This is a genomic window from Leucobacter chromiireducens (assembly GCF_003917135.1).
Taxonomy (GTDB): Bacteria; Actinomycetota; Actinomycetes; order Actinomycetales; family Microbacteriaceae; genus Leucobacter; species Leucobacter chromiireducens_A.
On sequence record NZ_RPDI01000017.1, the window covers coordinates 1 to 57,671 of the forward strand.

A 57,671-nucleotide genomic window follows, 5' to 3' on the forward strand; every position below is an offset into this window, starting at 1 on the left:
ACCTGGGGCGGCTCAAAGCGGAGGACGTGGTGCGGCGGCACGGCGAAGACATCGCGGCGCTCGGCGGCGGCCTCGTGTTCGGCGGCGACTCGATGTTCCTGCTGGACGGCGAGATCCTGGGGAAGCCCCACGAGCCGGACGTCGCCCTCGCCCGCGCGCAGCACCACCGCGGCCGCACGGGCGTGCTGCACTCGGGGCACTGGCTGATTGACTGCACCAGCGGATCGGGATCGGGGCCGGGCGCCCCGGAGCTGCCGGCGGTGGGCGGCGTTGATACCGCGAGCGTGACCCTGTCCGCGGACCTCACCGACGAGGAGCTCGCGGCGTACGTGGCGACGGGCGAGCCGCTCGAACTCGCGGGAGGATTCGCGATCGACGGCCTCGCCGGCGCCTTCATCGAGCGCATCGAGGGCGCGCCGAGCTGCGTGATCGGGTTGTCGCTGCCGAAGCTGCGCGAGCTCGTGCGCGCGCTGGGCCACCCTTACCAGTCCCTCTGGACCCCCACCCCCGCCCCGAGCCAAGCCCAGTGAGAAGTGGCAAACCGACCCTTCAGCCGCGCGAAGGGTCAGTTTGCCACTTTTCGATCGGGGGGCCTGGGGTCGGGGGGCCGGGGGTCGGGGGCCTGGGGCCTGGGGCCCGGGGCGCGGGCGAGCAGCGCAACGGCGAGCGTGGCAATCGTGGTGCCGTCGGTGAGATCCACATCGAGGAGCTCCTCGATGAGCGCCAGCCGCTGGTAGAACACCGAGCGTGAGAGTCGCGCGCGCTGCGCCGCGAGCGAGCGATTCGTCGGGTGGTCGAGGTACGCGCGCAATACATCGATGAGGTCGCCGGCGTGGCCGGGGCCCGTCGCCGCGTCGTGCGCGAGGAGCGGGCCGAGCGTGCTCGCGGCGTACTCCTGCACCTCGGGCGCCGCCGACAGACCGCGCACCAGGTACGCGAGCGCCTGCAGTTCCGCCTGCTGCGCGGTGACCCGCCCGACGGACCCCGAGGGGCGGAGCTGGCCCGCCGCGCGCACGCGCTCCAGCGAGGTGATGAGCGCCCGCACGCCGCGGCTCGCTGCGCCGAGCGAGAGGTGCGCGCGCCACGGCGCCGGCGTGGTCGACGGGAGCAGCATGTCGAGCTCGCGCGCGAGCCGAGCGGCGAGCGGGGGAGCCGCCCCACCGGCGGGCGGGGCAACGCGCGGATCGCCGTGCGGGAAGGAGAGGAGCGCGATGAGTGCGGCGTTGCCGCCGGCTGCGCGATCGTCCGGCACGAGGATCACCCGCCCCTCCGGAGCGACGGCCCGGCGCAGCGCGGTCTCGAGCACGGCGCGCTCCAGGGACTCGTGCGCGCCGAAGTCGCCGGTGCCGCGCAGCGTCGCGCCGAGCAGCACGCGATCCGCAACGGGCAGCCCGGCGGCGGCGAGCTGGGTCGCGAGCTCGGTGTCGCGCCGGTAGCGGCCGCTCAGCAGCGTGTCGAAGAGCTGCTTCGAGCTCAGCTGCAGCCACGCCTCGCCGCTCGCGTCGGCGAGGCGGCCGAGCGCGAGCGCGAACGCGCCGAGTTCGAGCACGGTGCGCCTCCCGGCTGGGTGCTGCGGCCCAGGCAGCGCGGAGAGCCGCCCCCAGCGCTGCTCCTGCGCCTCAACGGTCACCCAGTCGGAGCCGGCGGGGAGCTCGGCGGCTGCGCCGCTCGCCCACGGGCGCAGCACCCGCTCGGGATCCCGGTCGGGCGCCGCCCACGCGACCACGTGCTCGGCGGAGTCCTCGAGCACGACGGGCGCGTCGAGCGTCTCCGAGAGCCGCTCGATCACGTAGTCGACGGGGCTGCGGTTCAGGCCGAGCTCGGTGAGCATCGTGTGCACTTCGGCGCGCGCCGACAGCGCCGCGGTCTGCGCGGCGAGCACGAGCTGGTGGATCCGCTGTGTGATCTGGACGAAGCGGACCTCGCGGTGGAGGGCGATGAGCGGGATCCCGCGCTGCTCGCAGACCGTGGCGAGTGCGTCGGGGGCGCTCGCGAAGTGCGTGCCGAGCTCGAACACGACGGCCGCGGGGTTCGCGCTGACGAGCTTCCGCGCGAGCTCGTCGAGCGCGTCGCGATCGGTCGGCCAGCCGGCGCCCGTGGTGAGGATCAGCTCGTCGCCGTCGAGCAGTTCGAGCGCGCCAGTGCCCGCAACGACGTGCGCCCAGCGGAGGCTGCGCCCGAGCCCGGCCGAGCCAGCGACGAGCTCGGGCTCGCTGGCCTGCAGCTCGGGCAGCGCGAGCACGTCGGACACCGTGATCGGGGCGAAGTCTGGAGTGGGATTCTGCATCTCATACACATTGTACGGAATTGACCGGATTCCGCGATGCTTTGTCGGTCGTGTTGCGATCCACGCCCTGTCACACTGGTGTCAGCGGGGCAGTATGCCCCGAACACATTGCCCGGAATGACCCGGACAGTGCGCACGATCACCACGAATCACAGGAGAGAGAGGGCGAGCGGCATGGCACGCATTCCCCACGTCATTGGCGGCGAAAAGGTCGACGCAGGCGAGCGGTACCAGGCGGTATTCAACCCCGCGACGGGCGAGCAGCAGCACGAGCTGGGCATCGCCTCGGTCGAGACCGTCGAGCAGGCCATTGCGGCAGCTCAGGCCGCATTGCCGATGTGGCGCAAGACGAGCCTCACGAAGCGTGCCGACGTCTTCTTCAACCTGCGTCAGCTGCTGAAGCAGCGCACCCCGGAGCTCGCGGCGATCGTCACGAGCGAGCACGGCAAGGTGCTCTCGGACGCCGCGGGTGAGATCGCGCGCGGCCTCGAGAACGTCGAGTTCGCCTCGGGTCTCCTGCACCTCCTCAAGGGTGAGCGTGACGAGCAGGTCTCCACCGGCGTCGACGTGCACTCGGTGAAGCAGCCGGTCGGCGTCGTCGCGGCGATCACCCCCTTCAACTTCCCCGTGATGGTGCCCCTCTGGATGATCGCCTCGGCGATCGCGTGCGGCAACACGGTCGTCCTGAAGCCCTCCGAGCGCGATCCCTCCGCCTCGGTGTTCATCGCGGATCTCTTCCGCGAGGCCGGCCTGCCCGACGGCGTGCTCAACGTCGTGCACGGCGACAAGGTCGCCGTCGACACGCTGCTCGACAGCCCGACGGTCAAGGCGATCAGCTTCGTCGGCTCGACCCCCATCGCGAAGTACATCTACGAGCGCGCGGCTGCCAACGGCAAGCGCGTGCAGGCGCTCGGCGGCGCGAAGAACCACATGATCGTGATGCCCGACGCTGACCTCAACATGTCGGCCGACGCCGCGGTCTCCGCCGCGTACGGCTCGGCTGGCGAGCGCTGCATGGCCGTCTCGGTCGTCGTCGCCGTCGGCAACACGGGTGACGAGCTCGTGCAGAAGATCGCCGACCGCATGAAGGACCTCAAGATCGGCGACGGCACGGATCCCGCTTCGGAGATGGGCCCGCTCATCACGAAGGAGGCCAAGGAGCGCGTCGAGTCCTACGTCGCGGGCGCTGCGGCTGAGGGCGCGACGGTCGTCGTCGACGGCCGTGAGACCCAGTTCGAGGGCAACGGCTTCTTCACCGGCGTCTCGCTCATCGATCACGTGAAGACCGACTCGAAGGTGTACCGCGAGGAGATCTTCGGACCCGTGCTCGCGGTCGTGCGCGTCGACACCTACGAGGAGGGCGTCACGCTGATCAACGAGCACCAGTTCGGCAACGGAACCGCGATCTTCACCCGCGACGGTGGCCTCGCGCGCCAGTTCGAGTTCGAGGTTGAGGCCGGCATGGTGGGCATCAACGTGCCGATCCCCGTTCCCGTCGGCTCGTTCTCCTTCGGCGGCTGGAAGGACTCGCTCTTCGGCGACGCCCACATCTACGGCCCCGAGTCGGTGCACTTCTACACCCGCTCCAAGGTCGTCACCACCCGCTGGCCGAACCCGGACCAGTCGAAGGTCGACCTCGGCTTCCCGAGCAACAGCTAATTCGGAATCGAAGGAGACTGAGTCATGGCTGACTACATCGACCTGAACGGCGCCGAGCAGCAGTTCGGCGACACCGAGGCGCAGCGCGAGGTGCGCGCGAACGACCGCCAGTACGTCTTCCACTCGTGGTCGGCGCAGGGGGCCATCAACCCGCTGCCCATCGCGAAGGGCGAGGGCGTGCGCTTCTGGGACTACGACGGGACCGAGTACCTCGACTTCTCGTCGCAGCTCGTGAACCTGAACCTGGGGCACCAGCACCCGGGGCTCGTGCGCGCGATTCAGGAGCAGGCGGGCCGTCTTGCGACGATCCAGCCCGCGCTGGCCAACGACGTGCGCGGCGAGCTCGCGAAGCGCATCGTCGAGCACTCCTTCGAGGGTGCGCGCTCGGTGTTCTTTACGAACGGCGGGGCGGACGCGATCGAGTACGCGGTGCGCATGGCGCGCCACCACACCGGCCGTCAGAAGGTGCTCTCGCGCTACCGCTCGTACCACGGCTCCACCGGCACCGCGATCACCCTCACGGGTGAGCCCCGCCGGTGGGCGAACGGCACGCTCGACGCGGGCGTCGTCCACTTCATTGGGCCGTACGCGTACCGCTCGGCGTTCTACGCTGAGACCCCCGAGCAGGAGTCGGAGCGCGCGCTCGCGCACCTGCGCCAGACCATCGAGCTTGAGGGCCCCGGCACGATCGCCGCGATCATTCTCGAGTCCGTGACCGGAACGAACGGCATCCTCGTGCCGCCGCCCGGCTACCTCGAGGGCGTGCGTGCGCTGTGCGACGAGTTCGGCATCGTCATGGTGTGCGACGAGGTCATGGCCGGCTTCGGCCGCACGGGCCACTGGTTCGCCTTCCAGGCGTTCGGCGTGAACCCCGATCTCGTGACCTTCGCGAAGGGGGTCAACTCGGGCTACGTGCCGCTCGGCGGCGTGGTGATCAGCGAGGCGATCCACAACACGTTCGACCAGAAGTCGTTCCCCGGCGGGCTCACCTACTCGGGCCACCCGCTCGCCTGCGCCGCCGGCGTCGCCACCTTCGACATCTTCGAGGAGGAGGGGATCCTGGAGCGCGTGCGCGATCTGGGCGAGCGCGTCGTGCGTCCCCGCCTCGAGGCGATGGCGGCGAAGCACCCCTCGGTCGGCGAGGTGCGCGGCACCGGCCTCTTCTGGGCGATCGAGCTCGTGAAGAACGGCGAGACGCGCGAGCCGCTCGTGCCCTTCAACGCGGCGGGCGAGGCTGCGGCCCCGTTCAACGCGGTGGTTGCGGCGTGCAAGTCGGCTGGCCTCTGGCCGTTCGCAGCTGGCAACCGCCTGCAGGTCGCGCCCCCGCTCGTCATCTCCGAGGAAGATCTCATCGCGGGCCTCGAGATCATCGACGCGGCGCTCGACGTCGCTGACGGCTACGTCACGGCGTAGTCGCTGCACCACCGAAAGGCCGGATCCCAGTGGGATCCGGCCTTTCAGTGTTTCCGGGAGCCAGAACCCGCTGGTGCATAGCGTACCTATGTATGTGAGTGGTATGATCTCATGTTATGACTGGAAAAGTGCCTGAGACTGCATCGCAGAAAGATCGGACTGCGGTGGATCTCCTCCTGGCAACGAGCCGCTTCACGCGAACGCTCGGCCGCGTGCCCGGCGTGCACCACTCCACCGTCGCCTGGCGTGTGCTCGGTGAGGTGAGTCGCACCCCCAGCCGGATCAGTGCGCTCGCCCAGCAGCAGCGCGTCGCGCAGCCCACCATGACGTCGCTCGTGCAGCGCCTCGAGGGGGAGGGGTGGCTCACGCGTGCGCCGGACCCCGAGGACGGGCGGGCCACCCTCGTCGCCGCAACCGACGCGGGCCGTGCTGCACTCGCCGACTACCGCGAGACCGCGGCAGCCGCGGTGGACCCCCACCTCGCCAGGCTCACCGACTTCGATCGTGCCACCCTGCTGCGCGCCGCCGAGCTCCTCCACCAGCTCAGCGACCACATCGACGCTGCCACCGGCGACGCGGCCAGGGCATAGCGTGCAGCGATCCCCATCTCGACCCATCCACGCCCGCGAAGGAGACTCCCACGTCCACTGACACCGCACCCCAGACCGCGCAGGCTGCAGCGCCGCGCCCCTCGATCCTGAAGCAGCCCACCGCGGTGTGGGCCATCGCGTTCGCCTGCGCCGTGTCCTTCATGGGCATCGGGCTCGTCGACCCGATCCTCCCCGCGATCAGCCGGGAGCTCGGGGCCACCCCGAGCGAGACGATGCTGCTCTTCACGAGCTACCTGTTCATCACGGGCATCGCGATGTTCTTCACCAGCTGGGTGTCGAGCCGCATCGGGGTGAAGCGCACGTTGCTCGCCGGGCTGGTGCTGGTGGTCCTCTTCGCCGCGCTCGCCGGGGCGGCGAACTCCGTCGACGCGATCATCGGCTTCCGCGCCGGCTGGGGCCTCGGGAACGCGCTCTTCATCTCGACCGCGCTCGCCGCCATCGTCGGCGCGGCTGCTGGCGGTGCGCGCCAGGCTATCGTGCTCTACGAGGCGGCGCTCGGGATCGGGCTCGCGACCGGGCCGCTGATCGGCGGCGCGCTCGGCTCCGTGTCGTGGCGCGGCCCGTTCTTCGGCACGGCGACACTCATGGCCATCGCGCTGCTCGCGATCCTGATCCTGCTGCGCAGCCCGCGCCCCGTCGCCGGTGACTCAGCCGCAGCACCCGCGAAGGTGTCGATCCTCGCGAGCTTCCGCGCGCTGCGCACGCCGGCGCTCCTCGCGCTCTCGCTCGTGGCGCTCTGCTACAACTTCGGGTTCTTCATGCTGCTGGCCTACAGCCCCTACCCGCTCGAAGCCGCAGCGCACGCGAGCGGCAGCGAGTTCGGGGCGAGCGAGCTCGGCCTCGTGTTCTTCGGGTGGGGGCTCGCGCTCGCGATCACCTCGGTGCTCATTGCCCCGGCGCTCACGCGCCGGCTCGGCCTCCGCCCCGTGCTCTTCGCCATGCTCGGCGGGCTGACGGTCTGCCTGATCCTGCTCGGCGTGCTCATCGACTCCGTGCCCGGGCTCGTCACCGTGATCGTCGTCAGTGGGCTCCTGCTCGGCGTGATGAACACGGCGCTCACGGAAGCGGTGATGGAGGCCACCGAGCTGCCGCGCAACGTCGCCTCGTCGACGTACTCGGGCGTGCGTTTCATGGGCGGCGCGATCGCTCCAGCCGTCGCGGGCCCGCTCGCCGCCGCCCTCGGTGCCCCGGTGCCGTACTACGTCGGCGCGGCTGCGGTGCTGCTCGCCATCGTCGCGCTGCTGATCGGTGGGCGCGCGCTCGCGCACATCGGCCGCCCGCACGAGACGGCGGCGGGGGAGGCCGCGGCGATCTCGGTGGGCGACGCGTAGGAGGGGGCGCGCGGGGCTGGTGGGCTGGTGTGCCAGCTGCCAGCCCGCTGGCTGGGCAGCCCGCAGGACTATCGCCCCCGGTCTACCGCCCGCCCGTCGCGAGGCGCATGAGGTCGGAGTCGAGGTTGATGCCGAACTCCGTGCCGCCCGCGCTGCCGAAGGAGTGCTGGTACGCGCCCCAGGTCTCGTCGCGCACGGCGTCCCGGAAGCCGCCCACCACGAGCGCGACGAGCTCGGCCGCTGCGCGCTCGATGCGCGTGCCGAAGTCGCTGTGGTTCCAGTCGTCGGGTGCCGCGAAGAGCCCGGTCGGCACGGTGACCGTGCGGAGGTAGGCGAAGAGGCCGCGCAGCTGGTCGTCGACCACGAGGGCGTGGCGCGCGCTGCCAGCGGTCGCGGCGAGCACGACGGGGGTGCCGATCAGGAGATCGTTGTCGAGCACCTGGAAGAAGCTCGTGAACAGTCCGCTCGCGCCGGCCTTGTAGACCGGGGTCGAGGCGACGATCGCGTCGGCGTCGCGCATGATGTCGCTCGCCTCCTGGAGGGCTGGGGAGATGTGCTGCGACACCATCGCGGTCGTCACGTCGGCGGCGAGGGCGCGCAGGTCAACCATGCGGATCTGCGCCTCGACGCCGTGGCGTGCGGCGAGGGTCGCGGCCTTGTCGGCGACGCGGCGGGCGAGCATGGTGGTGGTGGACGGGTCGCTTGTTCCGGCGCTGACCACCGCGATGCTCACGGTGCGCGTTGGGGTGCTCCCGCCGTCGAGGGGTGCGTTCATGATGGGGTGTTCCCTTCCAAGAGTGTGGTGTGGTGCGGCCCGGGGCCCTGCCCCTGCCCCCGGGCCTGCCCAGGCCCCGGATCGGGGTCACTTAGGCAGGGTGTCGAGCGTGGAACGGGGCCGACACCCTGCCCAACTGACCCGAATCCACTGAGGCGGGGAGGCCGAGGCGGCGGGGCAGAGCGGGGACGGGCTACGCCGCGGGCGGCGCGACGAGCTTCCGCGCGAGGCGGGTGAGCTCGTGCATCTCGTCGGTGGAGAGCCGGGATCCCACCTCGCGGGCGACGCTCTTCGCGTGTGCCCGGCCGATCTCGCGCTGCACGCGCGCGCCCTCCGCGGTGAGCGAGACGCGCACCGCGCGGCCGTCGCGTTCGTCGGCGGCGCGTGCGAGGAGCCCGCGTGTGGTGAGCCGGTCGATCATGCGCGAGAGCGCTGGCTGGCTGAGCAGCACGGCGCTCTGGATCTCACAGATGCGCATGGGGGCGCCGTGCTTGGCGAGCGTGTAGAGCACGTCGTACTCGCGCACGCTCGCCTCGCCCCAGATGTGTTCAGCCCCGAAGGTGCCCATGAGGGTGGCGTGAGCGGTCATCAGCGCCTCCCACGACTCGTTGCTGAGCCGAATGTCAGCGCGCTTCGCGGTGCTCATGGGCGTTCCTTTCGGATGTCATGCTGGCAGGGTGCTGGCGGGCGTTAGAGCCCGAATGAGGCGCCGGGCTTGGCCGCCGAATCCTGGTAGGGCGAGCCGCCCGTCACGTTGTCGCCGCGGTTGGCGTTCGGTCGGGGCTGGCGGGGCGCCTCGTCGCCGTACTTGGCCTTGACCAGGCTTTCGTGGCTCGGCGACTCGGGCACCTCTGGGTCTCGGCGCGCGGCCATTTCCGCGCGGAGCACGGGGATGACCTCGGAGCCCAGCATATCGAGCTGCTCGAGCACCGTCTTGAGCGGCAGGCCAGCGTGGTCGACGAGGAACATCTGCCGCTGGTAGTCGCCGAAGGTCTCACGGAACGTGAGCGTCTTGTCGATGACCTCCTGCGGGCTGCCGACGGTGAGCGGGGTCTGCTGCGTGAAGTCCTCCATGCGCGGGCCGTGGCCGTAGACGGGGGCCTCGTTGAAGTACGGGCGGAACTGCGCGACGGCGTCCTGCGACTTCTTCGCGATGAATGCCTGGCCGCCGAGGCCGACGATCGCCTGCTTCTGCGTGCCGTGGCCGTAGTGCTCGAAGCGCTCGCGGTAGAACTTCACGAGGCGCAGGAAGTGCTCGGACGGCGCGAACAGGTGGTTCGCGAAGAAACCGTCGCCGTAGTACGCGGCCTGCTCGGCGATCTCCGGGGTGCGGATGGAGCCGTGCCACACGAACGGCGGCACGTCGTCGAGCGGGCGGGGCGTCGAGGTGAAGCCCTGCAGCGGGGTGCGGAAGTTGCCCTCGTAATCGACGACGTCCTCGCGCCACAGGCGGTGCAGCAGGTTGTAGTTCTCGAGCGCGAGCGGCAGTGCCGAGCGGATGTCTTTGCCGAACCAGGGGTACACGGGCGCGGTGTTGCCGCGGCCGAGCATGAGGTCCATGCGACCCTTCGCGAGGTGCTGCAGCATCGCGTACTCCTCGGCGATGCGCACCGGGTCGTTCGTGGTGATGAGCGTGGTGCTCGTCGAGAGCTTCAGCGTCTTCGTCTGCGCCGCGATGTACGCGAGGAACGTGGTGGGGCTCGACGAGAAGAAGGGTGGGTTGTGGTGCTCGCCGATTGCGAAGACGTCGAGGCCGACTTCCTCAGCGTGGACGGCGATCTTCGCGAGCCCGTCGATGCGTTCCGCCTCACTGGGCGTGTAGTCGGCCACCGGGTCGCGCGTGACGTCGCTGACCGAGAAGATCCCAAATTCCATGATGCGTGCCTCCGTTTATATGCGCTTGCATGTAAATGTAACACGGGCAATCCGGATCTATTCCCCACTTCATTTGACGATTCGCCCCGCATTGTTTTAGACTGACTAGTCAGTTTAAGAAATCAGCGAAGGATCAAGGATCACCGTGACCACACTGCACGCCGCGCCCAGCTCAGCGCCCAGCCCCATCAGCGCCGCCCGCGCGCCCGTCGTCGCGCTGAGCGGGGCACTGGTGCGCGGCGAGCACGGCCCCGTGTTCGGCCCGCTCACCGCGACGAGCGAGCGGCCCATCACCGCGATCGTTGGCACGCGCGGCAGCGGGCGCACCTCGCTGCTGCTCAGCATCGCCGGGCGTATGCGCCTGCACGAGGGCACGCTCAACACCCTCGGCACGGCGAAGCTCGGCGAGATCCGCCGCCGCACCGGCATCGCCGGCTTCGAGGCGATCGACGCGCTCGAGCCGCAGGTCACCGTGAGCGACATCCTCCGCGAGCGGCTCTCCTGGGCGCTGCCGTGGTACCGCCGCGTGCCGCGCATCACGCAGGAGCTCGCGGCGGATCTGCTCGAACCGGCGTTCGGGGCCACCTCACTGATCCCGATCGAGACGCTGGTGCGCGATCTCACCCCGGCCGCCGAGCAGCTGCTGCGCATCGGTCTCGCGCTCCTGGAGGAGCCCGAGCTGCTCGTGCTTGACGACTTCGATGCCCTGCGCGACCCCGCAGATCGGGATCTCGTCGCCGAGCGCCTCAGCGCCCTCGCCGGGCGCGGCGTCCGCACCGTGTTCGCGACGAGCGACCCGGGCGACGTCGAGCGATTCGCCGCGCTCGAACCGGCCGTGATCGCGCTCTAATCCCACCGACACTCACACAAAGAAGACGAAAGACATGTCACTGTTCACACGCGGCACCGAGCTGCAACGTTTCCGCAGGGGAACCCTGCCCAAGATCTCCCTGGTCGTGCTGCTGGTCATCCCGCTCATCTACGGCGCGCTGTACCTGTGGGCGTTCTGGGCCCCGACCGACAACATGGACAAGCTGCCCGTCGCGGTCGTCAACCTGGACGAGCCGGCCGAGCAGCCGGGCGGTGAGACGCTCACGGCGGGCGACGACGTGCTCGAAGAGCTGCAATCAGGGAAGGATCTCGACTGGCAGCCACTGGGCGCCGCTGACGCGGCGAGCGCGGTGGCCGACGGCGACGTGTATTTCTCCGTGACGATCCCGAAGGACTTCTCGCGCACGCTTGCCGGGCTGCAGGACGACCCGAAGGCCGGCACGCTCGAGGTGCAGTACAATGACAACAACTCCTTCCTCGCCTCGACGCTCGGGAAGCAGGCCATGGTGCAGCTGCGCGACGCGGTTGCCGAGACGACCACGCAGACCGCCGCGGAGCAGGTGCTCGTCGGCGTCGAGAAGCTGAGTGACGGCACGCGCGACGCGGCGGCCGCCGCCGACACCCTCGAGTCGGGCACGAAGCAGGTGTCCTCTGGCACGCAGAAGCTGAGCGTCGGGCTCGGGGAACTGGCCGACGGCACCGCGCAGATCGTGGCGAAGTCGCCAGAGCTCGTCGACGGCACGCAGCGACTGGCCGGTGGCCTCGACACCGCACGCGCCGGGAGCGCGAAGCTGGCCGACGGGAGCGCGAAGCTCGCGGCGGGCGCCGGCGAAGCCGCCGACAAGTCCGGGCAGCTGCGCGATGGCCTCGGCCAGCTCAGCGAAGGCGCCGGGGCACTCGCCGGCGGCAGCGCCGCGGTGACCGAGGGCAGCGGCAAGCTCGCCCAGGGTGCAGGGGCGCTGCACTCGGGGGCGAGCGACCTCTCACAGGGCATGCAGCAGTTGAGCGCCGGCACCGTAACGCTGAACACCAAGGTCGGCGAGCTCGCGGCGGGCGCGGACGCGCTCTCCGCCGGTGTGGGGGACCTCGCCGCCGGCACCGCCAACGCGGCACAGGGCGCGGCAAGCCTCTCCGAGAACGCGGGTGCGCTCTCGGGCGGCGCGGCTCAGGTGTCCCAGGGCACCGCCGCGATCGCGAGTTTCGCTGCCGCCAATCCTGCGGCCACCATCGCGGAGCTCGAAGCCGCGCTTGCGGCGAACGGCACCTCGCTTTCCGCGGTCTCCGCGGGCGCGCAGCAGCTGGCTGGGGGCGCCCAGCAGCTCGCGGGCGGGGCGGATCAGCTGTCGAGCGGGATCGCTGCAGCGAACGCGGGAGCGCAGACGCTCGCCACGAAGTCGGGTGAACTCGCTGGCGGCACGCACCAGCTGGCAGACAAGACCGGCGAGCTGCAGAGCAGCGCGGCGAAGCTCGCCGACGGCTCGAACACCGTCGCGTCCGGGCTCGGCTCGCTGAGTTCGAAGGCCAGCGAACTGAACGCCGGCGCGGCGAAGGTGTCGTCGGGGGCTGGCACGCTCGCCGAGAAGTCGACGGTCGCGCGCGACGGCAGCGGGCAGCTGGCTGCCGGCCTCGGCACGCTCGCCGGGGGAACGCGCGACGCCGCGGCCGGCAGCTCAGCGCTCGCGGCAGGCGTCGGAACCGCCGCCGACGGCGCGAACCAGCTCGCCGCGGGCGCTGGCCAGCTCGCCGACGGGGCGACGAAGCTGAATGACGGCGCGCAGGAGGCGAGCGCGAAGTCGGGGGAACTCGCGACGGGCGCCAAGAAGGTCACCGACGGCGCGGACACGTTCGCGTCGAAGCTCGCCGACGGCGCCGAGGAGGCGCCGGAGTTCAGCGCCGGGCAGACCGCGAAGATCGCCGAGACCATGGCGAAGCCGGTCGCGCTCGACGAGCACACGGAGAACGCGGTGCAGGGCTTCGGCGAGGGCTTCGCCCCGTTCTTCATCGCCCTGGCTTCGTTCGTCGGCGCGCTGATCACGTGGCTGATCCTGCGCCCGCTGCCCAGGCGCCCGCTCGCCTCGAACGTGTCCGGGCTGCGCTCGGTGCTCGCCGGCTTCTGGCCGGCCGCGCTGATCGCCGTTGGCCAGGTGGTCATCATGATGCTGGTGCTCGTGTACGGGATCGGCATGCGGCCAACGCACTGGGTGGGCATGGCGGCGTTCATGCTGCTCGTCACGCTCGCGTTCCTGGCGCTGCAGCAGATGTTCATTGCACTGCTCGGCACGGCTGCGGGACGCGTCGTGAGCCTCGTGCTCCTGATGCTCCAGCTCTCCTCCTCCGGCGGCACCTACCCGGTGGAGACGACGCCGCAGTTCTTCCAGATCCTGCACCCGTTCATGCCGGCCTCCTACGTGGTCGATGGGCTGCGGCAGCTGATCGGTGGCGGCATCGACGGGCGTTTCTGGGTGGCGCTCGGGGTGATGACGGCGGTGCTGCTCGGCTCGCTCGCCATCAGCGCGGTGGCCGCGCGTCGCCAGAAGGTGTGGACGGTCTCGCGGCTCCACCCGGCGCTCGCGATCTAGGTCGGTGCGGCGCGGGCGAGTTGGCTCGCGCCGCGCCGGATCCCGCACGAATCGCGCAGTAGGGGAAGATAGAGGCATGGCACGCGTCAACACCAAACAGCTCATCACCGAGGCCGCGGTGCGCGTCGCCGCGCAGCACGGGATCAGCGGCGCGTCCATGGACCAGATCGCCGAGGCCGCCGGGGTGGCCAAGGGGAGCCTGTACTACAACTTCGCGTCGAAGGACGCGATCTTTGAGGAAGTGATTCGCGTGGGCTTCGAGAAGCTCGCGGCGGCGATCGACGGGGCCCGAGCGGCTGTCGCTCCGGCCGACGCCCCGCGCGCCGTCGCCGCGGCGACGCTCGAAACGCTGCGCGGCAACCTCGACCTCGCGAAGCTCATGGCGTCCGAGGTGTTTCGCACGGATCGGCCGTGGGCCGACACCATGGCGCTCGCGCGCGGATCGGTGACCGTGCGGTTCCGCGACGTGCTGCGCGCGGCGCGCGAGGCGAACGGCGATCCCCGCTCAGCGGAGACCACCGAGACGGCGGGCGCCGCGTTCTTCGGGGCCCTCGCTGGCGCCTGCCTCGACTGGCTGCTGTTCCGTGAGGACCAGCCCGTGGAGCTCGTGCTCGACCAGGTGCTCGAGGCGTTCTAGCCGCGGCGGCCCCCGCAAACGTCGCGCGGCGGCGGCTCCCAGTGGGAACCGCCGCCGCGCGTCGGTGTTCGGTGCGTACTACTCAGACAGCAGCGCCTGGATGCGCTGCACGCCCTCCAGGATCGCGTCGTCGCCGAGCGCGTAGCTGAAACGCAGGTAGCCGGACGGGCCGAACGCCTCGCCTGGCACCGCTGCGACCTCGGCGTGCTCGAGGATGAGGTCAGCGAGCTCGAGCGAGGTGGTCGGAGTGACGCCGCGGACGGGCTTGCCGAGCGCCGCGGTGACGTCCACGTACGCGTAGAACGCGCCCTCGGGGGTGGGGCAGGTGAAGCCCGGAACCTTGTTCAGCTCGCTCACGATGAGCTTGCGGCGGCGATCGAACGCGAGACGCATCTCCTCGATCGGCTCCTGCGGGCCCGTGAGCGCCGCGATGGCCGCGCGCTGCGCGATGTTGTTGATGTTCGACGTGAGGTGCGACTGCAGGTTCGCTGCGCCCTTGATGACGTCGGCGGGGCCGAGCATCCAGCCGAGGCGCCAGCCCGTCATCGCGTAGGTCTTCGCGACGCCGTTGACGAGGATCGCGCGGTCCTGCAGCGCGGGGGTCGCCTCGACGATCGACACGGCGCGCACGCCGTCGTAGGTGAGGTTCTGGTAGATCTCGTCGGCGATCACCCAGAGGCCGTTCGCGTCCGCCCAGTCGCCGATCGCCTTCGTCTCCTCCGGCGTGTACACCGCGCCGGTGGGGTTCGACGGCGAGACGAAGAGCAGCACCTTCGTGCGCTCGGTGCGCGCGGCCTCGAGCTGCGCGACGGTCACCTTGTAGCCCTGATCCGAGCCGGCGAACACCTCGACGGGAACGCCGTCGGCCAGCTGGATCGCCTCGGGGTACGTGGTCCAGTACGGTGCGGGGAGGAGCACCTCGTCACCCGGATCGAGGAGCGCCTGGAACGCCTGGTAGACGGCCTGCTTGCCGCCGTTCGTGACGATCACCTGTGCGGGATCGATCGCCCACCCGGAATCGCGCGCGGTCTTTGCGGCGATGGCCTGCTTCAGCTCGGGCAGGCCGGCTGCCGCGGTGTAGCGGAAATTCTTGGGGTCTTCGAGCGCGGCGCGTGCGGCATCAACGATGTGCTGCGGCGTCGCGAAATCGGGCTCACCGGCGGCGTAGCTGATGACGGGCCGGCCCTCGGCCTGGAGGGCCTTCGCCTTGGCGTCGACTTTGAGCGTGGCGGACTCGGCGATAGCGCCGAGCTTCTTTGACAGACGAGAGTTGGTGGTCACGAGGCCAGTCTAAGACGTGCGGGCGTGCGGCGGGGAATGCGCGCGAGTCGACGGGTGAATCCGGAGTGAAGCAGTGTTCATGCAGCTTTCACACCGAGGCCAAAGCGCCGTCATCCTGTATCGACAACTTGGGTTCAGATGTGCCTATCTCGGGCACCGAGGAGAGGAATCCATGTCGAAGAGAAGGATCGCTGCGCTGGCGTTGAGCGGCGTCGCACTGCTCGGCGCGCAGGCGGCGCTACCCGCGCCGGTCGCGGCCAACGCGGTGGTGAGCGGCGACGTCGCCCCGCCCGTGTCAAGCCACGAGAGCGGCCGCTACGTCGGCACGCAGTCCGTCACCCTGACGGCGGCGGCCGGCACCGAGGTTCGATTCACGCTCGACGGCACGCATCCCACGCGCGACAGTGCGCTCGCGAGCGGGCCGATCCAGATCGAGCGGACCGCGAATCTCACGGCCGTCGCCTTCACGGAGCGCGCGGAGAGTCGCCCAATGATTCGCGGGATCCTTGTCAAGACAGCCGAGGAGCCGCTTGCGCAGTTCGCCGTGATGAGCGACATTCACCTCTCTACGGGGACGGGCCCTGCGATGGCGAAGTGGGACGGCTATTTCGACACGCTCCGGCGGATCGCGCCGAGCCCGGATGCGCTCATCTCCAACGGCGACCAGATCAACGACAATTACTTCAACTCGGCGGCGGACCACCAGTACCCCCGCGCGATGCTGGAGCGCAACCTCGCGCGCACGGGCATGACGGACACGCGGGTGATGATGTCGTTCGGCAACCACGACGACTACGTGACGCGCATGGCCGAGCAGTATCCGGAGGAGTGGTTCCCGGGAACCACGGGCTACTACGAGTCGAAGATCGGCGAGTTTCCCGCGTTTGTCGTGAACACGGAGGCGTGGAACAGTACCCAGGCGAGCTGGCTCTCGGGACGGCTCGGCGCGCTGAGCGCGGATCCGGCGACGCAGGGCCAGCCCGTGTTCGTGTTCGGGCACCGGCCCATTCCCGCAACGGTGTGGGACGGGGCGCAGGCCTCGAACGGCGGCTTGAAATCGACCCTGAGCGCTTTCCCGCAGGTGGTCTACTTCTCCGGGCACTCGCACCTGAACATCACCGATGAGCGTTCGATCCACCAGCAGGACTTCACCTCCGTGAACGAGGGCTCCATGTCCTACGGGGAGAACGACGGGAAGTTCCAGGCCTTCGGTTCGGGGCTCGCCCGCGATGCCACGATCCCCACCGCGCAGTCTGTGGTCGTCGATGTGTACGGCGACCGGATCGAGATCGACCGGATCAACTACGCCGCAGACCCCGGCCGCACGTACACCGACGACGGGACGTGGGCGTTCCAGGAGAATCCGCCGTTCGCGTCCTCCGGCTCACTCGCCGGCCCGAGCTGGGTGATCGCGCGCGGCGCGACGCCAGCCGAGACGAAGGGGCAGTTCACCTACACGCAGGCGAACCGCAACCGGGTCGCGCCGGGCTGGGGCGAGCCGCAGCCGACCGTGCGCCAGACCGCGGACGGCCCCGTGCTGCGCCTCCCGCAGGCCGGGGATGATCAGTTCACCGCCGAGTACACGCTCACCGTCACCGACGTGCAGACCGGGCAGGTGACCGATCTGGTGCCGGCAAATGGGCGCATCTATTCCGACTACGTCGTCGCGCCGAAGCCGGCAGTGCTCGACATTCCGCTCGCCGTGCGCGCGGGGAATCGGGTGGGGCAGCCGATTGATCGGGCGCTCACGATCGGGCGGGAGTACGAGGCGACGCTCGTCGCCTACGACTCGTACCAAAACCAGAGCGCTCCGCGCAGCTTCCGCTTCGTCGCCGGGGCGCTGGATGAGGCCGCGCACGCTGCCGCGAACGAACGGGCGGACGCCGCGATCGCTCGGGTCGAGCGGGTGCTTGGGGTGGTGACCCCGGCGCAGGACGCGGACTTCGGGGTAGTGATCGCCGATGTGCCTGCGGCGGAGGCCGCCGTGGCGGAGCTGCGCGCCCAGCAGGCGAGCGAGGCGGCGACGCAGGACGAGGTGGACGCGCTCGCCTGGGCCATTGCGGACGGGACGGCGGCGCTCGAGCAGCGGCTGGTCACCGTCGATCGCGGCGCCCTGACCGCGGCGATTGCGGAGGTGGAGACCGCGCTCGGGGTCACGCGCATGGCCTCCGCGGACCCCGCGAGCGCTGAGCGTGCGCTCCGCGCTGAGCTCGCCGCGGCGATGGAGCTTCGTGACACCCTCAACGTGTCGCAGACGCAGCTCGACACGGCCACGGAGGAATTGCGTGCGGCGCATGCAGCCTGGCGCGACGCCGGCGAAACCGAGCAGCCGGGCACCGGGGAGCCGGGGAAGCCAGCGGAACCGGGGAATCCAGACGGGTCCGGGGTCGCCGGGCCGGGCGGCGGGAGTGCCAGTGGCGGGGCCGCAGCAGGGGAGCAGCTCGCGCAGACCGGCGCGGCCGGGCTGCCAGTGCTCGCGGCCGCTGGGGTGCTGCTCGTCGCCGGCGCGGCAGCGCTCGGGCTTCGCCGCCGCGCGAAGCGCGCGTAGGCGCCGATGCACGGCATGGCTCCGGCGCCCGCTCGCCGGAGCCATGCCAGCCCAGCGCGACATTCCGGCTGGCGCGTCCCAGTTCGACAAACGCGCCCGGGATCCCGTAAGGTAGTCCTCGGTAGTTGACTTCTGCCATACTTTCCTATGCCTGAAGGTATTCCCTCACAGGCGTGGAAGTTCTGAAGTCAGTTTCCATAGGGCGGTGGCTCAATTGGTAGAGCAGCGGTCTCCAAAACCGCAGGTTGCAGGTTCGAGTCCTGTCCGCCCTGCCGCACCCGTTCGGCGCTCCGGCGCCGAACGGGTCTATTGAAAGGAACGGCGAGTGAGCACCAGTGAAGTCGAGGAGAGCGGCGGCGTTGTCGACCGCGCGACCAGCGACCGCGCTGCAAAGCGCAACTGGTTCAGCCGGATCGTGCTCTTCATCCAGCAGGTCATCGCCGAGCTGAAGAAGGTCGTCACCCCGACCCGCAAGGAGCTCATCAACTACACCCTCGTGGTGATCGCGTTCGTCGTGATCATGATGGCGCTGGTGTGGGCCCTCGACAAGGTATTCAGCTTCATCACCGTCTTTATCTTCGGGACGCCGCTCGGATAGTCGCGCACGGCGCGCTACTCCCAGCCCCGAATTCAGTCAGTACAGAAAGCAAGAGCAGCAGATGACGAGCGAGACGAGCAACACTCCAGAGGCCGACCTCGACGCGGCCCTCGATGCGCTGGCGCACACCGCGGACCCCGTCGTCGACGCAGCGGTTGAGGACGCCCTCGACATCGATTCCGTCGAGGAGGCAGAGGCAGCAGCCTCCGCGATCGTCGACGAGGAGACCGAGGACGGTGCAGCGGCGGACGCCGAGGCGGAAACCGCTGAGGATCCCTACAAGGCCTTCAAAAAGGACCTGCGTCGTCGCCCGGGCAAGTGGTTTGTGATCCACACCTACGCCGGCTACGAGCGCAAGGTGAAGTCGAACCTGTGGAACCGTCGCGAGACGATGGGTGCGGTCGACGACATCTACGAGATCCAGGTCCCCATGGAAGAGGTCATGGAGGTCAAGAACGGCCAGCGCAAGATGGTGACGCGCGTGCGCATCCCCGGCTACGTGCTCGTTCGCATGAACCTCACCGAGACCACCTGGTCGGTTGTTCGCCACACGCCGGGTGTGACCGGCTTCGTCGGCAACGCGCACAACCCGGTTCCGCTGCGCATCAACGAGGCCTTCGAGATGCTGAAGAGCACCGTCGAGCTCGAGCCCGCTGCGACCGCCAAGGGCAAGGCTGCCGCCAACGCCGCGGCGCAGGGCAACGTCGAGATCGACTTCGAGGTCGGCGAGACGATCACGATCAAGTCCGGCTCCTTCGAGGGGCTGCCCGGCACGATCAGCGAGATCAACCCGGCGGCCGGCAAGCTCACCGTGCTCGTGTCGCTGTTCGAGCGCGAGACTCCGGTGGAGCTCGGCTTCGACCAGGTCACCAAGATGGTCTAACCGGACTCCCGGTTTCGAGAGGGCCCCGTGCTTCGGCGCGGGGCCCTCTCTGCGTTCGCCCCCCGTCCCGCCCCACGCCCCGGCCGGATCGGGGTCACTTGGGCAGGGTGTCGAGGCCCATCCCGCGCCGACACCCTGCCCGAGTGACCCCGATCCGCAGCGGGGGGCGCGGGATGCGGAGCGCGCCGATGTGGGGTACGATTGTGAAGTTGTGCGTTCGCGCACGACCGCACCGCGTCCGGATCGGCCGGATCTGCGGGAGAGCGGGGAGACCCGCTCGAAGGAAAGGAAACAATCATGGCAAAGGCCAAGAAGGTTACCGGTCTGATTAAGCTTCAGATCGCTGCCGGCGCCGCCAACCCGGCACCCCCCGTGGGTCCCGCGCTGGGTCAGCACGGCGTCAACATCATGGAATTCTGCAAGGCGTACAACGCTGCAACGGAGTCCCAGCGCGGCAACATCGTCCCGGTGGAGATCACCGTGTACGAGGACCGCTCGTTCACCTTCGTCCTGAAGACCCCGCCCGCCGCTGAGCTCCTGAAGAAGGCTGCTGGCGTGCAGAAGGGCTCCGGCACCCCGCACACCGTCAAGGTGGCAAAGGTGACGGCTGAGCAGGTTCGCCAGATCGCCGAGCAGAAGCAGGCCGATCTCAACGCGAACGACCTCGACGCTGCGTCGAAGATCATCGCGGGCACCGCTCGCTCCATGGGCATCACGGTCGAGTAAGGGTACTGAAGATGGCACAGAAGTCGAAGGCGTACCGCGCCGCTGCCGAGAAGATCCAGGCAGACAAGTTCTACGCTCCCGCCGAGGCAGTCGCCCTGGCGAAGGAGACCGGTTCCGCAAAGACCGACTCGACCGTTGAGGTCGCAGTCAAGCTCGGCGTGGATCCCCGCAAGGCAGACCAGATGGTGCGCGGCACCGTCAGCCTGCCCCACGGCACGGGCAAGACCGCCCGCGTCATCGTGTTCGCGGTTGGCCCCGCGGCCGAGGCAGCGATCGCTGCTGGCGCCGACGAGGTCGGTGGCGACGAGCTGATCGAGAAGGTGGCCGCTGGCTACACCGACTTCGATTCGGCCGTGTCGACCCCCGAGCTCATGGGCAAGGTTGGCCGCCTCGGTAAGGTGCTGGGTCCCCGTGGCCTCATGCCCAACCCGAAGACCGGCACCGTCACCCCGGACCCGGCGAAGGCCGTGACCGACATCAAGGGCGGCAAGATCGAGTTCCGCGTCGACAAGCACGCAAACGTGCACTTCATCGTCGGCAAGGCCTCCTTCACGGCTGAGCAGCTCTCGGACAACATCACGTCCGTGCTCGACGAGATCTCGCGTCTCAAGCCGTCGTCGGCCAAGGGCAAGTACGTGATCAAGGGCGCCGTCTCGACGACCTTCGGTCCCGGCATCCCGCTCGACGTTTCGGGTCTCTAAACCCGCGCGTTCGCCGGTGCGCTCGCGCCGGCGCCGACACGATCCCCTCGCTCCACGGAGCGGGGGGATCGCGTCGTTTGGGAGCGCCACAGCGCGATCTCCTATCATGGGAGCATGCAGCCCAGCCACGCGTCGTGCCCCCGGTTCGGGGCCGGGGGATAGCTGTGGCGACTCAGCGTGTGGCGTCCCACCCGGCGATCCCGGGGTTCAGCTACGTGCGCCCGCTCGGCTCAGGCGGATTCGCGCAGGTGTACTTGTACGAGCAGGACTTTCCGCGCCGCGAGGTCGCGGTGAAGGTGCTCGATGCCGCCCCGCAGCAGCGCGCGGCGTTCGAGCGCGAGGCCGACGCGATGGCCGCGCTGAGCAGCCACCCGTCGATCGTGTCGATCTTTCAGGCTGGCATTTCGCTCGCCGGTCAGCCCTTCCTCGTGATGGAGTACTGCCCGGCGTCCCTCGGCGCACTCACGAAGCGCAATCCCGCGCAGCTGCGCGATGTCCTCGACGCCGGGGTGCGGCTCGCCGGCGCGCTGGAGACGGCGCACCGCGCCGGAGTGCTGCACCGCGACATCAAGCCGGCGAACGTGCTGCTCACCTCGCTCGGCAAGCCGGCGCTGTCGGACTTCGGCATCGCGGGCGGCCACGCCGTCCTCGAGAACGGCGCGCTGGCCGGCCCCGTACCGGCCGATGAGGCTGCGATGTCGATTCCCTGGTCGGCGCCCGAGGTGGTGCGACTCGAGACGCGCGGCAGCGTCGCCACCGAGGTGTGGGCGCTCGGCGCAACGCTGTTCTCGTTCGCGGCGGGCGTTTCGCCGTTCGAGGAGGCGTCGCGGGAGCGCAACACGCGCTCGCTGCTCATCGAGCGGATCGTGCGCGGCTCCGTGCGGCCGATCCCCGGTGCGCAGGGCTACGGGCCGTTCGATGCGGTGCTCGCGCGCGCGATGCGCCGAACGCCCGACGACCGCTTCGCCTCCATGGCCGAGTTCGGCGCCGCGCTCCAGGACGTGCAGCGCGGCTACGGCTTCGACGTCACCCCGCTTGAGGTGGTCGCCGAGGCGTGGACCCCGCAGACGGGCGCGGTGCCCGTCGGGGTGCGCGGACCCGTGGTGTCCGAGCTTCCGGGCCGCACGACGCGCGCGGAGCTCCGCGCGGTCGACTCCGACGGGGTGATCGTCGAGCGGCCGCGGTCTGCGCGGCGTGCCGCACTGATCGGAGCCGGCATCGCGCTCGCCGGCGTCGCCGTGGTTGGCGCGACGCTGTGGGCCGTGTGGGGCGGTGGCGGGTGACCCCCACGCAGCGGGGGTGGCAGACACGTACGGGGAAGACCGTGTCGCGACGACGCCTGTGGGCGTGGGGCGCGACCGGTGTGGCGACGGCGCTCGTCGCGACGATCGCGATCGTCTCCGGCGGCTACGACGCTCGAGATACGCCGCGCGTTGAGCCGGGCGTGTGGGTGGCGCGCGACGCCGGCCAGTACGGGCGCGTCAACACCGACACGGGTGAGCTCGACACCGTGCGGAAGGTCGCCGAGCCGAGCGGCGTGGTGCAGGCCGGCGGCAGCGCTGCGGTGCTCACCAACGGGGCTGGCGAGGCCTGGCCGATCGCCGCTGGCTCCCCGCAGGATCTGGGCGCGCGGGATCAGGCCGACGACAGCGACAACGCCGACGGCAGCGACGAAGCCGACGACGCCGAGGTGACTCGATCGGGATCGGGGCCGGCCGCGGACGCCGCGCGCAGCGTGCGCCTCCCCGAGGGCGCGCGCGAGGTGCTGGTGGCCGGGCGCTTCGTCGTGGTGCGCACCGAGGCGGGCGGCGTCCTCACCGGCGAGCTCGGCGGCGCCGGGCTCGGTGACGTGCAGGACCAGGCGGACGTTGAGCGGCAGCTCTCGGGACTTCGCCCCATCGACGAGGACGCCGACGCCGCAGCGGCCATCGCACTCACGGAGCGCGGCACGCTCGCGGTGTACTCGTCGGCGGAGCACACGGTGCGCCGCTTCGACGCCGCGCGCGGCACCGAGCGCGGCGGGCCAGCCGAGCTGCCTGGCGCGCCGCTCGCTGAACCGCAGCTCGCGCTCGTCGGCGAGGACTGGGTGCTGCTCGACGCGGCGGACGGGCGGCTGCTGCGGGCCGGGGCCGATCCCGATCAGCTGGTGACGGAGGGCAGCCCGCGCCTGCAGCTGAGCAGCTCGGGTCGGGGCGCGGACGGCACCGCGGCCCTGATCGCGGACCAGGCCGGCCTGCTCGCGGTGGCGCCCGGGGCCGATCCCGAGCGGATCGCCGAGGCGAGTGGTGCGCCGGCGCGGCCCACCGAGGTGGCGGGGGAGCGCTTCGCTGCGTGGCTGGGATCGGGCGCTGGATCGCTGTGGCGCAGCGGCAGCGCCGAACCGCTGCCGCTGCAGTTCGACGACGCGGTGCGCGACGCCTCGGACCTCGCGCCCGTGATCCAGAGCAACGGCGACCGGGCCGTGCTGAGCGAGCCGCGCACCGGCATGCTGTGGACGCTGCCGGACGGCGCGCTGATCCCGCTCTCGCAGTGGAGTCTCGCCGATCCGCCGCAGGAGCTGCGTGGCGCCGTGGTCGTCGAGGAGGTGACCGAGCAGGTCGCGCCCACCGCGGTCGACGACGCGTTCGGCGCCCGCCCAGGCATGCCGACCCCGCTTCCCGTGCTGCTCAACGACTTCGACGCGAACGTGCGCGACGTGCTGACGATCGTGCCCGACTCGATCAGCGACGCGTCGCTCCCGAAGGAGTTCGGCTCGCTCGAACTCCTGGCCGACCGGCAGTCGCTCGTGTTCCAGGCGGCGCCAGGCGCCACGGGCACCGCGAGCTTCAGCTACCGGATCTCCGACGGGTCGCTTGAGTCTGCGCCCGCGACGGTGACGCTGCGGATCGCTGCCGGCGACGAGAACGCCGCCCCGGCCTGGTGCGCGGTGGAGGGCTGCCAGCGCGAGTGGGGCGTGCCAGCGGTGGCGCCAGGCGGCACGCTCGTGGCGCCGCTGCTCGAGGGCTGGGTCGACCCGGAGGGCGACGTGCTCACGCTCGCGAAGGTGACGCCGGTGCGCGCCGCCGACCCGGTGCGCGCGCTCGTCACCGCCGACGGGCGGCTGGCCGTGCGGCACACCGATCCGAACGCCGGCCCCGCGGACATCGGGCTGCGCGTCACCGTGCGCGACAGCCGCGGCGCGGAGGCCGAGCGCGAGCTCACCCTGCAGGTGCGCGCCGACGCGGTGCCCGTGGTGACCGGCACCGCCGCGACGATCGCCGCGGGGCAGCCGACGACGGTCCGCCCGCTCGAGCGGGTGGCCGGCGGCTCGGGCGCGGTCACGCTCGTCGACGTGGTGTCGCTCGCCGGCACGGCGCAGGCCGCGCCGCAGCAGACGGCCGGGACAGTGCAGGTCACCGCGAGCGACCCCGGGGTGTCGAGCTACGCCGTGACCGTGCGCGACGCGGTGACGGGCGCGGAGGCGACGGGCACGCTGCGGGTCACCGCCGTCGCCGGCGGGCCGGAGCTCGTGCTGCCGCCGCTGCGCGCCTACGTGCGCCCGCTCGCCGACTCCACCGTCGAGGTGCTCGACGCGATCCCCGGCGCGCAGGACCGCGCGCTCGCGGTGCGCAGTGTCGCCGTGGTGGACGGCGATCTGAGCGCCGACGTCGTCGAGCACGCGCGCGTGCGCGTCGCAGGGAACACCGCGGACGGCGCACCAGGCAGGATCGGCTCGGCCGACGTGACGGTCGCGGAGGGCGACGCGAGCGCGAGCGGCAGGCTGACCGTCTTCCAGGTGCCGGAGACGAGCGGCGCCGGGGTGATCGCGGTCGGCAACTCGGCGACGGTGCGCGCCGGCTCAACGGTCGACGTGCGCGTCCTGGAGAACGACGTCGCCCCGCCGGGGGAGCGGCTGCTGCTCGACCCCAAGGTCACCTCGTCCGGGGCGGAAGGCGAGCTCGCGTTCGCGGCTGGCGGCACGCTCCGCTACGTCGCCCCCGACGCGCCAGGCACGTACCGCGTGAGCTACTCCGCGTACGCCGCGGGCGCGCCGGAGCTGAGCGACTCCGGCGAGGTCGTGTTCACGGTCGTGGGCGGCGGCGCGAACCGCGATCCGCAGCCCGGCGCGGTGACGGCGCGCGTTGCGCCCGGTGGCACGACGAGCGTTCGCGTGCCCGTCACCGGCGTCGACCCCGACGGCGACCGCGTGCGCCTCACCGGTATCGACGCCGGCGACGATCCGCGCATCGCCGCGGCGCTCGACTCGGCAGGCGCCGGCATCGAGGTCACGGCGTCGGCCGCGGCGGACGCCGGAACCCAGACGCTCAGCTACGAGGTGAGCGATGGGCGCGGCGGCACCGGACGCGGGACGCTGCACGTCGTCGTGACCGGCGACGACGGCGGTGCGCCCACCGCGATGACGGATCAGGTGCGCCTGGTGCCCGGGGGCGAGACCGTGATCCGCCCGCTCGATAACGACGTCGACCCGGCAGGCGGCACCCTCACCCTCGGATCGGTGGTGCCCAACACTACGGCCGCCGAGGACAGCGCAGAGTACCGGGCGCTCGCCGACGCCATCGACCTGTCCGCGCTCGCCGAGGGCCGCGTCGGCGTGCGCGCCGGCGCCGAGGTCGGCACGGTGTCGTACCGCTACACGGTGCGCTCCGAGCAGAGCGGTAGCACCGCTGATGGGCTGATCGTGGTGCAGACCTCCGAGCGCGTCGGCGCGCAGGCGCCGGCCGTGCGCGACACCGTGCTGAGCGTGCGCGACCGCTCGCAGCTCGCGGGCCGCGGCGTTGACGTGCTCACCGGGAAGGTGCGCTGGCAGGGCGGGGATCCGGATCAGCTCACGCTGTCGCTGTGGGACGCGCAGCGCGGGGAGTATCGTGCGGCGGGATCGCGCATCTCGGGCGACTACGACCCGGCTGGCGACCTCGTGGTGTTCAAGGTCAGCGGCACCGACGCGAACGGCACCGCGGTCGCGAGCTACGGCTTCCTGGTCATCCCGCCGCTCGACGAGCTGCGGCTCACGCTGCAGCCCGGCCTCGCCCCGCTCGAGGTGGGCGAGGGCGAGACCGTCACCGCGCGCGTGTCGGAGCTCGTCGACGCCGGGCCGGCCGATCGCGTCGAGCTGCGCAGCGGTGTGTTCGCGAGCGGCAGACCGGGTGCGCGCTGCGAGGCCGACGGCGCGAGTGCGATCCGCTACGCCGCCGGCCGCGGTGCACCGTGGACCGACAGCTGCCAGATCGAGGTGCGCCTCGCCGGCCAGGAGCGGTGGACGGTGCTCCCGGTTCCCGTGCGCGTCGTGCCGGACGAGCCCATCGCCGAGCTGCGGCAGCTCACCCGCACGATCGCGCCTGGCGCGACCGAAACGATCGCGCTCACCGACATGGTGACCTGGCAGGGCGAGCGCGCGGGATCGGCGTCGGCGCTCCGCTTCACGGTGAGCGGCGGCGGCGACGCGTTCGAGGTGACCACCGACGGCGGCACGGTGCGCGCGACGGCGCGCGCGGACGCGCGCGCCGGGGTCCAGGAGTCGCTCACCGTCGCGGTGAGCGGCGCGGGAGAGTCGCGCGCGGCGCTCACCCTGCGCGTCGGCGAGAGCCCGCGCGACCTGCCGCGCGGCGGCACCGTCGCCCTGAACTGCACGGTGGGCGAGGCCTGCGCCGCCGACCTCGTCGGGGTCGCCGGCGAGCACGACCCGTTCGCCGGCAAGCGCGGCGGCGGGCTGCGGGTCACCTCCGTGGACGGCGCCGGCTGCGCGATCGCCCGCTTCGCAGTGTCCGGCGAGCGCCGCGTGAGCGTCAGCTGGCCCGACGCGAGCGGGCCGGGCGGCACCTGCACCGTTGGCTACAGCGTGCGCGACGCGCAGGGGCGCGCGGGATCGGGATCGATCGAGCTCGACGCGCAGGGGCTGCCCGATGCGCCGGCGAGTATCACGCAGACCGGGTTCACGGCGTCGAGCGCGACGTTCCGCGTGGTCCTCGGCGGCAGGCAGGCCCACCCCGAGGTCACGGGCGTGCGCGTGCAGGGCGCCGGCTCCTCCAGCTGTTCCCCCGCGGGGGCCGGAGCCTTCGACTGCGTCGTGAGCGGGCTCGAGAGCGGTGCGCGGAGCAGCTTCACCGCGCGCGCACAGAACGCGGTGGGCGAGTCGGCGCCGTCGAGCGCGATCACCGCCTGGGCGTACCGTGCGCCCGAGCAGCCGACCGTGACGGTGTCGTCGCTGCAGGATGCGGGAAACACCGACCAAGCGCGCGGCGGGCTCCGCGTCTCCGCGGTGGGCTCTGCGGACACCCGCGAGCTCCGCGTCGCGGTCGGCGGCGTCGCGCAGGACACGATCTCCGGCAGCCGCGGCAGCGTCGAACTGCGCGGCCTCCCCGTCGGGGCCGCGACGGTGACGGTTACGCCGGTCACCGCGCACGAGCTGCCCCCGGTGCCCGGCGGCTCCGACACGGGAACCGCGGCTCAGGCCGACGGGCGCGTGATCGGCGCGCCGATCCTCCGCGGCGCGACCCTGCAGAGCGCGGTCGGATCGACGAGCGTCACCGTCGTCGCCGACGGCGGCACCGCGCACGGGAGCGAGACCGTGACGCTGCGCTACGCGGTCGCGCAGCGCGGCGTCACGCCCGACTGCGTGGCCGGCGGGTCAGCCGCGGCGACCTTCGGCGATCGCACGCGCGGCGAGTGGGTGCGAGGGGCCGCGTGCGCGTCGAGCGCGTACGGCGTGAGCTCGGCGGTCTCCGGCGAGGTGCAGGTCGGCGGGGCGATTCCGGACCCGAGGGCGAGCTACGCCGTCTCGACGACCCCAACCGGCGACGGCAGTCGCGCGAGCTACGGGTACGCTGGCGCGCCCACCGCCGAGCAGCAGCTGCCCGGGGCGACGCTCGTGTTCTCGCCTGGCGGCGGCGCGCTGCCGCCGGACAACCCGAACGACGCGACCCCGATCACCGTGCAGCAGTGCCTCGGCGGACAGTGCTCGGAGCCGGCGCCGGCGCGCTGGAGCGGTGCGCCGCGCCCCGTGGTCGTGGAACTGAACGGCAGCTGCGTCGCCCCGGCCGCGGTGGGGGATCCGGCCGCGGCGGCGAAGGCCGTGACCGTCTCCTCGGCCGCTGCGGGAAGCGCGAGCTTCGCGGTCGGCGCGCCTGCTGGCGGAACCGCCCAGCTCACGGTGAGCTGGGTGGGCGACTACGGCGCGCTCGCCCCGGCAACACTGCAGGTGCCCGTGTGCTCCCCATAACCGCGCACGCCGCGCACCCCCCCCGACCACCACACACCACCCGAGGACTCATGAACGCACAGCCGCAGGATCCGCGCGAACTCCCCGTTGACGACGATCCAACGCTCGTCCCGGCGTCCCCGAGCACGGAACCGGCGACGCGGCCGAGCGCGCCCCTCGGGGGAACGCCTGGCGGCGGTGCCGGTGGTGCAGGTGGTGCCCTCTCGGCAGGGGGCGCCGCAGCGCGGGACGACGGCCGGGAGGCGCTGAGCCCCGAGCAGGCGCGCTGGGTGCAGCAGGTCTTCGCGGCATGCGCCGACGCGCTCGGCGAGGTGATCCAGGGCAAGCGCCGCGTCATCGAGCTCGTGCTCGCGAGCACCTTCGCCGGCGGCCACGTGCTGCTGGAGGACGTGCCAGGCACGGGCAAGACCGCGCTCGCGCGCGCGCTCGCCGCGGTGATCCAGGGCACCGCGTCGCGCATCCAGTTCACCCCCGACCTGCTGCCAGGCGACGTGACCGGCATCTCCGTGTTCGACCAGCGTGCCGGCGTGTTCGAGTTCCACGCCGGCCCCGTGTTCGCGAACGTGGTGCTCGCCGACGAGATCAACCGCGCGAGCCCGAAGACGCAGTCCGCGCTGCTCGAGGTCATGGAGGAGGCGCGGGTCACCGTCGACGGGGTCTCGCACGAGGTGGGCCACCCGTTCCTCGTGATCGCCACGCAGAACCCGATCGAGCAGGCCGGCACCTACCGGCTGCCGGAAGCGCAGCTCGACCGCTTCATGATCAAAACCACGATCGGCTATCCCGACGCGTCGGCGATGCTCCGCATCCTGGAGCAGCACCGCCGTGCCCAGGCGCCCATCGAGCCGGTCGTCACGACCGCGATGGTGGCGCAGGCGCAGGCGCTCGTCGACCGCGTGCACGTCAGCCCGCTCGTCGCCGACTACGCGGTGCAGATCGTCGAGGCCACCCGCCGCGCGCGGGAGGTGCGGCTCGGTGCGAGCGTGCGCGGGGCGCTCGCGCTCGTGCGGCTCGCGACCGCCTGGGCGGCCGCGGCGGGACGGCACTACGTGACCCCGGACGACGTGCGCGACCTCGCACTGCCGACGCTCGCGCACCGCCTCGTGCTCGAACCCGAGGCCGAGTTCGACGGGGTGACCGCCGAGCAGATCGTCGGCCAGGTGCTCCTCGACGTGCCGCTGCCGCGGGAGAACGGCACCGCGTGAGCCAGCCCGACCCCACCCGGCCAGCGCGGCGGAGCTGGCTCGCCGCACTGCGCGCCGGCGCCTCCCGCGCGCTGCGCGTCGCGACCCCTGCTGGCGGCTTCGTGCTGCTCGGGGGCGCGATCGCCGCGGTGCTGGGCGCCTGGCTCGGCTGGGTGGAGGCGTGGGCGCTCGCGATCGCCGCGGCGCTGCTCATCGCGGCGGCACTGCCGTTCCTGCTCGGTGGCCGCGCGTACCGCGTGGAGCTGCACGCCGAGCGCGAGCGGGTCGTCGCCGGCGGGGAGGCCGCCCTGCGCGTCGAGGTGACCAACACGAGCCGCGCGGCCGCGCTGCCCGCGACCGCGGAACTGCCGGTGGGGGCCGCGCTCCGCGAGCTCCCGATCCCCTTCCTCGGGGCCGGCGCCGACACGACGGTCGCCGTCGCGGTCCCGACGCCGCACCGCGGCGTCATCGACGTCGGCCCGCTCACGCTCACCCGCCGCGACCCGATCGGCCTCCTCCAGCGCGAGCTCAGCTGGCCGGCACACCGCCGCATCCACGTGCACCCCGTGACCGCGCAGCTGCCGCCGTCGAGCGCCGGCCTGATCCGCGACCTCGAGGGTGAGGCGAGCCGCCGCCTCACGGACGCCGACCTCTCCTTCCACGCCGTGCGCGAGTACGTCGCCGGTGACGCGCGCAGGCACATCCACTGGCGCTCCACCGCGAAGACCGGGCGGCTCATGGTGCGGCAGTACGAGGAATCGCAGACGGCGCGCTCGGCGATCCTGTTCGACAGCCGCCGTGAGTCGTACGCGAGCCCGGAGGAGTTCGAGCTAGGTGTGAGCGTCGCCGCGTCGTTCGGCGCGCACGCGGTGCGCGAGGGACGGGACCGCTTCGTCGCGACCCAGTGGGTGCCCGGCCGCACGCGCGCCGCGCTCGCCGGAACGAGCGAGCTGCCGAGCCGCGCTGGGCGGCAGCTTCTCGACGCGTGGGCCGAGCTCCAGCCGAGCGACGACGGCGCGCCGCTCGAACAGCTCGCGCGCGGCCTCGCCGAGTCGGGGCGGCAGCTCTCGCTCGTGGTGCTCATCACGGGCTCCCGCGTCGAGCCGCAGCGCCTGCGCCGCGCCGCCGTCCCGTTCAGCGCGGACGTTGCGCTCCTCACGGCGCGCTGCGCGCTGCACGCCGACCCGGCGATCCAGCGCGGCTCGGCGGCGGCGCTGCTCACGATCGGGGCGCTGCAGGACACCGCCCAGCTGCTGCTCCGCAGGGGAAACGCGTGAGCGCGCGGAGCGCCGGGGTCCGCCGCGGCGCCGGGCCGGGCTTCGGCGCCGTCGTCCTCACCCTCGCGATCGCGCTGGTCGCCCTCGCTGCGGCCTGGCCGATCTACCGGGATCCGCGCGCCGCGCTCACGGTCCTCGCCGCCGCGGCGGCGGCGCTCGGCGTCGTCTGGGCCGGCACCAGGTGGCGGTGGGGGATCGGCACCGGGATCACGCTCGCGGCCGTCGGCGTCGCGCTCCTCGTGCCCGCCGCGGTGCCGACCGCGCTCGGCGGTGGCGCGCGCGCGTTCTTCCTCGGCCTCGGGGACGGCCTCGCCGCGGTGGCGCTCGGCTGGAAGCAACTGCTCACGCTCACCCTCCCGGTGGGGCACTACCAGACCGTGCTCGTGCCGCTCTTCGTCGTCGTGCTGCTCTCCGTCGCCGCGGCCACCCGGCTCGCGGCAGGCGGCCAGCGAGCGCACGCGTGCGCCGCGCTGCCGATCCTCGCCCCGCTCCTGTTCGGCACCGTGTTCGGGCCGGCGACGCCGAGCGATCCGATCCGCGTCGGGCCGATCCCCATCGACGCGCCGCGCGAGCTCGCACTGTGGGGTGCGAGCGCCGTCGTGGTGACCGCGTGGATCGCCTGGAGCTCTGGCCGCGCGAGGCGCGCCGCGCTCCGCCTCGGCGGCGGGCACCGGGCGCCGGGCCGTCGGCTGCTCCGCGGCGGGCTCGCGGCGCTCCTCACCGTGTGCGCGCTCGCTGCCGGCACCGTGCTCGCCCCCGGCGTCACCGCGACCCCGCGCACCATCCCGCGCGACCAGGTGGATCCCGTCGTCGTGGTCCGCGCGCAGAGCAGCCCGCTCTCCGGCTACCGCGTCTGGAAGCGCGACGCCGCGTTCGACGCCCCACTCTTCACCGTGACGAGCGAGGGGGCGCTGCCCGAGCGGCTCCGCCTCGCCGTGCTCGACGACGCGAACGGCGTCGACTTCGCGGTCACCGCGGAGCGCGGCACCTTCACCCGCTTCCCGAGCGGCACCGCCGTCGCAGACCCGAGCTGGATCACCGTGCAACTCGTGTCGGGCGCGACGGGCATCTGGGTGCCGCTCCCCGCCGAGCTCGGCGAGCCCCCGCGCTTCACCGGAGCCCGCGCCGCGGAACTCGCCGACGGCTTCTTCCTCGACCGCGACACCGGCGCCGGCATCGCGGTGCCAACCGCGGCCGGCCTGCGCGCGGGCGACGGCTACACGGCGAGCGCCAGCGCGGCCCCCGATCCGCGGCTCGACCCCGTGCCGGCGACGGCGACGCCGCAGCTCGACCGCACCGCGTTCCCCGAACTTGACCGCTGGCTGCGCATGCAGCAGCTCCCGGCCACCGGCGCGGGGCTCGAACGGGCGGTCGAGCTGCTGCGCGAGCGCGGCTACCTGAGCCACGCGCTGAGCGACGACCCCGACGCGCGCGCCTGGCTCGACGAACTGAGCGCCGAGTTCGGCACGCGGTTCGTCGCGAGCGCGGGCGGGCACTCGGACGCGCGCATCGAGGAGCTCTTCGGGCAGCTCGCCGATCGGCAGGCCGCCGCGGGCGACGGGGCGCGCGGCGCCGAGCTCGTCGCGGGCATCGGCGACGATGAGCAGTTCGCCGTCGCCGCGGCGCGGCTCGCGGAGGCATTCGGCTACGAGTCGCGGGTGGTGCTCGGGGTCCGGCTCGCGGGCGCTGGCGCTGGCGCGGACGCTGGCGACAGCGCTGACGCCGTCCCCGGCGTCCCCGCCTGCGCGGAGACCTGCACCGGCAGGAACATCGCGGCATGGGCCGAGGCGCGGGGCGCAGACGGGGTGTGGGCCCCGCTCGACGCCACCCCGCAGGTCACCACGCCGCCGGCATCGCTCACCGAGGGCGAGCGCCTCCCCGAGCACCCCACCGTCCCCGAGGAGCGCGACGCGCACGAGAGCGACCCCGAGTACGGCGCGGGCACCGGCGACACCGCCGCGGATCCCGCTCCGCAGCGCGCCGAGCCCGGCAGCCTCTGGGCCTGGGTGCGCGGCGTCTCCCTCGGACTGCTCGGCGTGCTGCTGCTCGCGACGCTCGCGCTCTTCATCCTCGCGGTGAAGGCGCTGCGCACCCGGCGCAGGCGGCGCGCAACGCACCCCGAGGTGCGCGCGCTCGGCGCCTGGGAGGAATTCGTCGACGTGCACGTCGACGCAGGAGCGCTCCCGCCGCGCGGCGGCAGCGCCGCAGCGGAGAGCCGCCGCGAGCTGGGGGCGCGCCTGCCGGGCGGCACCGAGTTCGCTGCGCGTGTCGACCACGCGGTGTTCTCCCCGGAGGGCACCACCGCGGCGGAGGCTGGCGAGCTCTGGTCCCTCGTCGATCGAGCGCGGGATCAGCTGCGCGCCCAGCAGTCCGCCGGCGCGCGCCTGCGCACGCGATTCACGCTCGCCTCGTTCGGGATCGGGCGCGGGGCCGCTGGCCGCACACGCTCCGGCGCTGCAACGACCGCCGAGGAGGTGCGGAATGCGTGATCCAGAGGACGTGACCGGTGGTACGGGTGGCGCCGGGAATACCGGCGGCACCGGCGGCACGAGCGGCACCCCGGCACCGCCGATCCCCGAGCCGACCGACGACCGCTCAGCGCAGGCGCTCGCCGCCCTGATGTTCAAGCCCAAGCTCGATCCCGAGCGGCGGTTGCCGCAGGCCCCGGACGCGCCGCCAGCGCCGGTGCACGGTGGCGAGCGGCCCGAGATCCCCGTCGTGTACGGCGCGCGAGCCGTGCCCGAGCCGGCCAGTCCAGCGCCGGTCCAGGCGGCGCCCAGCGCCGGGCGGGCCGATCCCGCGCAGGATCCCGCGCCGCTCAGTCCCGGCCGAACTGCGCTGCCCTCACTGGCCCGCCAGAACTCCCGGTTCCGGCGCGCGGTGCTCGTCGGCGGGCCGGCGCTCCTCGTCGGTGTGAGCGCCGGAATCGCGGCGATCGTCTGGCTGCTGCTCGGCTGAGTCGCGGCCGCGCAATCAGGCGGGCGCATGCCCGCCCCGCGTAGACTAGCGGTGCAGCGAATCGGCCGTGTTTCGGCGGGGTTCGCTCCCGATTCCCCGAGCGAATGGACTGGTGGCGATCCGATGAGTGCTGAACTCACGAACGGTGGCTTCACGGTGCTGATCGCGATGCTCAGCATTTGGGGCCTCGTGGCACTCGTGCTGTACGTCTGGTACCTCTGGGCGCTCTCGAAGCTGTTCCCCTACCTCGGGCTCCCCGCGCGTGATGGCTGGATCCCCGTGTGGAATCAGTGGCAGCTGCTGCGGCGCGGTGGCCTCCCCGGGTGGCTCGTGCTGCTCGGCTTCGTGCCGGGGCTCGTGGTCGTGGTCGTCATCGTGAGCATCATCGCCGTGCACCGCCTCAATCGCGAGTTCGGCAAGGACGCCTGGTACACCGTGCTCGGCGCGGTCCTCCCGCCGATCTGGGCCATGCTGCTCGCCAGCCACATCGGCGACGGCATGTACGCCGGGGCGCGGGTCTACCAGGGGGAATCGGCGTTCCCGCCGCTGTCGCCCGCTCGCCGGGCCGCCTCCGCGGCCGCCGGCGCTGAGCACGCTGGTTCCGAGTCTGCGGCGGAGCCAGCGGCGTGGCGTGGGCTGCCGCCCGTGCCGGAGGGCGCGCTCACCGACGCGCCCGTCGCCCCGCGTGGTGCGGGGGATCGCACCTCAGCGCAGGATCATGGCCGCCCGGCGGCCGACCCGCACGACATGAACGACTGGGGCTTCAGCAACACTACGATCGGCAACTTCGAGCGCCTCGCGGCGGAGGAGTTGGAGGAGCGACCGGCGATGCCCCTGGGGGTGCAGCAGGCCCCGCAGCCCTTCGCGTGGCCCGAGCCGCGGGCTCCCAGGCAGGCGCCGCCGGCTGAGGAACCGGCTCCGGCACCGGCCCTGGCTCCGGAGCCGGCCGCGGCCCCCGAGCCCGCTCCGGCCCCGGATCCATCCGCGGCCCCCGAGCCCGCTCCGGCCCCGGATCCATCCCCGGCTCCCGAGCCAGTTCCCGCTGCCGTCCCGGCACCCGCCGCGACGCAGGCGCCAACCGTGGCCCCTGCGACCCCGGCGGCTGAGCCTGCCGAGGAACCCGTGCCGCTGCCCGCAGCCGAGCCGGTCCTCGATCCCGCACCGCAGGCGAGCGCCGACGCCGTGCCCGAGGCCCTCCCCGACGCCGCACCCGAGACCCGGTGGGGGCTCGAGCTCCCTGACGGTGAGGTCCTCGAACTCGTCGGCACCGACATCATTGCCGGACGGAAGCCGAGCAGCGTCGATGGTGCGCACACGCTGCTGCTCGCGGATCCGACGCGCACGGTCTCGAAGTCGCATGTGCGGTTGCGTCGCGCCGACGGCGAGTGGACGGTGGAGGACCTCAACTCGACGAACGGCTTGACCCTGGTCTCGTCGAGTGGGCAGCGCGCGCAGCTGCCGCCTGGGCTCACGTTCCCGGCAACGGAGCACATGGTGTTCGGCACCCTCGAGGTGCGCTTGCGCGAGCTCTGACCCGCCCTCCCTCCCCGTCCCCACCTCACCCGCATCCGGATCGGGGTCACTTGGGCAGGGTGTCGGCGCGGGAGCGTGCGCGACACCCTGCCCAAGTGACCCCGATCCGGGGCGGGGTGGGGCCTGGGCGGCGGTGGGGAGCCGGGCGGTGAGGAGTGGGCGCCCGCAGGAGCGCGCGTTCTGCCCCATACCCCAACAAAGTTGGAGTATGGGGCAGATCGGGGCTAGATGAGGCCGGCCGAGAGCTGGCTCGGCGTGCCGAAGCGGTGCGCCGTGATCGACACCGCCTGCTCGCGCAGGTGCGGCAGCAGTTCGATGCGACCGGCGGACACGACAGGCCCGGCGTAGACCGCGATATCGGGCTTTCCGCCCGTCGCCTCGTGGATGCGCGCGGCCTCGGCGTCGCGCGAGGCGCCAGCGACGAGCCGCACGCGCGCACCCGCGGTCGGCCCGTCCTGGGCCGCAAGCCCGGCGAGCCGCTGCTCCCAGGCCGCGTCGTCCTCCAGCTGCACGATGACCCCGGCCTGCACAAGCGCGGTGGCGAGCGGCGTCGGCAGCGCGAACGCGGCGCTCACCACGGGGGAGGTGCGCGCGGCGTCGCCAGCGCGCTCGGCCCCCGACCCTGCGGCCCCCGAGCCGGCGGCCCCGGCGGACCCGGCGAGCACCCCGGCAGCGATCGCGCGCACTGCCTCGCTGGTCGTGGCGTCGGCCGCCACGCGAATCGTCGTACTCACCGGGTGGTACCGGAGCAGGTTGCGCTCGACGCCCAGCTGGGAGGCGTCGCGCGCGATCCCGAACTCCGCCGCCCACGCCGCAGCGTCGCTCGCGAGCGCCGCACGCAGCCACGCGAGCTCGGTCCCGGCGACCCCCGAGCGCTCGGCCGCCGCAAGGAGCGACGCCACGGCGGGGTGGGGGGCGTCCGCTCCGGCGCGCACCGCAGCGTCGCGCCAGGAGCCGAGCCCGTGCAGGTAGTTCGGCCCGCCGGCCTTCGTGCCGGCGCCGATGGCCGACTTCTTCCAGCCACCGAACGACTGCCGCCGCACGATCGCGCCGGTGATGCCGCGGTTGACGTAGAGATTGCCCGCTTGGATGCGGCGCAGCCACGTGCTGAGCTCATCGCGGTCGAGCGAGTGCAGCCCGCTCGTGAGTCCGTAGTCGGTGTCGTTCACGATGTCGATCGCCTCGTCGAGCGTGTCGGCGGTCATGATGCCGAGGATCGGCCCGAAGTACTCGGTGAGGTGGTACTCGGAGCCGCGCTGCACGCCATCGCGCACGCCGGGACTCCACAGCTTCGTGCCGCCGTCCGCGTCGCGCGCGAGCGGGCTGTCGCTCTCCACCGGCGCGGGCTCGATGAGCCACCGCTCGCCCGTCCCGAGCTGCGTGAGCCCGCGGAGCAGCTTGCCGGACGGCGCGGTGATGATGGGCCCCATCTGGGTGCCGAGGCGATCCGGGGTGCCAACGCGGAGCGAGCGCACGGCGTCGAGGAGCTGCCCGCGGAAGCGCTCGGAGGTGGCGACCGAGCCGACGAGGATCACGAGCGACGCCGCGGAGCACTTCTGGCCGGCGTGGCCGAAGGCCGACTGCGCGACGTCGCGCGCCGCGAGATCCAGATCCGCGTTGGGGGTCACGATGATCGCGTTCTTGCCGCTCGTCTCGGCGAGGATCGGGAGGTCGGCGCGCAGCTCGCGGAAGCGCACGGCGGTCTCGTACGCGCCGGTGAGGATGAGCCGGTCGACGCGGGGATCCGCGACGAGGCGCGAGCCGAGATCCCGATCGGGGAACTGCACGAGCTGCAGCACGTCCCTGGGCACGCCGGCCTCCCACAGCGCCTCCACCATCACCGCGCCGGAGCGCGCGGAGTTGGCCGCCGGCTTGATGATCACCGACGAGCCTGCGGCGAGGGCAGCGAGCGCCCCGCCTGCCGGGATCGCGACCGGGAAGTTCCACGGCGGGATGACCGCGGTGAGGGCAACGGGCTCGAAGGTGGCGCCGTCGACCTGGTCGAGGAGCTGGCCGAGCATCGCGTAGTAGTTCGCGAAGTCGATGGCCTCGGACACCTCGGGATCGCCCTGGTCGAGCGTCTTGCCGCACTCGGAGCCCATCACTTCGAGGAGCTCGCCGCGGCGCGCCTCGAGCCGCTCGCCCGCGCGCATGAGGATGCGTGCGCGCGCGTCAGCGCCGAGCGCCTGCCACCCCGCCGCGGCAGCGATCCCGCGCTCGATGATCGTGTCGAGCGCCGCCTGATCCGGCACGCTGGCGTCGGCGACGAGTTGCGTGCCGAGCTGCGATTCGGCCATGCGGTCGGCGATGCCGAGCCCCCACACGCGGTTTCCCGGCAGATCGGGATCGGTGTCGGGCGTGTTCTCGAACTCGCCCCGCCTGCCGGCGGCGACGCGGGCCTCGACCCGTTCCTCGGCGCCCGCGGCGTCGAAGGTGCGGCGATCCTGCGCGCGGTTGGGTGGTGGCACCGCGAGGCCGGCTGCGGTTCCGTCGCCCGTGATCGCGGTGAGCGCGTCGAGCGAGGCGAGGAAGCGGTCGCGCTCCCGGTCGAAGAGGGTGCGGTTCTCGCCGAGCTCGAACACTGCGGACATGAAGTTCTCCTGGCTCGCGCCCTCCTCGAGGCGGCGGATCAGGTACGCGATCGCGACGTCGAACTCCGCGGGGTGCACGACGGGGGTGTAGAGCAGCAGGGAGCCGACCTCGCGTTTCACGGCCTCGGCCTGCCCGGTGGCCATGCCGAGCAGCATCTCGAACTCGATCCCGCGCTCGGCGCCGCGCGCCTTCGCGAGCAGCCAGGCGAGGGCGACGTCGAAGAGGTTGTGGCCCGCGACGCCGATGCGCACGTTGCGCACGCGATCGGGGTGGAGGGCGTAGTCGATGACGGCCTTGTAGCTCGTGTCCGACTCCTGCTTCGATCCCCAGGTGGCGGCCGGCCAGCCGTGGATCGCGGCGTCGACGAGCTCCATCGGGAGGTTCGCGCCCTTCACGATGCGCACCTTGATGGGGGCGCCGCCGCGGGCGACGCGGCCGGCTGACCACTGCTGCAGCCGGATCATCGCGCCGAGCGCGTCGGGGAGGTACGCCTGCAGCACGATCCCCGCCTCGAGCTCCAGGAACTCCGGCCGGTCGAGGATGCTCGTGAACACCGCGAGGGTGAGGTCGAGGTCCTTGTACTCCTCCATGTCGAGGTTGATGAACTTCTGCGGGCTCGCCGCCGCGGCGCGCGCGAAGAGCGGGATCAGCTGCTCCTCGATGTGCGCGACGGCCTCGTCGAACGCCCAGTGGTTGTGCGGGGCGACGGTCGAGGACACCTTGATGGAGACGTAGTCGACGTCGGGGCGGGCCAGCAGCCGGTGCGTGCCCGCGAGGCGGCGCTCGGCCTCGTGCTCGCCGAGGATCGCCTCGCCGAGCAGGTTGATGTTGAGGCGCACGTCGTCGGTGCGGAGCTTCGCGATCGCGCGGCCGAGCTTCTGGTCGCTCGCGTCGATGATGAGGTGGCTGACCATCTGGCGGAGCACGCGCCGCGCGATGGGGACAACGACGCCGGGGAGCGGGCCAGCGAACGCGCCGCCCAGGCCGATCGCGCCGCGCAGGGGAGCGGCGAGGAACTTCGGGGTGAGCGGGGTGAGCTCCTGCAGCTTCTTGGCCGCGGCGCGCACGTCCTCCGGGCGCACGACGCCGTCGACGAAGCCAACGGTGAAATCGAGCCCGTGCGGATCGCGGAGCACCCCGGCGAGGCGTGCGGCGGAGGGGTCGGCTGGGATGTCCGCGGCCTCGCGGATCCAGCGCTCGACGAGTGCGATGGCCTCGGCTGCGAGGTCTTGCGGGCGGGTGGTGGCGTGCACGGTCACGACGAACCTTTCGGGAGCGGGTGGAGCGGGTGGGCGGCGGCGGTGCGCGCCCGTAGTGACAGTGTGGGCTCCGGGAAGCGTGAAGTACAGCAATTGTTTTGATGGAATATCATGAAGAAAAACTGCATGAATACATCGCGCTGAAGGGCGGCTCACGTGCTCGAAATGAAACGGCTCCGCCTGCTCTGGGAGCTGCACGCCCGCGGCACCATCGCCGCCGTCGCCCAGGCGCTGAACTACAGCCCATCAGCGGTGTCGCAGCAACTCGCCCTGCTCGAGCGTGAGGCGGGCGTCGAGCTGCTGCGCAAGAGCGGCAGAACGCTGGAACTCACCCCGGCGGGGGCCGCGCTCGCCGCCGAGGCCGAGACGCTGCTCGCCGGGCTCGAGCGCGCGGAGTCCGCGCTCCACCGCGCGCGCGACGAGGTGTCGGGCACCGTGCGGGTGGCCGCGTTCCAGACCGCGATGCTCGCGTTCGTGCCCGAGGCGCTCCGCGCGCTCCGCGAGCGGCACCCGGCGCTGCGTGTCGAGGTGGTGCAGGTCGAGCCGGGTGCCGCCCTGTACGAAACCTGGGCGCGCGGCTTCGACCTCGTGGTCGCCGAGCAGTACCCCGGGCATTCGGCGCCGCACTTCCAGGGGCTCGACCGGGAGCCGCTCACCCGCGATCCCATCCGGCTCGGCCTCCCACTGCTCCGCGCGGGCGACCCCCGCTTCGACGCCGTGACGCAGCTCGCGGATCTCGCCGAGCTGCCCTGGGTCATGGAACCGCACGGCGCGGCCACCAGGCACTGGGCCGAGCAGGCGTGCCGCAGCGCCGGCTTCGAACCGGACGTGCGCTACGAGACCGCCGACCTGCAGGCGCACCTCAGGCTCATCGAATCGGGCAACGCCGTCGCCCTGCTGCCTGGGCTCGTGCGCGCCGGCGGCGCGGTCCGGATGCTCGAGCTGCCCGATCGGCCGCACCGCACCGTGTTCACCGCGGCGCGTGCGGCGAGCGTCGACCACCCGGCGCTCGCCGCCGTGCGTGCCGCACTGGGGGATGCGGCGCGCAGCGTGCAGTTCGATTGAGTGCGCACCCGGCAACTTTCCGTGGAATCCGCTGCAGACACTCAGCTTCGCGAGCGTAGGGTGGTGCCTGTCGGCATGGCCCGGGAGTTCACCGGGGAAGGGCGCGGTATGAAGATCATCAGCTACAACCTGCGGAAGAACCGCGCGGTCACCGAGATCGCGGCGCTCGCCGCAGACCACGAGATCGATGTGCTCTGCCTGCAGGAAGCGGAGGCCGTCGCGCTTCCCGCCGCACTCGGCGAGCTGCGCCTCGTGCACGCCACCGAGCGCAACCGGCTCGGGCTCGCCATGTACGTGCGCGGCGACCGCTTCGAGACGCGCTCGGCGCACACGTTCCAGCTGAAGAAGTCGCTGCACGATCGCCTGCTCGCGCCCGCGCACGAGCGGCTGCTCGGCGCGCGCCTGCACGACCGCGAGACGAGCCGCGACCTCGTGGTGGCCTCGTTCCACGCGGCCCCGCTCACCGCGCTCAACTCGCTGCGCCGACACCAGATCCACGCCGCGCTCGGTGAGCTGCGGGAGCTCGGCCCCGGCCTGCCAGCGCTCATGGTCGGCGACTACAACTACCCCGTGTTCAAGGGGCGGCTGGACACTGAGATGCGGGATCACGGCTACGAGCTCAGTCTGAGCGATAAGCGCACCTACACGCGATACAAGATGTTCCGCGGACACTTCGACTTCGCGACCTCGGCCGGCCTCGATATCTCGAGTGTGTCGACGCTCGGCCGCGGCCTCTCGGACCACCTGCCCATCCTGGTGTCGGCCGAGCTGCGCGCTGAGCAGCGCGTGCCGAGCCTCGTGTAGCGGTTCGGGCTCGCCGCGCGCGGGCTGAGCTAAGCGATTCGGCCAAGCCCAGCCCGAATCCCCGATTCGGGCTGGGCTTGGCCGAATCGCTTAGGGAAGCTCGGTGGGGGCGGCGGTGGCGGCGGGGGTGGCAGCGGCGGCGAGGAACGCCGGCACCTCGGCGACGCCGGCCAGCACCGCCGTGGCCTCCGCCGGGAAATCCGCGCGGCCGAGCTTGCCGGTGAGCACGCCGATCGCGTGCGCCGCGCCAGCGTGCGCCCCAGCCTGCACGTCGACCGCCGTGTCGCCTGCGACGAGCACCGTGCGCACGTCGAGCGTGCCGGTCAGCTCCATCGCGCGCTGGATCATGTACGGCGCCGGCCGCCCGGCGAGTACCTCGTCGCCGCACACGAGCGCGTCGACCACCACGGCGTCGGCGCTGCCCGCCGGCGTCACCGGCGCGCTCGGGACGCTCACCTCGTGCGCGGCCGGCGCGATCCGCCACCCGATCCGGTCGAGGATCGCGGCCGCGACATCGCGCGAGAAGCCGGTGGTGAGTGCGACGCGCACCCCGCGCGCGCGGAGCTCCGCGATCGCCGCCGGCACGCCGGGGATCGCGGTCGGCGGGGCCGCGGCGTAGCGCTCGGCCAGGATCTGCTGGAATCGCTCGAACGCCCGGTCAACGACCCCGTCTCGCGCGGGATCGCCGCCGCCGAGCCGCATGAGCGCGGTGATGGCGGCGCGCTTCTCGGTGCCCATCCACGCCTGGAGGTCGGCCGCCGCGACCGTCGCGCCGGTCTCGGTGACCGCGTCCTCGAGCGCGCGATACACCTCCCCGCCGTCGTCGATGGTGGTGCCGGCCATGTCGAATACGGCGAGGGTGATCATTGGGTGCTCCTGAGCGGTGTGTGGTGGGAAAATCAACGTGCGGCCGGCGGTTCGACGCGCGCAGCGGCGGTGACGGCCTGCCGGGTGAGTGGGATGCGGTGCTCCGCACTGTTCTCCACGGCGAAGTTGGTCATCGACGGGAGGTAGCGGTCGTCCGCGGTCTCGATGATCGTGCCCAGCTCGTTGGTGGCGACGCGGCGCACGCGAAGCAGCGGGCTGCCCGGCGCGACGCTGAGCTGCTCGACCTCGAGCGGGTGCGCCGCGATCGCGTCGATGACGTGGCGTGCACGCACGGGCACCACCCCGGCCGCGGCGAGCGCCTGGTAGATCGAGCCGCCGTCGAGGTCGGCGGAGAGCAGGTGCCGCCCGATCTCGTAGGGGTAGAGGGAGCGCTCGAGCATCGCGGGCTTCCCGTCGAGCGAGCGCACCCGGATGATCTCGACGATCGGGGCGTCCGGGGCGATGTGCAGCTCCGTCGCGATCCGCTCGGACGCCGGGCGCCGGCTCGCCTCGATGACGCGCTGCCCTGGCACATAGCCGAGATCCCGCGCCCACTCCGTGAACGACATGAACGTGTCGAACGACTGCACGGGCGCGGTGCGCTGCACGCGGGGCGGCGTGCCCCGCCCGCCGACGATCATGCCCTCGGCGCGGAGCGCAGCGAGCGCCTGGCGCACGGGGCCGCGTGAGGTGCCGAACTCGGCGATGAGCGACTTCTCGCTGGGCACTTTGTCGCCCTGCTGCCACGCGCCGGTGCGGATGCGGCGGATCATCTCCTCGTACAGCTGGACGTGAAGGGGAGCGGTGGTGGTCATGCCGAAAGACTACAAGTTGTCATGACTAGCTGAGCGGTGCGCGGGTGACATCGCCGTGAACGAATCGTGAAGTTTCTGGACCGATCCCGCGCCCGCGGTGAACGCTCGGCGAACACCGGCTCCGCAAGTTGTGTTGACTACTTTCGGCGGTTCAGGATCGAGGCATGACCTCGCAGACTCACGCCACACGCATCGTCATCGTCGGTGCTGGCATCATCGGCCTCGCGCACGCCGTTGCCGCGCTCGACGCCGGCTACCGCGTCACCGTGCTCGAACAGGACGCCGCCGCGGTGACCGCAAGCGTGCGCAACTTCGGCCACGTCTGCGCCTCGGTGCAGTACGGGGAGCTCGGGGAGCTCGCCGCGGAGAGCCTGCCCATCTGGCTGCGCCTCGCGGAGCGCGCCGGCGTCACCGCGCGCCGCTCCGGCACGCTCGCCGTTGCGCGGTCTGCGGCCGAGGACGCGGTGCTCGCCGAGCTCCTCGCCGAGCGCGCACCGGCCGGCGCGCGCCTCCTCACCGGCGCGCAGGCCGCGGCGGCCCTCCACCTCGAACCGGGCGGCTCCGCCGCCGGCGCGGTCCGCTCGGGGCTCCTCCTCACCGACGATGTGACCGCCGATCCCCGCACCGCGGTGGCGCGCATCGCCGCGTGGGTGGACGCCCACGAGCGGGGAGAGGTGCGCTTCTCGACCACCGTGCATGCTGTCCATACCGGTGCCGTCGAGACGAACCGCGGCAGCGTCGCGGCTGATCACATCATCGTCGCGACCGGGCACCTGCTCGGGCGGCTCTTCCCCGAGATCGCCGCGGCCGCCGGCGTGCGCGAGTGCGCGCTGAACATGGCACGCGTGCGCGCCCCGCACGCGATGGGGCTGGGCCCCGCGGTGCTGACGGGCACCTCGATGCTGCGCTACGGTCGCTTCGCCGGCCCGGCAGCCGACGCGCTGCGCGCGGAGCTCTTCGCGCAGCGGCCCGAGTTCGCGGAGATCGAGGCGAACGTGATGTTCACCCAGCAGGCCGACGGCACTCTGCTCGTCGGCGACTCGCACGCCAGCCACGACGCGGCCCCGCCATTCCTCGACGAGCGGTGGTCACGGATCCTGCTCGACGAGGTCGCGACGCTGCTCGGCGCCGAGCGCCTCGACGTGCTCGAGCGCTGGCAGGGGCTCTACGCGACGAGCGAGCTCGGCGACCTCTGCCGCGAGACCCCCGAACCCGGCGTCTCGATCGTCACGCTGACCACGGGCGTCGGCATGACCGTCGGCCTCGGCCTCGGCGCGCGCACCATTGCGGCGCTGACGTGAGCCGCGACGCCCCGAGCCGCACTGCCCAGCTGTTCCCACCCCATCCCACGCACCGCAGGACACACACAAGGAGAATCGTGAAGAAGAACGCCGCCCTCGCCGCCACCGCGCTGGCCGCCCTCACCCTGGGCCTCGCCGCCTGCGCTCCGGCAGCCGAGGACACCGCCGCAGCGTCGGCCACCTGCCCCGACGGCAAGATCCGCTTCGGGATCCTGCCCTACGAGGACCCGGAGCGGCTGGAGCCCGCCTACCAGGTGCTCGCGAAGGCCCTCTCGGAGAAGCTCGACTGCGAGGTCGAGGTGTCCATCACGGAGGACTACGCCGCCGAGGTGCTCGCGATGGAGAACGACCAGCTCGAGATCGCACAGTTCGGGCCGCTCGGCTTCGTGTTCGCGAACGAGCGCGCGCAGGCCGAGCCGCTCGCCTCCTTCGGTGACGCCGAGGGCAAGCCGACCACCTACACGGGCGGCATCTGGGTGCCGAAGGACTCGAAGATCCAGACGATCGAGCATCTGCCGGGCCACACGCTGGCGCTCGGCAGCCCCGGCTCGACGTCGGGCGACGCGCTCCCCATGTCCGCGCTCACCGACGCCGGCATCGCCGATGAGGTCACCGCCGACTACGCGGGCGGGCACCCCGAGGCGCTCCTCGCCCTCGTGAACGGCACTGTCGACGCTGCGCAGATCAACTCGCAGACCCTCGCGACGGCGACCGCCGAGGGCACCTTCGACGCGAGCCAGTTCCGCCAGATCTGGGAGTCGAACCCGATCCCGAACGACCCGATCACCGTGCGTGGCAACCTCCCGCAGGAGTTCCAGGACGCCGTCTCCGAGGCGCTCCTGAGCCTCGACGCGGAGGACGTCGCAGCCGTGTCCGGCTTCCTCGGGGTGGACCCGGCTGGGCCGCTCATCCCGGCGACCACTGAGGACTACCAGCCGCTCTTCGACCTCGCGGAGACCATGGGCCTCACCGAGGCAGACGTCTAATGAGCACCGTCACCGCACGCAGGGCCGCCGCCCCGGCGGCCGAACGGGAGGTGCTGCTCGATGTGCGGGCCATCTCCAAGAGCTTCGGGGACCGCGTCGTGCTGCAAGACATGAGCATGCGCGTGCACGCCGGCGAAGTGGTCGCGTTCCTCGGGGCCAACGGCTCGGGCAAGTCGACCACCCTGCGCGCGGTGAACGGGCTCATCGAGGCGGACTCCGGCGACATCACGATCGCCGGGGTTCGCCTCACCGAGGCGAGCGGCCAGCGCCGCGCCGAGGCGCGACGCACCGCCGCAACCGTGTTCCAGAAGATCCACCTCGTGCAGCGCCGCACCGCGCTGCAGAACGTCTGCGCCGGCGGCTTCTCACGGCTCCCCGGCTGGCGCTCGCTGCCGCCGCTCTTCGGGCGCGAGCTGCAGGAGGAGGCGATGGCCTGCCTCGACCGTGTCGGCCTGGCCGACCGGGCGCACGACCGCGCGGGGAGTCTCTCCGGCGGCCAGCAGCAGCGCGTCGCGATCGCCCGTGCGCTCTGCCAGCGCCCGCGCATGATCCTCGCCGACGAGCCGGTCTCGGCGCTCGACCCGAAGGCCGCCGACGACGTGATGCAGCTGCTCCACGACCTCGCGGTGAACGAGGGACTCGGCGTCGCCGCGGTGCTGCACCAGCCGCACCTCGCGCGGGCGTACGCCGACCGGGTGATCGGCCTCCGCGGCGGGAAGCTCGTCTTCGACGCGCCCACCGCCGACATCGATGACGCCAGCCTGGCGTCCCTCTACCTGTGATCCCCGAGGAGCCAGCCATGACCGACACCCTCGCCCGCGACCGGGCGCGCGCAACCGAGCAGCCGGCGCACGTCGCAGCGCCGCGCGCGCTCAGCGTTCCCCGCGACCCGCGCGTGCCCTATCGCGCGGGATCCTGGACCGTGATCATTGTCGTGCTGGTGGTGCTCCACCTGCTCGCGTTTCAGGCAACGGACTTCCGCCCGGAGAAGCTCGTCACCGGCGCGCATGGGATGGCGAACTTCCTGTCAGAGGCGTTCCCGCCCGACCTGAGTCCCGAGGTCGTGCAGGCTGGCCTGCACGGCGCGCTCACGACGCTCTGGGTCGGCCTGCTCGGCACGACCGTGTCGATCCCGCTCGCGCTGCTGCTCGCCGTGCTCGGTGCGCGCACCACGACACCGAACCAGGCCGTCTACCAGGTGGCGCGCGGCATCCTGTCGTTCTTCCGCGCGGTGCCAGACATCGTGTTCGCCCTCATCTTCGTGACCGCCGTCGGGCTCGGCCCGTTCGCCGGCGTGCTCGCGCTCATCGCGCACAACACCGGCGTGATGGGCAAGCTCTGGTCCGAGGCGATGGAGGACATCGACCCCGGTCCTGAGCAGGCGCTCCGCACCGCTGGCGCGAGCCGGTGGCAGGTGGTCGCGAATGCGACGATCCCGAGCGTGCTGCCCCAGCTCGCCGGTCTGCTGCTCTACCGCTTCGACGTGAACGTACGATCCTCGCTCGTGCTCGGCCTCGTCGGGGCCGGCGGCATCGGGCTGCTGATCAACAAGTCGATCAAGACGTTCCAGTTCGACGAGATGATGACCTACCTCATCATCATCCTCGTGGTGATCGTGCTCGTCGACCTCGCATCAGCCTGGATCCGGAAGCGGCTCCAGTAGGCCGCGCGGGGCTCCGGCTGGGCGGCTGCGGAGCGCCGCGACTACGCCGCGGGGGATCCAGCAGGGGCATCGCCGCGCGCGCAGCGCCCCGACGGGGTGTCGAGCGGCACGCCGTGATCCGCCGTGGCGTTGAAGCGGTGGAGCCCGGCGCGCAGCTGCTCGAGGTCGGCCGGCGTCCACCCGCTGAAGCGCTCGTGGTAGGCGTCGCCCCACTTCTCGCGGATCGCGTCGATCAGGATCTGCGCCTGCGCGCTGCACGTGAGGAGCACCACGCGGCGGTCCTCCGGCGACGGCTCAGCCTTGACGAGCCCGAGCTCCCGCAGCTTCGAGATCTGGCGGCTCACCACCGCCTTGTCCATGTCCAGCATCTGGCTGATCCCGGTGACGGTGAGCGGGCCCTTCCGCAGGATGAGCTGCAGCACGATCAGGCCGACGCCGCGCAGATCCGGGTGCACGTCCTCCGCGTAGCGCGCCCAGCGGCTCCGCGCGAACGCGATCACCTCGGAGAACTCGGCGATGATCTCGGCGATGGTGTCGTCGCTGCCGTCCGCCGGCCGTGAACGGGCGACGGGCGGCAGCGAGCGATCCTCCATGGTCATGACCCTAGCGCGCGCTGCCGTCGGGGTCCGAACCGGCAACCCGGCCGTGGCGCGTCGGCAGGGCGATCGGGCCGGTGGCGTCGACGGGCACGGTCACCGCGTCAGCGGCGCGTCCCTGATCCAGCGCTGCGGTGCCGGCCCCAGCATCGCCGGCCTGCTCGCGCATCTCGGCGATCTTCTCCGCGTTGCTCTTCGAGCTGAGCGGGATGTTCGGCAGGAAGATGATCGCGACGAGCGCGATGACCGCGACCGGGGCTGCGGCGAAGAAGATGTTGCCGATGCTGTGGCCGTACGCCGACTCGACGACGATGCGGATCGGCTCGGGCAGCTCGGCAATCTTCGGCAGCACGCCGCCCTGCAGCGCCTCAGCGCCGGCGAGCTCGGCTGGCGCGAGCTTCTCGAGCCCCTCCGTGACGTACTGGGTCACCTGGTGCGCGAGCATCGCACCCATCGCCGACATGCCAGCGGTGCCGCCGATCGTGCGGAAGAACGTCACCGCCGAGCTCGCCGCGCCCATCTGGGTCGGCGCGACCGTGTTCTGCACGACCAGCACGAGGTTCTGCATGGTCATGCCGACGCCAGCGCCCATCACGAACATCGAGACGCCGACGTACCAGTACGACGTGTCGTAGCGCAGCTGCCCCATCATGGTGAGGCCGGCGAGCAGCGCGATCGCGCCGGTCACCATGTAGCGCTTCCACTTGCCGGTGCGCGTGATCACCTGGCCAACCACGGTGGAGGAGATCAGCACGCCGCCCATCATGGGGAGCGTGAGCAGGCTCGCCTCGATCACCGAGCGGCCGCGCGCGAGCTGCATGTACTGGCCGAGGAAGACCGCGGTGCCAAACATCGCGAGGCCGACCGCGATGCTCGCGACCACGGAGAGCGTGAACGTGCGGTTGGTGAACATCGCGAGCGGGATCAGCGGCTCCTCAGCGCGGAGCTCAACGATCCCCGCGAGGATGAGTACGAGCACGCCGCCGCCCACCATGGCCGCGGTCTGCCAGGACCACCAGTCGAAGCTCGAGCCGCCGAGCGTCACCCAGATCAGCAGGCTCGAGAAGCCGAGCGAGATGAGGGCAGCGCCCAGGTAGTCGATCTTGATCTTCCGCTTCACCGTCTGCAGGTGCAGCGTGCGCTGCAGCATGATGATCGACACGACCGCGATGGGGGCCGCGACGTAGAAGTTCCAGCGCCAGCCGATCGTGTCGGTGATCAGGCCGCCGAGCAGCGGGCCGCCGACGGTCGCCACCGCCATGATCGCGCCCATGATGCCCATGTACTTGCCGCGCTCGAGCGGGCTGATGATGTCCGCGAGCACGATCTGGCCGAGCACGCCGAGGCCGCCGGCGCCGAGGCCCTGCAGCACGCGGAACGCGATGAGCCACGACGGCTCCTGCGCGGTGCCCGCGAGCGCCGAGCCGAGCGTGAAGACGATGAGCGCGACCTGGAGCAGCACCTTCTTACTCGTGAGGTCGGCGAGCTTGCCCCAGATCGGGGTCGAGATCGCGCTCGCCAGCATAGTCGCGGTGACCACCCAGGTGAAGGCCGCCTGGGTGCCGCCGATGTCGGCGATGATGATCGGCATCGACGTGCCGACCACGTTCATGGCGAGCATCGACACGAACATGCTGAGGAACAGGCCCGCGAGCGCGAGGTGCTTCGCGCGGCCGGTGAGGATCGCCCCGGTGGGGGCGGCGGTGTGAACTGCGGTCATTCGGGTGTGGGATCCTTCGCGACGGGAGTGGAGCGCAGCGTCGGTGGTCGAACCCCGTGGGGACCGCCGACGGCGCAAGTTGTTGACGAGGGTCAACTATAGGGGATTCGTTGACCGCCGTCAACTACCTGCGGGGCGGGTGGCCCGGGGCTGTCCGGGCCGTCCGGCTGTCCCGCCACCTCCAGGCGATCGGGGTCAGTTCGGCAGGGTGTTGCGGTCCCCGGCTGCGCGACACCCTGCCGAACTGACCCCGATCCCGGGGGCGGGCGGGGCCGCGGCGTCGCTCACAGGCGAAGGGGGTACCGAGTTGTCCACTGTTCGTGCGTGCCTGGGAATCTCCGCACGGCGGGATGGCGGAATGGTGAGATCCTCGCCGGCATGACCGAACGCTCGCCGATTCGCGCCAGGCCCGAGGCCTATCAGGTGGCCGAGCTGCGCGCGGGCGGGGTGTCTCGCAGCCGCCTCAGGGGCGCGGACGTGCGCAGAATCGGGCGAGGCATCGTGCTCCATCCAGGCGCTCGCTACGATCACGGCAGTGCCCGCGACCGAACGATCGCCGTCGGCCAAGCGCTCTCGAAGGAGTTCTTCGTATCGCGGCGATCTGCTGCACTGCTCTGGGGAATGCCGTCACCGCCGCCCGCGAACGGACGCGTCGAGGTGGGCTCGTTCAGCCCGCTGCGTGCGCCGCGCCGGCCCAGTGTTCAGGGGCACCGGGTGAAGAGCGGTGTGCTGCACTGGTCACGCCGGGCGGAACTCACGGTTCCCACTGCGGAAGACGTGTGGTGTCAACTCGCAGCGGTCGTCCCCCTCTCCACGCTCATCGTCGTGGGGGACTTCCTCATCTCGGGGAACTGGGTGCCGGTTGGTCGGACGCCACCGCTCTCGACGCTCGCCACGCTCGAAGCTGCGACTCGGCGGCACCGGGGCACGACCGGCGCGCCCGCGAGGCGCGCCGCCCTCCCTCGCCTTCGCACTCCGGTGGACTCCCCGCCGGAAACCGAGTTGCGGCTGCTGATTGAGGATGCCGGCTTCCCCGAACCTCGCGTGAACTGCCCGATTCAGCTCGGCTCGAGCACGCTGCACGCTGATCTCGGGTACCCGGAACAGCGCGTAGCGATCGAGTACGAGGGGGCGCACCACTTCCAGGATCCCGGTCAAGTGCGGCGTGATCTCGAGCGGATTGAGCGGATGAGTGCCGCCGGGTGGCAGGTGCTGAGGGCGACCGCGCGCACACTCCGCGATCCGACCCAGTTCCTCAGGGGACTCGCCCTGGCGCTCTCCCGCGCGGCTGGGTAACCCACCCCCGCCCGACCCGCGCCCCCCCTAATGTCCCCGCCCCGCGCCCAGGCGCCCGCACTCTCAGAATCGGGGTCACTTGGGCAGGGTGTCGGGCCCCGCTGCCAGGCGACACCCTGCCCAAGTGACCCCGATCCGGCCGGGGCGCGGACCGGGATCCGGCGGGGGTGGGGCGCGGGGACGGCGGGGGCGCGAGGCAGGCCACGCGTACGGCAGAATAGATCGCATGGGACTTGAGACCGGCAGCATCCGCATCGGCGTCATCGGTGGCGGGCAGCTCGCCCGCATGATGGTGCCACCCGCGATCCACCTCGGCCTGCGCATCAGCGTGCTCGCCGAGAACGAGGGATCGAGCGCCGAGCGCGCGGCGGACATGGTGGGCGACTACCGCGATCCCGAGACGGTGTATGCGTTCGCCGACACGGTGGACGTGATCACGTTCGATCACGAGCACGTTCCGCAGGAGATTCTCGTGGAGCTCGAGCGCCGCGGCGTCGCGGTGCACCCCCGCCCGGGATCGCTGCAGTTCGCGCAGGACAAGATCGTGATGCGCGAGAAGCTCGCCGAGCTCGGCGTCCCGATCCCCGCGTGGGCCGCGGTGTCGAACGAGGCCGAACTGCAGGAGTTCATCGCCGCGAACGGCGGCCGCGCCGTCGTGAAGACCGCCCGCGGCGGCTACGACGGGAAGGGCGTGCGCGTCGTCGCGGACGCCGCCGAGGTGCGCGACTGGTTCACCGCCCTGAACGAGGACGGCCACGGCGGGCACCTGCTCGTCGAGGAGCTCGTTGACTTCACCCGCGAGCTGTCGCAGCTCGTCGCCCGCCGCCCGAGCGGCGAGACCCGCACCTGGCCGGTGGTGGAGACGATCCAGCGCGACGGCGTGTGCGCCGAGGTGCTCGCGCCCGCCCCCGTCGCCGACGCCGCGACGCTCGACGAGGCGGCGCGCATCGGTGCCGTGGTGGCCGAGGGGGTCGCGGTGACCGGCGTGCTCGCCGTGGAGATGTTCGAGACCAGCGACGGCCGAGTGCTCGTCAACGAGCTCGCGATGCGCCCGCACAATTCGGGACACTTCTCGATCGAGGGATCGGTGACGAGCCAGTTCGAGCAGCACCTCCGCGCAGTGGCAGACCTGCCGCTCGGCGACACTCGCATGACCGCGCCGGCCGCCGTCATGGTGAACGTGCTCGGGGGACCGGCGGAGGGGCCGATGCCCGTGCGCTACGCCGCGGCGCTCGCCGCGCACCCCGGCGCGAAGATCCACAGCTACGACAAGCAGCCCCGCCCGGGCCGCAAGGTGGGCCACGTCACCGTGGTCGGCGACGACATGGCCGCGGTGCGCGCAGCTGCACAGGCCGCGGCAGCAGCCTTCGACTAGGACGGGAGCCCCCGCGGGCCGCGGTGCGCGCGGTACGATTGGGGTATGGCAGAGAGCGCGGCGCCCCTCGTTGGCGTCATCATGGGTTCCGATTCCGACTTCTCCGTGATGGGCGACGCCGTGCAGGTGCTGCGCGACTTCGGCATCCCGCACGAGGTCGAGGTGGTGAGCGCGCACCGCACGCCCGACAAAATGGTGAGCTACGCGCGCGGCGCGGCTGAGCGCGGCATCCGCGTGATCATCGCCGGAGCTGGCGGCGCGGCGCACCTGCCCGGCATGGTGGCGTCGATGACCACGCTGCCCGTGATCGGCGTGCCCGTGCCGCTCGCCATGCTCGACGGTATGGACTCGCTGCTCTCGATCGTGCAGATGCCGGGCGGGATCCCCGTCGCGACCGTGTCGATCGGTGGTGCGAAGAACGCCGGCATCCTCGCCGCGCGCATCCTCGGCACGAGTGATCAGAATCTGGCCGAGCAGCTCGCCGAGTACGCGCAGAGCCTCACGGACATGGTCGAGCTGAAGAACGCCGCGCTGCAGGCGCGCGTGGACGCCGACGCAGAGGTGGACGGCGGCCGCTAGCTTGACTGGGGCCGCGAGCTGGGTGATCCGGCCCGCGCACCCGGGAAATTGCAGCGAGTCTGATCCGGATTGGGCACTCCGAATCGGATCAGACCCTCACTCAATGGGAGATTGGGCCGGAACCCATCCGGAACCAGCGCGGGATCAGCCCCACCGGCTAGAGGTTCGCGTGCGTCTCCCAGAGCTGCCACGCCGCGCCGTTCCAGCTGAAACCGCGCCCGCGGTCGCCCGCCAGCACGGCGAGCTTGGCGACCGAGTCGGGATCGCGGAGGAGCCGGCTGCCCTCCGCCGCGAACTCCTCCGCCGTGCTCGCGGCAACACCGGCGTCGAGCACCAGCTCGGCGGTCGCCGCGTTGCCGGCGTGGAGCACCGGCACGGATGCGGTGAGCGCTGCGACTGTGAGATACCCCGTGCCGGCGAACGCCTGCGGCATGAGGAGGACGGCGGAGCCGGCGACGATCGCGCCGATGTCGGCGAGCTCGCGCGGCTGCACGACCTGCACGCGGTCGCGCAGCTCGTCCGGGATCGCTGCCGCGCACGGGTCGGCGGCGTTCTTGTCGCGCGTGGGTGGCGCCGGATCGAAGCCGGACAGCACGACGAGCGGGAGCAGCTCCGAATCGCCGCGCATCGCGTCGAGGAGCCACTCGAGTCGCCCGTACTCGCCGGGGCTCGCGGTGGTGAGCGCGTAGCGCGCGGGAAGCTCGAGGGCGGCGCGACGCTCGGCGGCATCGGGCCCGGCGAGGTACTCGCGCGGCGGTGCCGGCTGGAGCACCTGAATCGGGAGATCGGTGCCGTAGTTCTCCTGCAGCACGCGCGCGGTCGCGTGCGTCGGCGTGAGGATCACGTCAGCGTGTCGAACCGCGCGCTTCGCGAACGCGCGGTAGAGCCGCGCCTGCGTGGTGCCGAGCAGGGCTGGTGCCTCCCACGCGAGCGCGTGCGAGATCGTCACCGAGGTCTGCGAGCCGTCGTCGTCGCCGCGCGAGCGCAGCGGGACGAGCGGCGTGAGCGCGTGCACGAACTCCCCGTCGAGGGGGCGGGCGGTTGCGCCGTTCTGCCACGCGAAGGGCAGCATCCCGGCGCGCATGGGCAGCTGCTCGGTGCGGATCCGCGGTGAGGTGAACTCCGGCTGCGCCGCCCCGCGCGACACGAGGTAGCGAGCGCTGCAGCTGCGCGGCGCGGTCTCGGCGATCGCCGCGGCGAGGTCGCGGGCGGCGGCGGCCTGCACTTCGGCCTCCCAATCGGGGAACGGGTCCGCGATGAGGGTCAGTGTCGCCACGCGCGATCCCCTTTCTCCCCGAACGGAGGTGACATCAAATCAGATGTTCACATTCTAGGGAGTGTGGTCAGGGGAAACTGCTCCGAGCGGGCCCCCCAGCGCGCGAGCGAGACCGAATCGCAACACTTTCACCCAGCGACCATTCGGTCAGTGTGCGAATCTGTTCGAGAAGTGGGGTTTTTCCGCTTCGGCGCGTGCTGACGGGAAGCGCACGGGCGAGCAAAGTACGCTAGTGCTCATGCGTGTATTGCTGACAGGTGGGGCCGGCTATATCGGGTCGCACACCGCACTGGTGCTCATCGAACGCGGCCACGACGCGATCGTGCTCGACGACTTCTCGAACAGCAGCCCGGAGGCGGTGCGGCGTGTCGAGCAGCTGACGGGCGCAACGATCCCCGTGATCGAGGCGGATCTGGCCGACCGGGCCGCCGCAGCGGAAGCTCTCGACGGGGTTGAGTTCGACGCGGTGATCCACTTCGCCGGACTGAAGGCCGTCGGCGAGTCGGTGGCCGAGCCGACGCGCTACTACCGCGTGAATATCGACTCGACGCTCACGATCCTCGACCTCATGCGCGAGCGCGGCGTCACGAATCTCGTGTTCAGCTCGTCCGCGACCGTCTACGGCGACCCCGAGGTCTCGCCGATCGATGAGGCGCAGCGCGCCGGTGTCGGTCTCACGAACCCGTACGGGTGGTCGAAGTTCATGAACGAGCAGATCATCCGTGACGCGCAGCACGCGTGGCCCGAGCTGGGCGCGGTGCTGCTCCGCTACTTCAACCCGGTCGGGGCGCACCCATCGGGCCGGATCGGGGAGGACCCGGCTGGGATCCCGAACAATCTGATGCCGTTCATCGCGCAGGTCGCGGTCGGCAAGCGCGCCGAGCTCAGCGTGTTCGGCGACACCTACGACACCCCGGACGGCACGGGAGTGCGCGACTACATCCATGTCATGGATCTCGCCGAGGGGCACGTCGCTGCCCTCGAGCGCGGCGGTGCCGGCGTGCGCACGTACAACCTGGGCTCGGGCACCGGCTCGAGCGTGCTCGAGGTTGTGCGCGCCTTCGAGGAGGCCGCGAACCGGCCGGTGCCGTACCGGATCGCGCCGCCGCGCGCCGGGGACGTCGCCGAGGTAGTTGCCGATCCCGCGCGAGCGAACGCCGAGCTCGAGTGGCGCACCACGCGCACGCTCGCTGAGGCGTGCCGCGACTCGTGGGCCTGGCAGTCCGCGAACCCGGGTGGTTACCCCGCATGACGCTCGACCTCGAGCGGCCGCTGCGTCACCCGGATACCGAGTCCGCGCCGCTCATGACCAAGCGGGCGCGCTGGCTCGTGCTGATCGGGTTCCTGTTTCCCGGCAGTGCACAGTTGCTCGCGGGCAACCGCAAGCTCGGCCGCTTCGGCGCCGTCGCGACGTCGCTCCTGATCCTCGGCGTGCTCGCGGCGCTCGGCGGGCTGCTGTTCGCGCGCGTGGCGACGCTCTCGTTCTTCGCGAACAGCATTGTGCTGCTCGCGCTGCAGATCCTGCTCGTTGCGTACGCGGTGCTGTGGCTCGTGCTCGGCTTCGACACGCTGCGCCTCACCCGCTTGGTGAAGACGCACCGCGGCTGGCGCGTCCCGATCGCGATCCTGTCGGTGCTGCTCACGATCGTGCCGTCGGCCGGTGCGGCGTGGGCCGCCACGACGATCAACGCGGGCCGTGAGCTCCTGAGCGGGCTCTTCAGCGGCGCGCCAGCGGTCGAGCCGGTGGACGGGCGCTACAACATCCTGCTGCTCGGCACGGACGCCGGCGCCGACCGCGAGGGGCTGCGCCCGGACAGCATCTCGCTCGTGAGTATTGACGCGAAGACCGGGCAATCCGCGATCATCGGGATCCCGCGCGAGCTGTCCGGTGTGCCGTTCCCCGAGGACTCGCCGATGTACGAGCTCCACCCGAACGGCTTCGGCGTCGCCCCCAACGCGTACGGCGACTGGGGTGGCTGCGAGGTGGGCCGCTGCATCCTGAACGGGCTCTACGCGGAGGTCGAGCTGTTCCAGCCCGAGCTCTACCCGGACGCGACGGCGAAGGGCTCGTCGCCAGGCATCGAGGCCACGAAGGACGCGGTGTCCGCGACCACGGGGCTCGAGGTGCAGTTCTACGTGCTGCTCAACATGGACGCCTTCGAGAGCATCATCGATGCGCTCGGCGGCGTGACGATCAACGTTGAGGAGCGCCTGCCCATCGGCGGCGACCAGTACGGCAACAACGTCGACGGCTACATTGAGCCGGGTCTGCAGAAGATGGACGGCTACACGGCGCAGTGGTACGCGCGCTCGCGCTACGGATCGGATCGCGGCGACTATGACCGCATGGAGCGACAGCGCGAGCTGCAGGCAGCGATCCTTGACCAGATGAACCCGAGCAACGTGCTGCTGAACTTCCAGAAGATCGCGGCCGCTGGCACCCAGCTCGTCGAGACCGACCTGCCCGAGTCGATGCTCGGCCGCTTCCTCGACCTCGCGACGAAGGCCAGGGAGCACGCACCGCTGAACGTGGAGCTCGTGCCACCAGCGGTGGATCCCGACTACCCGGACTACGACGTGATCCGCCAGCTCGTCGCTGAGGGCATCGCGGAGGCGTCGCCGGCCCCCGAGGAGTAGCCGCCGCGGCAGCGACCCGGCCGTGCGCGCTGCGTGCACGGCCGGGTGTCGGCGGTGCCGTCTAGACTGTCCGAGGCCGAACACGAGTCGAAAGGGGTGTGAGCGCATGCGCGTGACCGCCGTTCTGGTGGCCTACAACCGGCGTGAGTTGCTGCGGGAATCCCTCGCTGCCCTCGCCGCGCAGAGCCGACCCGTCGATCGTCTCGTCGTTGTGGACAACGCCTCGGACGACGACTCCGCGGCGGTCGCGGCCGAGATGCTGGAGCACTGGGGTGCGCGCGGGCGCCTGATCCGGCTCACCGAGAACACGGGCGGCGCCGGCGGATTCGCGACCGGGATCGCTGCCGCGGTCGCCGAGGAGTGCATCGACTGGGTCTGGGTGATGGACGATGACACCGTGCCGGGCCCCGACGCGCTCGCCGGCGCGCTCGACGCACACGAGCGGTACCGCGCCTCTGGCCAGGACGATCTCGCGGTGATGGGCTCGCGCGTGGTCTGGACTGACGGGGCGGATCACCCGATGAACACGCCGAAGGCGAAGATCCGCGCGGATCGGACCGAGCGCTCGCGCGCCGCGGCGGCCGGCGGCATGGAGATTCGCTCGATCTCCTTCGTCTCCGCGTTCCTGCGTGCCGACCGGGTGCGCGATCTGGGGCTCCCCATCGCGGACTACTTCCTCTGGAACGACGATTTCGAGTACTCCGCGCGGCTGCTGCGCGGGGCGCGCGGGCTCTACGTCCCCGGGTCGGTCGTGACGCACAAGACCGTGAAGCGGGGATCGAGCGATCAGGATCCCGGCGCGCGCTTCTACTTCGAGGTGCGCAACAAGCTGTGGGTGTTCCGCACGAGCCGCGCGCTCGCCGGCTGGGAGAAGCTGCTCTACGGTGCGGCGACCGCCCGCCGCTGGTTCCGCACGTTCCGGGCCTCGTCCGATCGCGCGCAGCTGCGCGACTGCCTGCGCCGCGGCTGGCGTGATGGCTGGCGCACGGCGCCGCGCTCCACGCGCGAGGTGCTGCGGGACACGGGCGTGCCGGTCGACGTGATGGTCGCGGTGGATCAGCTCTCGAAGCTGGAGGAGCGCTAGCGCGGCCTCAGGGCGCACACTTTGCCGCTACACTCAGAAGTCTCTGGAAAAACATAGGAGACTGCATGCGCAAGTTGCTCGGGGTTCTGCTCACCGCTGGCCTGGTGCTCGGCCTGCCCGCCGGTCCGGCGCTTGCCGTCGGCGAGGACGGGAGCGGTGTTGGCGCCGAGCAGGCTCCCGTGGCCGCGGTGGCCGATGCGCCCGTCGGCGCGCCGCTCACCGCGCCGAGCGACCCCGCGGAACCGGGCGCGGGCGGCGAGTTCACCGATCCCAATCCCGAAGCCGGGGAGGGGGAGCCCGGTGCTGCCGAGCCGATCGCGGCTCCGACGCAGCTGCCCGCGATTGCGGGCACCGCGCGCGTGGGGCAGACCATCCTGGGCACCCGCGGGGAGTGGAACGCCGAGGATCTCGAGTTCGCCCTGCAGTGGCAGATCGACGGCGTCGACGCCGCAGGCGCCACCGGTGAGAGCTTCTCGCTGCTGCCCGAGCACGCCGGCGCGAGCGTGCGCCTCGCCGTCACCGCGTCGCGGAGCGGTGCCGAACCGCTCACCGCGTACTCCGAGCCGGTCCTCGTGGAGCCTGGCACGCTCAGCGTCGGGGCGCTCCGCGTCGCTGGCGCCACGGTGGTCGGGCAGAAGCTCAGCGTCACCGCGGGGGAGTCCTCGCCGAGCGGCGCGACCCTGCAGTTCCAGTGGAAGCGCGCGGGCGTCGCGATCGCCGGGGCGACGGGGACGAGCTACACGCTCACCGCGAAGGATCTCGGCACGCGGGTCACGGTCACGGCCACCGCGACGCTCGCCGGCTACACCACGGCGGCGGCCACGGCAGGCGGCGGCACGGCGGTCACCGCTGG

Annotated in this window: 44 protein-coding genes and 1 tRNA gene (1 of these 45 running past the window's edge); 34 read left to right on the plus strand and 11 right to left on the minus strand. The window is 71.9% G+C overall.

Annotated features, from left to right (window positions below):
• Positions 1–530 (plus strand): Maf family protein (locus EGM46_RS09320; protein ID WP_125099884.1); only part of this gene is annotated, 530 nt, incomplete at its 5' end.
• A 35-nt stretch (positions 531–565) separates the two neighbouring features.
• Here EGM46_RS09320 and EGM46_RS09325 read toward each other — a convergent pair.
• Positions 566–2,287 (minus strand): PucR family transcriptional regulator, encoded by a 1,722-nt coding sequence (locus EGM46_RS09325; RefSeq protein WP_125099885.1) that lies wholly within the window; start codon positions 2,285–2,287, stop codon positions 566–568.
• 174 nt (positions 2,288–2,461) lie between these two features.
• Here EGM46_RS09325 and EGM46_RS09330 point away from each other — a divergent pair, with 174 nt between their 5' ends.
• The 4 genes from EGM46_RS09330 (at position 2,462) to EGM46_RS09345 (ending at position 7,301) form a co-directional block, all read left to right on the plus strand.
• Positions 2,462–3,946: a CoA-acylating methylmalonate-semialdehyde dehydrogenase gene (locus EGM46_RS09330; RefSeq protein WP_125099886.1), complete on the plus strand. Its 1,485-nt coding sequence runs from the start codon at positions 2,462–2,464 to the stop codon at positions 3,944–3,946.
• Positions 3,947–3,970: 24 nt separating this feature from the next.
• Entirely contained in the window at positions 3,971–5,359 is a 1,389-nt protein-coding gene (locus EGM46_RS09335; protein WP_125099887.1) for an aspartate aminotransferase family protein, read from the plus strand.
• A gap of 164 nt (positions 5,360–5,523) precedes the next feature.
• A complete protein-coding gene (locus EGM46_RS09340; RefSeq protein ID WP_241156266.1) occupies positions 5,524–5,949 on the plus strand; it encodes a MarR family winged helix-turn-helix transcriptional regulator in 426 nt (141 codons plus the stop codon).
• A gap of 125 nt (positions 5,950–6,074) precedes the next feature.
• Positions 6,075–7,301 (plus strand): MFS transporter, encoded by a 1,227-nt coding sequence (locus tag EGM46_RS09345; RefSeq protein WP_431194075.1) that lies wholly within the window; start codon positions 6,075–6,077, stop codon positions 7,299–7,301.
• Between the two features lie 82 nt (positions 7,302–7,383).
• On the opposite strand, the gene EGM46_RS09350 is transcribed toward EGM46_RS09345, so the two are convergent.
• The 3 genes from EGM46_RS09350 to EGM46_RS09360 form a co-directional block, all read right to left on the minus strand.
• Positions 7,384–8,076 carry a CE1759 family FMN reductase gene (locus EGM46_RS09350; RefSeq protein WP_125099889.1) on the minus strand — a complete coding sequence of 231 codons (693 nt, stop codon included), beginning with the start codon at positions 8,074–8,076 and terminating at the stop codon, positions 7,384–7,386.
• Between the two features lie 193 nt (positions 8,077–8,269).
• Positions 8,270–8,722 (minus strand): MarR family winged helix-turn-helix transcriptional regulator, encoded by a 453-nt coding sequence (locus EGM46_RS09355; RefSeq protein ID WP_125099890.1) that lies wholly within the window; start codon positions 8,720–8,722, stop codon positions 8,270–8,272.
• A gap of 44 nt (positions 8,723–8,766) precedes the next feature.
• Entirely contained in the window at positions 8,767–9,951 is a 1,185-nt protein-coding gene (locus tag EGM46_RS09360) for an LLM class flavin-dependent oxidoreductase (RefSeq protein ID WP_125099891.1), read from the minus strand.
• A 145-nt stretch (positions 9,952–10,096) separates the two neighbouring features.
• Between EGM46_RS09360 and EGM46_RS09365 the strand changes: the two genes are divergently transcribed.
• The 3 genes from EGM46_RS09365 (at position 10,097) to EGM46_RS09375 (ending at position 13,998) form a co-directional block, all read left to right on the plus strand.
• Positions 10,097–10,801 (plus strand): ATP-binding cassette domain-containing protein, encoded by a 705-nt coding sequence (locus EGM46_RS09365; RefSeq protein ID WP_241156267.1) that lies wholly within the window; start codon positions 10,097–10,099, stop codon positions 10,799–10,801.
• A gap of 34 nt (positions 10,802–10,835) precedes the next feature.
• Positions 10,836–13,361, plus strand: coding sequence for a YhgE/Pip family protein (locus EGM46_RS09370; protein WP_125099893.1), 2,526 nt, complete (start codon positions 10,836–10,838; stop codon positions 13,359–13,361).
• Positions 13,362–13,437: 76 nt separating this feature from the next.
• Positions 13,438–13,998 (plus strand): TetR/AcrR family transcriptional regulator, encoded by a 561-nt coding sequence (locus EGM46_RS09375; RefSeq protein WP_125099894.1) that lies wholly within the window; start codon positions 13,438–13,440, stop codon positions 13,996–13,998.
• Positions 13,999–14,076: 78 nt separating this feature from the next.
• Here the strand turns inward: EGM46_RS09375 and EGM46_RS09380 are convergent, their stop codons facing one another.
• Positions 14,077–15,279, minus strand: coding sequence for a pyridoxal phosphate-dependent aminotransferase (locus EGM46_RS09380; RefSeq protein WP_125099895.1), 1,203 nt, complete (start codon positions 15,277–15,279; stop codon positions 14,077–14,079).
• Between the two features lie 172 nt (positions 15,280–15,451).
• Between EGM46_RS09380 and EGM46_RS09385 the strand changes: the two genes are divergently transcribed.
• The 13 genes from EGM46_RS09385 to EGM46_RS15115 all read left to right on the plus strand — a co-directional run bounded on the left by EGM46_RS09385 (position 15,452) and on the right by EGM46_RS15115 (position 34,903).
• Positions 15,452–17,827, plus strand: coding sequence for a chitobiase/beta-hexosaminidase C-terminal domain-containing protein (locus EGM46_RS09385; RefSeq protein ID WP_164512856.1), 2,376 nt, complete (start codon positions 15,452–15,454; stop codon positions 17,825–17,827).
• Between the two features lie 199 nt (positions 17,828–18,026).
• Positions 18,027–18,099 (plus strand) — tRNA-Trp (locus EGM46_RS09390).
• Between the two features lie 53 nt (positions 18,100–18,152).
• Positions 18,153–18,425, plus strand: coding sequence for a preprotein translocase subunit SecE (gene secE / locus EGM46_RS09395; RefSeq protein WP_125099897.1), 273 nt, complete (start codon positions 18,153–18,155; stop codon positions 18,423–18,425).
• A gap of 61 nt (positions 18,426–18,486) precedes the next feature.
• On the plus strand, positions 18,487–19,308 hold the full coding sequence (gene nusG / locus EGM46_RS09400) for a transcription termination/antitermination protein NusG (protein ID WP_125099898.1): 822 nt from the start codon (positions 18,487–18,489) through the stop codon (positions 19,306–19,308).
• Positions 19,309–19,605: 297 nt separating this feature from the next.
• A complete protein-coding gene (rplK, locus tag EGM46_RS09405) occupies positions 19,606–20,034 on the plus strand; it encodes a 50S ribosomal protein L11 (RefSeq protein WP_025134078.1) in 429 nt (142 codons plus the stop codon).
• An 11-nt stretch (positions 20,035–20,045) separates the two neighbouring features.
• Positions 20,046–20,735 (plus strand): 50S ribosomal protein L1, encoded by a 690-nt coding sequence (gene rplA / locus EGM46_RS09410; RefSeq protein WP_125099899.1) that lies wholly within the window; start codon positions 20,046–20,048, stop codon positions 20,733–20,735.
• A gap of 164 nt (positions 20,736–20,899) precedes the next feature.
• Entirely contained in the window at positions 20,900–22,018 is a 1,119-nt protein-coding gene (locus EGM46_RS09415; protein WP_125099900.1) for a serine/threonine-protein kinase, read from the plus strand.
• A 41-nt stretch (positions 22,019–22,059) separates the two neighbouring features.
• Positions 22,060–27,951 (plus strand): Ig-like domain-containing protein, encoded by a 5,892-nt coding sequence (locus EGM46_RS09420; RefSeq protein ID WP_125099901.1) that lies wholly within the window; start codon positions 22,060–22,062, stop codon positions 27,949–27,951.
• Positions 27,952–28,001: 50 nt separating this feature from the next.
• A complete protein-coding gene (locus tag EGM46_RS09425) occupies positions 28,002–29,156 on the plus strand; it encodes an AAA family ATPase (protein ID WP_125099902.1) in 1,155 nt (384 codons plus the stop codon).
• On the plus strand, positions 29,153–30,412 hold the full coding sequence (locus EGM46_RS09430) for a DUF58 domain-containing protein (RefSeq protein ID WP_125099903.1): 1,260 nt from the start codon (positions 29,153–29,155) through the stop codon (positions 30,410–30,412). Before EGM46_RS09425 ends, EGM46_RS09430 begins: the two co-directional genes overlap by 4 nt.
• On the plus strand, positions 30,409–32,901 hold the full coding sequence (locus EGM46_RS09435) for a hypothetical protein (protein WP_241156268.1): 2,493 nt from the start codon (positions 30,409–30,411) through the stop codon (positions 32,899–32,901). Before EGM46_RS09430 ends, EGM46_RS09435 begins: the two co-directional genes overlap by 4 nt.
• Positions 32,894–33,370, plus strand: coding sequence for a hypothetical protein (locus EGM46_RS09440; protein WP_125099904.1), 477 nt, complete (start codon positions 32,894–32,896; stop codon positions 33,368–33,370). The genes EGM46_RS09435 and EGM46_RS09440 overlap by 8 nt, the downstream gene beginning before the upstream one ends.
• 123 nt (positions 33,371–33,493) lie before the next feature.
• Positions 33,494–34,903, plus strand: a complete 1,410-nt coding sequence (locus EGM46_RS15115; RefSeq protein ID WP_125099905.1) for a DUF5684 domain-containing protein — start codon at positions 33,494–33,496, stop codon at positions 34,901–34,903.
• 224 nt (positions 34,904–35,127) lie between these two features.
• Here the strand turns inward: EGM46_RS15115 and EGM46_RS09450 are convergent, their stop codons facing one another.
• Entirely contained in the window at positions 35,128–38,754 is a 3,627-nt protein-coding gene (locus EGM46_RS09450; RefSeq protein ID WP_125099906.1) for a proline dehydrogenase family protein, read from the minus strand.
• A 156-nt stretch (positions 38,755–38,910) separates the two neighbouring features.
• Between EGM46_RS09450 and EGM46_RS09455 the strand changes: the two genes are divergently transcribed.
• Both EGM46_RS09455 and EGM46_RS09460 read left to right on the plus strand, forming a co-directional pair.
• Positions 38,911–39,819: a LysR family transcriptional regulator gene (locus EGM46_RS09455; RefSeq protein WP_125099907.1), complete on the plus strand. Its 909-nt coding sequence runs from the start codon at positions 38,911–38,913 to the stop codon at positions 39,817–39,819.
• A 108-nt stretch (positions 39,820–39,927) separates the two neighbouring features.
• Entirely contained in the window at positions 39,928–40,623 is a 696-nt protein-coding gene (locus EGM46_RS09460; protein WP_125099908.1) for an endonuclease/exonuclease/phosphatase family protein, read from the plus strand.
• Between the two features lie 90 nt (positions 40,624–40,713).
• Here the strand turns inward: EGM46_RS09460 and EGM46_RS09465 are convergent, their stop codons facing one another.
• Both EGM46_RS09465 and EGM46_RS09470 read right to left on the minus strand, forming a co-directional pair.
• Complete coding sequence (locus tag EGM46_RS09465; protein WP_125099909.1) at positions 40,714–41,490, minus strand: phosphonatase-like hydrolase; 777 nt, start codon at positions 41,488–41,490, stop codon at positions 40,714–40,716.
• Positions 41,491–41,522: 32 nt separating this feature from the next.
• Entirely contained in the window at positions 41,523–42,305 is a 783-nt protein-coding gene (locus EGM46_RS09470) for a GntR family transcriptional regulator (RefSeq protein ID WP_125099910.1), read from the minus strand.
• Between the two features lie 164 nt (positions 42,306–42,469).
• On the opposite strand from EGM46_RS09470, the gene EGM46_RS09475 reads away from it, so the two are divergent.
• The 4 genes from EGM46_RS09475 to phnE all read left to right on the plus strand — a co-directional run bounded on the left by EGM46_RS09475 (position 42,470) and on the right by phnE (position 46,255).
• The gene (locus EGM46_RS09475; protein WP_125099911.1) at positions 42,470–43,606 is read left to right on the plus strand and encodes a TIGR03364 family FAD-dependent oxidoreductase; all 1,137 of its coding nucleotides are present in this window, start codon (positions 42,470–42,472) and stop codon (positions 43,604–43,606) included.
• A gap of 77 nt (positions 43,607–43,683) precedes the next feature.
• Complete coding sequence (locus tag EGM46_RS09480; RefSeq protein ID WP_125099912.1) at positions 43,684–44,592, plus strand: phosphate/phosphite/phosphonate ABC transporter substrate-binding protein; 909 nt, start codon at positions 43,684–43,686, stop codon at positions 44,590–44,592.
• Positions 44,592–45,374, plus strand: a complete 783-nt coding sequence (locus EGM46_RS09485) for an ATP-binding cassette domain-containing protein (RefSeq protein ID WP_206427546.1) — start codon at positions 44,592–44,594, stop codon at positions 45,372–45,374. Before EGM46_RS09480 ends, EGM46_RS09485 begins: the two co-directional genes overlap by 1 nt.
• 17 nt (positions 45,375–45,391) lie before the next feature.
• Positions 45,392–46,255: a phosphonate ABC transporter, permease protein PhnE gene (gene phnE / locus EGM46_RS09490; RefSeq protein WP_125099913.1), complete on the plus strand. Its 864-nt coding sequence runs from the start codon at positions 45,392–45,394 to the stop codon at positions 46,253–46,255.
• 41 nt (positions 46,256–46,296) lie between these two features.
• Here the strand turns inward: phnE and EGM46_RS09495 are convergent, their stop codons facing one another.
• The gene (locus tag EGM46_RS09495) at positions 46,297–46,854 is read right to left on the minus strand and encodes a MarR family winged helix-turn-helix transcriptional regulator (RefSeq protein ID WP_241156269.1); all 558 of its coding nucleotides are present in this window, start codon (positions 46,852–46,854) and stop codon (positions 46,297–46,299) included.
• Positions 46,855–46,858: 4 nt separating this feature from the next.
• A complete protein-coding gene (locus EGM46_RS09500; protein WP_125099914.1) occupies positions 46,859–48,571 on the minus strand; it encodes a DHA2 family efflux MFS transporter permease subunit in 1,713 nt (570 codons plus the stop codon).
• Between the two features lie 378 nt (positions 48,572–48,949).
• Here EGM46_RS09500 and EGM46_RS09505 point away from each other — a divergent pair, with 378 nt between their 5' ends.
• From EGM46_RS09505 to purE, 3 genes are all read left to right on the plus strand, one after another.
• Positions 48,950–49,867: an endonuclease domain-containing protein gene (locus tag EGM46_RS09505; protein ID WP_125099915.1), complete on the plus strand. Its 918-nt coding sequence runs from the start codon at positions 48,950–48,952 to the stop codon at positions 49,865–49,867.
• A gap of 226 nt (positions 49,868–50,093) precedes the next feature.
• Entirely contained in the window at positions 50,094–51,242 is a 1,149-nt protein-coding gene (locus EGM46_RS09510) for a 5-(carboxyamino)imidazole ribonucleotide synthase (protein ID WP_125099916.1), read from the plus strand.
• Between the two features lie 45 nt (positions 51,243–51,287).
• On the plus strand, positions 51,288–51,821 hold the full coding sequence (gene purE, locus EGM46_RS09515; protein WP_125099917.1) for a 5-(carboxyamino)imidazole ribonucleotide mutase: 534 nt from the start codon (positions 51,288–51,290) through the stop codon (positions 51,819–51,821).
• Between the two features lie 157 nt (positions 51,822–51,978).
• Here purE and EGM46_RS09520 read toward each other — a convergent pair whose 3' ends face one another.
• Positions 51,979–53,097, minus strand: a complete 1,119-nt coding sequence (locus tag EGM46_RS09520) for a mannosyltransferase (RefSeq protein ID WP_125099918.1) — start codon at positions 53,095–53,097, stop codon at positions 51,979–51,981.
• Between the two features lie 238 nt (positions 53,098–53,335).
• Between EGM46_RS09520 and galE the strand changes: the two genes are divergently transcribed.
• The 4 genes from galE to EGM46_RS09540 form a co-directional block, all read left to right on the plus strand.
• Positions 53,336–54,349 carry a UDP-glucose 4-epimerase GalE gene (galE, locus tag EGM46_RS09525; protein ID WP_125099919.1) on the plus strand — a complete coding sequence of 338 codons (1,014 nt, stop codon included), beginning with the start codon at positions 53,336–53,338 and terminating at the stop codon, positions 54,347–54,349.
• A complete protein-coding gene (locus tag EGM46_RS09530) occupies positions 54,346–55,734 on the plus strand; it encodes an LCP family protein (RefSeq protein WP_125099920.1) in 1,389 nt (462 codons plus the stop codon). Before galE ends, EGM46_RS09530 begins: the two co-directional genes overlap by 4 nt.
• A gap of 106 nt (positions 55,735–55,840) precedes the next feature.
• Positions 55,841–56,818 (plus strand): glycosyltransferase, encoded by a 978-nt coding sequence (locus EGM46_RS09535; RefSeq protein WP_125099921.1) that lies wholly within the window; start codon positions 55,841–55,843, stop codon positions 56,816–56,818.
• A 65-nt stretch (positions 56,819–56,883) separates the two neighbouring features.
• Positions 56,884–57,671, plus strand: partial view of a hypothetical protein gene (locus EGM46_RS09540; RefSeq protein ID WP_125099922.1) — the 5' portion only. Its footprint extends 988 nt past the window's final position; 788 of the gene's 1,776 nt are visible here — the first part of the coding sequence; its start codon is at positions 56,884–56,886; its stop codon lies beyond the right edge, outside the window.

Coding starts and splice junctions, on each gene's coding strand:
- EGM46_RS09325 (WP_125099885.1), bottom strand. CDS start 2,287: ATGCAGAATCCCACTCCAGACTTCGCCCCGATCACGGTGTCCGACGTG.
- EGM46_RS09330 (WP_125099886.1), top strand. CDS start 2,462: ATGGCACGCATTCCCCACGTCATTGGCGGCGAAAAGGTCGACGCAGGC.
- EGM46_RS09335 (WP_125099887.1), top strand. CDS start 3,971: ATGGCTGACTACATCGACCTGAACGGCGCCGAGCAGCAGTTCGGCGAC.
- EGM46_RS09350 (WP_125099889.1), bottom strand. CDS start 8,076: ATGAACGCACCCCTCGACGGCGGGAGCACCCCAACGCGCACCGTGAGC.
- EGM46_RS09355 (WP_125099890.1), bottom strand. CDS start 8,722: ATGAGCACCGCGAAGCGCGCTGACATTCGGCTCAGCAACGAGTCGTGG.
- EGM46_RS09360 (WP_125099891.1), bottom strand. CDS start 9,951: ATGGAATTTGGGATCTTCTCGGTCAGCGACGTCACGCGCGACCCGGTG.
- EGM46_RS09370 (WP_125099893.1), top strand. CDS start 10,836: ATGTCACTGTTCACACGCGGCACCGAGCTGCAACGTTTCCGCAGGGGA.
- EGM46_RS09375 (WP_125099894.1), top strand. CDS start 13,438: ATGGCACGCGTCAACACCAAACAGCTCATCACCGAGGCCGCGGTGCGC.
- EGM46_RS09385 (WP_164512856.1), top strand. CDS start 15,452: ATGTCGAAGAGAAGGATCGCTGCGCTGGCGTTGAGCGGCGTCGCACTG.
- nusG (WP_125099898.1), top strand. CDS start 18,487: ATGACGAGCGAGACGAGCAACACTCCAGAGGCCGACCTCGACGCGGCC.
- rplK (WP_025134078.1), top strand. CDS start 19,606: ATGGCAAAGGCCAAGAAGGTTACCGGTCTGATTAAGCTTCAGATCGCT.
- rplA (WP_125099899.1), top strand. CDS start 20,046: ATGGCACAGAAGTCGAAGGCGTACCGCGCCGCTGCCGAGAAGATCCAG.
- EGM46_RS09425 (WP_125099902.1), top strand. CDS start 28,002: ATGAACGCACAGCCGCAGGATCCGCGCGAACTCCCCGTTGACGACGAT.
- EGM46_RS09440 (WP_125099904.1), top strand. CDS start 32,894: ATGCGTGATCCAGAGGACGTGACCGGTGGTACGGGTGGCGCCGGGAAT.
- EGM46_RS15115 (WP_125099905.1), top strand. CDS start 33,494: ATGAGTGCTGAACTCACGAACGGTGGCTTCACGGTGCTGATCGCGATG.
- EGM46_RS09460 (WP_125099908.1), top strand. CDS start 39,928: ATGAAGATCATCAGCTACAACCTGCGGAAGAACCGCGCGGTCACCGAG.
- EGM46_RS09465 (WP_125099909.1), bottom strand. CDS start 41,490: ATGATCACCCTCGCCGTATTCGACATGGCCGGCACCACCATCGACGAC.
- EGM46_RS09470 (WP_125099910.1), bottom strand. CDS start 42,305: ATGACCACCACCGCTCCCCTTCACGTCCAGCTGTACGAGGAGATGATC.
- EGM46_RS09475 (WP_125099911.1), top strand. CDS start 42,470: ATGACCTCGCAGACTCACGCCACACGCATCGTCATCGTCGGTGCTGGC.
- EGM46_RS09485 (WP_206427546.1), top strand. CDS start 44,592: ATGAGCACCGTCACCGCACGCAGGGCCGCCGCCCCGGCGGCCGAACGG.
- phnE (WP_125099913.1), top strand. CDS start 45,392: ATGACCGACACCCTCGCCCGCGACCGGGCGCGCGCAACCGAGCAGCCG.
- EGM46_RS09495 (WP_241156269.1), bottom strand. CDS start 46,854: ATGACCATGGAGGATCGCTCGCTGCCGCCCGTCGCCCGTTCACGGCCG.
- EGM46_RS09500 (WP_125099914.1), bottom strand. CDS start 48,571: ATGACCGCAGTTCACACCGCCGCCCCCACCGGGGCGATCCTCACCGGC.
- EGM46_RS09505 (WP_125099915.1), top strand. CDS start 48,950: ATGACCGAACGCTCGCCGATTCGCGCCAGGCCCGAGGCCTATCAGGTG.
- EGM46_RS09510 (WP_125099916.1), top strand. CDS start 50,094: ATGGGACTTGAGACCGGCAGCATCCGCATCGGCGTCATCGGTGGCGGG.
- purE (WP_125099917.1), top strand. CDS start 51,288: ATGGCAGAGAGCGCGGCGCCCCTCGTTGGCGTCATCATGGGTTCCGAT.
- galE (WP_125099919.1), top strand. CDS start 53,336: ATGCGTGTATTGCTGACAGGTGGGGCCGGCTATATCGGGTCGCACACC.
- EGM46_RS09530 (WP_125099920.1), top strand. CDS start 54,346: ATGACGCTCGACCTCGAGCGGCCGCTGCGTCACCCGGATACCGAGTCC.
- EGM46_RS09535 (WP_125099921.1), top strand. CDS start 55,841: ATGCGCGTGACCGCCGTTCTGGTGGCCTACAACCGGCGTGAGTTGCTG.